We start from the raw sequence: 55,484 nt of genomic DNA on the forward strand, positions 1-55,484 counted from the left end.
GCGCGCGGCCGGAACCGCCGTGTCGGCCGCGATCATCGGCGCGGTCCTGGCCCAGATGACCCGGAACTTCCACGGCCACAGCATCCCCACCGCCGCGGGCTTCCACACCGGGCTGCTGATCGGCTGCGGCGTGGCGCTGCTGGCCGCCGCCATCACCGCCACCATCCCCCTGCGCGGCCGGCTCACCCCGGCCGAATCCACCACCGCCACACCGGAACCCACGACCACCGCACCGGAATCGGCGGCCCTGCCGGTAGACCGCTGACAGCCGGGTCGACCACCCAGCGGCCTCGGGTCACCGCCCCGCGGCCCGGGTCGCCACCTGACAGCCTGGGGACATCGTCCGGCGGCCTCGGGACACTGTCCGGTGCTCGCCGGGCCGCGCGGCGGCCTCAGGACAGCACCCGCGGCCAGGGGTAGAACGCCAGGTGTAGTAGCAGGATGACCAGTAGCGCCAACAGCACCGCCGCCAGCGGATGCGCGCGGCGCTCCAGGTAGCCGATGGTGCGGAACAGGGTGGGGAACGGCACTTCCCGGGCCCGGAAGGCGGCCAGCAGACTCGGCACGATCACCCACATCACCGCGATCAGGCCGTAGAGCACGTACGCGCCGACGAAGGTGCCCGGATGCATCTGCCGGGCGCCGGCGGCGAACCCGACACCGACCACCAGTGCGGCGATCGCGAGCACGAGGTACCCGCCCATGCCCTGGTAACGGACCTCGTCGGGATCGGTGGTCATCCGCCCGTTCGCGGTGACCTGCCGTCCGCCCACCACCCCGGCCCGGGTCGGACTCGTGATCAGTTGCGGCACGGCGTAATAGGCGACCACGACGATCACGAACACCACCGCGAGCCGCACCCAGGAGTGCCGGATCTCCAGATGGCCGATGGTCGCGGAGATCGTCGGCCAGTCCGCGATCCGGAACACCGCGATCAACTCCGGCACCGCGACCGCGAGGCCGGCCAGGCCCCACATCAGATATCCCCAGAACTCCGCCGACCGCCCGCCCGTCGCCGGTACCACAGCAACCGCATCTGTCATGGCACTGGTCTACCACCGCGGTACGACACCGGCATCGCTTCTGCCGGAAGACGATCGGTCACCGTGCGACCACACGGCCCACCGCCGATACCCCCACGCGGTGATCCACCGGGCCCGAGGAGGCCGGGTGGATCACCGGTGGGATCAGCGTGCGGGAGCGGTCAGGTCGTAGACCGCGACGCCGTCCACCGTGGTGGCGGTGTAGTGCTGTTGCACCCAGGCGGTGATCTTCGCGCTCTCGGTGTCGCGGTCGTCGCCGAATCCACCGCGGCCACCGCCGAGGAAGTAGTGGATCCTGTGCTCCGCCACGTACTGCTGGAACCGCGCCAGGGTGGGGGCCGGGTCGCCGCCGCTGAATCCGCCGATCGACATCACCGGCACCTCGCTCTCCAGCTGATAGGAGTTGGCCGAATGCGAGGACACGGCCGCTCCGGCCCAGGTGTAGGAACCGGCGTTCTCCCGCAACATCGCGATGACCCGCTCGCTCGGCGTGGCGCCGAAACCCGGTCCACCCCGACCCGGCGCACCCGCGCCTCCGGCCCCGACCGGCGCACCCGGATTCCCGGTGCCACCCGGCGCGCCCGGGTTACCCGGTCCACCCTGACCCGGCGCACCCGGTCCTGAGGCACCGTTGCCACCCGGACCGGCGTCGCCCGCGTCGTTGCGGCCGACAGCACCACCCGGGCCGGGCTGGTTCGGGGACCAGCCCTGACCGGGACGGACGGGACCGTGTCCCATCGGGCCACCCCAGCCCCGGCCCGCCACCCGCGGACCCGCCGAGGTGCCGCCGCCTCCGTGGGCGGCGGAGGCCAGCGAGTCGGCGGTGTAGGCCACCGGACCGGCCAGGCCGACGAGCACCGCCGCCAGCGCCGCCACCGCGGCGGCCCGGCCGCGCAGTGGAACCAGCAGCGCCACCGCCGCCGCCACCCCGGCCACCAGCACGGTCCAGCGCAGCCAGGGGAAGAAATCCGGGGTGCGCGACAGCACCGACCAGGCCGTCGCCACGGTGAGCGCCACGCTCAGCGCCAGGGCGATCCGCACCCACACCCGCTCGCGTTCCCGCCACAGCAGCACACTGCCGCCGCCGATCAGCGCCGCGACCGCCGGGGCCATCGTCATCGTGTAGTAGGAGTGGAAGATCCCCGTCATGAAGCTGAAGACCAGGCCGGACACCAGCAGCCACCCGCCCCACAGCAGCAGCGCCGCGCGCTGCGGATCGGTCCGCGAGAAACGTTGCACCGCAACCGAACCGGTCACGATCCGGCCGCGCAGCACCAGACCGGCCAGCAGCAGCGCCAGCGCCGCGGGCACCAGCCAGGTGATCTGCCCGGCGAGTTCGGGCTGGAACAGCCGGGTGATGCCCGGGGTGCCGGAGCGCGGCCCGCCGCCGTCGGAACTCAGCCGTTGCAGGCCGTTGTAGCCGAGGGTCAGATCGAGAACCGAATTGTCCTCCGAGCCACCGATATACGGCCGGGAGTCGACCGGCCACAGCTGCGCGATCAGCACCCACCAGCCGGCGCCGACCAGCAGACCCGCTGCGGCCGCGCACAACTGGCCGATTCGCACGACCAGCCGCCGGGGCCCGGCCACCAGGTAGGCCAGCGCCAGCCCGGGCACGACCAGCATCACCTGCAATTGCTTTGCGAGAAAACCGAATCCGATGAACAGTCCGGTGAGCACCAGCCACCGCCAGCGCCCGGAGGCCAGCGCGCGGGTCATCGCCCACGCCGCGGCCACGATCAGGAAGGTCAGCGCCGCATCGGGGTTGTTGAACCGGAACATCAACGCCGCCACCGGAGTCAGCGCCAGCACCAGCCCGGCGAGCAGGCCCGCGCCCGGCCCGAACGGCCGCCGCACGGTCGCCCACAGCACCGCCACCGAGGCCACGCCGAGCAGTACCTCGGGCATCAGCATGCTCCAGCTGCTGAACCCGAACAGCCTGGCGGACAACTCCATCGGCCACAGCGACAGCGGAGTCTTGTCGACCGTGACGATGTTGCCCGGATCCAGCGACCCGAAGAAGAACGCCTTCCACGACCGCGCACCCGACTGCACCGCCGCGGCATAGAACTCGTTCGCCCAGCCGTTGGCGGTCAGCCGCCAGAAGTAGGCGACGGCGGTGCCGATCAGCAGCAGGGCCAGGCCGGGCCGCTCCCAGCGAGGCCGGGACGAGGTGGCCTCGGGGGCGGTGTCGGGCGGCACGTCGGCGCGCGTGACAGTCTCGGTCATGATGCCGATCCTGGGCCTTGTCACTTCCACCTGCCTGGGGTGTCGCTGCGAATGCGCTGTGAGCCGCTTCGCCACCGCTGAGCAGCGGGTACCGTGCGTGCCGAGGACGGCCGGGTGTCGATATGCTTCGCGCGATCGCCGGATCACCGGGCAGGTCGACCGCGGGTCACGACACTCGTGACCGAGACGTTCGCGCGCCGACCGGGCCGTCGAGCACCGTGAACCGGAGAGGAATCGTGGAATGAGCCTGCAGATGGACGTCGTGGGCCTGTACATGCGGATGACGGCGCTGCGCAGCATGAACACGCCCGAGCGCGCCCGTGCCCGCATCGGCGCGCCCAAGGGCTCCGCGCTGCCGCCGTCTCGGCTCAGCGGCCGGCACCGCGTCGAACGCCGGACCGAGGGCGGCTTCACCTGCTACACCATCACGCCCCGGCAGCGCCGCCCCGAGCGCAGCGCGCTCTATCTGCACGGCGGCGGCTACATCTCCGAGATCGTCCGCCAGCACTGGGCCCTGATCTCGCAACTGGCCGACCAGGGCGTCCGGGTGGAGGTACCCCTCTACGGCCTGGCGCCACAGCACCACTACCGCGAGGCCTACGAGTTCCTGACCACCGTGTACCGCCGGGCGGTGACCGCGCCCGACGCCACCCCGATGACGATCGTCGGCGATTCCGCCGGTGGCGGCCTCGCGCTGGGCTTCACCCAGACCCTGCCGGGCCGGCACCTGCCGCCGCCGGCCCGGCTGATCCTGATCGCCCCCTGGCTGGATCTGACGATGTCCAATCCGGACTGCGCCTCGATCCAGGACCCGTGGCTCAGCCGCACCGGCCTCCTCGCCGCGGGCGCCGCCTGGGCGAACGGCGACGACCTCGCCGATCCCCGGCTGAGCCCGATCAACGGCCCGCTCGACCGGTTACCGCCGACGGATGTCTACATCGGCACCCGCGACCTGTTCCTCCCCGACGTCCTACTGCTGCGGCAGCGATCCGCCCGCGTCTCGGTCACGGTGTGCCAGGACGCGATCCACGTCTATCCGCTGGTCCCGGTCCCCGAGGGCCGGGCCGCGGCGCGCACCATCGTGGACACGGTCGCCACGGCCTGACCCGGTGCCCGGGCACGGCTGCACGGGGCCGGAAATCGTCCCGGCCCCGAATCACCCGGCTACGGGGTGGCGGAGTGGGCGGCGGCCAGCACCATGTCGACCACGGCGTCGGCATAGCTGCCGCGCACCGATTTCCGCTCGAAGTGGGCCCGGTAGATCACCGGCGCCATCAGCAGATCGGTCAGCAGGCCGAGGTCGGCCGACGGGGAGAGTTCGCCGCGCTCGACCCCGCGGCGCAGCACCCGCTCGTAGGTGCCGCGGAAGTCGGTCACGGAGTTGCGGCGGACCTCGTCGAGTTCCGGTTCCCGGGTGGCCGCGTCGATGAACGAGGCGAAGACTCGGCCGCTGTCCCGGCTCGAGACGTAGGCGACCAACTGCCGCACCAGCACCAGCAGGTCGGCGCGCAGCGCTCCGGTGTCCGGCTCGTCCACCGGTCGTTGCAGCGAGGTGATCGCGGCGTGCACCAGCTGGGCCCGCGAACCCCAGCGTCGATAGATCGTCGCCTTGCTGACCCCGGCGGCCGCGGCCACGGTGTCGACGGCCAGGCCGTCGACACCGTGCTCGGCGAGGATCTCGATGGTCGCGCGCAGGATCACTTCCTCCGAGGCGAGCGGGCGCGGCACGGGCGGTCCTTTCGACGGGCCGGCCGGCCGCACGGGGTGCGCGCCGCCGGAATCGGACGGTCAGAAGGTGCCGATACCGGCGGCCTCGTTGCGTTCACGCCACTGCGACTTCGACATCCGGGTGACGTCGACATCGGCGGCCGCGGCGCGCAGGGCGCCGACGGTGGCCTGCTCCTTCGGGGTGTGCCGGAAGGGATCCCAGTCGAAGAACCGGCAGGCGTTCTGCCAGGTGATCTTGTGGATCTCGTCCGGGGCGACACCGGCCTCCTGGAACTCCGCCCACGCGTACTCCGGGGATTCGGGCCAGGTGGTGTCGGTGTGCGGGTAGTCGCACTCCCACGCGATGATGTCGGTCCCGATCCGGTCACGCAGCAGCAGCCCGGACGGATCGGTGATGTAACAGGCCAGGATGTGCTCCTTGAACACCTCACTGGGCAGCTTGCCGCCGAAGTCGTTGCCGCCGTGCAGCCAGGCCTGATTGGTGAAGTGCCGGTCGATCCGGTCGTAGTAGAAGGGGATCCAGCCGATCCCGCCCTCGGACAACGCGACTCGCAACGTCGGGAACTTCCGCAGCGTCGGGCCGAACAGCAGATCCTGCGCGGTGATCGCGGAGATCTGGCAGGCCAGCACCATCAGATGATCCACCGGCGCCTCGTCGGGCCGCTTGATCACATCGAAGCCCGCGCCGATGTGCAGCGAGAGCACCATGTTCTCCTCGCACAACGCCTCCAGCATCGGATCCCAGTGTCCGGACAGGAAACTCGGGAAGCCCTGGACGTGCGGGGTCTCCAGGAAACTGATCGAGCGGCAGCCCTTCTTCGCGAGCCGGCGCACCTCGGCCACGGCGAGATCCACATCCCACATCGGCACGATGCCCAGCGGGATGAACCGGCCCGGATAGGTGCCGCACCATTCGTCGACGGCCCAGTCGTTGTACGCCTGCAACATCACCAGCGCGAGTTCCTTGTCGGCGGCCTCGTGGAAGGTGCGCGCGTTGAACCCGGCCATGGTCGGGAAGCACATCGAGGCCAGCACGCCGTTGGCGTTCATGTCCCGGACCCGCTCGTGCACATCGAAACAGCCCGGGCGCAATTCGCTGTAGGCGCCGGGGTTGAAACCCCACTCCTCCTTCGGCCAGCCCACGGTGGCGGCCATCCCGAACGGCGTGGAGGTGGCCTGGCCCTGGAAGACCCACTCGTCGACACCGTGGGCATTGCGCACCACCTTCGGTGCGTCGTCCCGCCATTTCTCGGGTACGTGGTGGGTGTACATGTCCGGCGGCTCGATCATGTGGTCGTCGATGCTGACCAGAATCATGTCCTCGAGCTTCATGGCAACTCCTTCGAGGGTCCTGCGATGCGGTGATGGGTCGGAAACGGAATGACGGTGGCCGACACGGCAGCACGGTGGAACTGCTCCACCCCGTCGACCCGGCGCACACCGGCCCCCACCGCGAACAGTGCCTGCGCCTTGAAAGCCTTTGCGGCGGAACTCAATCGGTGTTCGAAGGGATCGTGGTCGGCGCCGCCGGCGTTCCACAACCGGACCTCGGTGCGGCCGCGGTCGCGCGCCGCGCCGACCAGCGCGCGGACCTGCGCGTCCTCCTGATAGAGCGCGGCGTCCACGGCCACCGCCTGCGGGCCCGGGGCGTCGAGCGCGGCGTCCAGGCGGTGCAGGCCGGCGGCGAAGGTGCCGAGGATGCGCAGCGGCCGGCCGTTACCGCGCTCGGCGACCAGGGCGTACACCATCCAGCCCGCCATCACCTGATCGAACAGCCAGCCGCCCGCGTGCCGGACCACCTGTTCGGTGTCGGGCGCGACGACCACCAGGCGGTGCCGCAGCCCGCACCGGCGTTCGGGCGGCGTGGTCGTGGTGGCAGGGCGCATGGCGACTCCCTTCGGCTGCACGGTGGTCAGGCGACGACGCCGCGAACCTTCAGGTCCACGACGGTATCCCAGTCCAGACCCAGTTCGGCGAGGATCGCGTCACCGTGCTCGTTGAACTCCGGGGCCCGGCCCGGCACCGGCGCCTGCCCGCCGTAGTGCACGGGTGCGGCGGCCAGCTGGAACGGCGTGCCCGCGGCCGTCCGGCATTCCTGCACGTAGCCGTTCGCGACGACCTGGGGATCGTCGAGCAGCTCCAGCGTGGTCTGCACCGCGGTCCACTGACCACTGAAACCGGCCAGCGCCGTGCGCCATTCGTCGAGGGGACGCGACGCGAAGACCTCCTTCAGGATCTCGACCGCCTCGGCGCAGTGCTCCAGCAGCGCGCTGTGACCGGCGAAGCGCGGGTCGGTGGCCAGTTCCGGCCGGCCGATCAGCGTGCACGCCTCGGGCCAGTACTTGCTGCCCTGGAGGCAGCACAGCGCGACCCATCGTCCGTCCTGGGTGGCATAGTTGCCGACCAGCGGATTCAGCCGGGCCCGGCCCTCCGGCGGCGGCATCCACGGCACCTTCATCAGCAGCGACAGCGCCACCGCCTGGCCCATCGCCCAGATCCCGGTGCCCAGCAGCGAGACGTCGACGGTGGTGGCCTCGCCGGTGCGCTCCCGGTGGAACAGCGCGCCCATGATGCCGCCGGCGATGGTCATGCCGCCGATGGAATCGCCGAAGCCCGGCGCGGGCGGGTTGGACACACTCGTGGCGTCGGCCTGGGTCATCGCCATCGCCACACCCGGACGCGCCCAGAAGGCCAGCGAGTCGTAGGAGCCGGCGTCGGCCTCCGGACCCTTGTCGCCCTGGCCGGTGCCTCGCACATAGATGATGTTCGGGTTGTGCTCGCGGATGGTGTCCACATCGATCTGCAACTTCTGCCGCACCCGCGGCAGCTTGTTGGTCAGGAACACGTCCGCGGTGGCGGCCAGTTTGTACAGGATGTCCCGGCCCTCGGCCGAGTTCAGGTCCAGGCCGAGGCTGCGCTTGCCGCGATTGGAATGTTCCAACAGCACATGGACGTCGGAGGGGATGTCCACCACGCCGGTCGCGCCGAGGCCACGCATCGCGTCGCCGCGCTCCACGTGCTCGATCTTGATCACTTCGGCGCCCCAGTCGGCCAGCAGCGCCGACGCCGCGGGGACGAAGGTGTGCTCGGCGACTTCGAGGACGCGGACACCCTGCATGACTTCGGTCATCTACGACCACCCATCGAACTTACGAGACGAGACTGTCTCGTTTACTTTCGTCGCTCGCGGACATATAGTCAAGACCACGGCAGTACTCGGGCGCGCTCTCCCGGACTGTCCAATATCACTGTCCTCCAACACTTCTCGCATCCTCCGGCCTGTCCGGAGCGGGGGCGGCGGGGACCTCGGAGGCGCAACCGCGGGGCCGGTCGGCGCCGGTGCAGGAACAGGAGAGAGCAATGCAGCTGGAGGGATCGTCCGCCCTGGTGGTCGGCGGCGCCGGCGGGTTCGGCGCGGCCACCGTGCGGCGGCTGGCCGAGGCCGGGGTACACGTGGTGATCGCCGACCTCAACGACGAGCGCGGCAAGGCCCTGGCCGCCGAGCTCGGCGACCGGGCCGAATATCTGCGCACCGATGTCACCAGCGACGAGTCGGTGCGCGAGGCGATCACCGCCGCCACCTCGGCGGCGCCGCTGCGTACCGTGGTGATCGTGCACGGCGGCCCGGTGGCCGCCCGGCGCATCGTCAACCGCGCCGGTGAGCCCTACTCCGCGGACATCTTCGCCCGCACCCTCGACATCTACCTCACCGGCACCTACCGGGTGCTCAGCCTCGCCGCCGGCGCGATGACCCAGAACGAGCCGCTGGAGTCCGGGCAGCGCGGCGTGATCATCGCGACCGCCAGCATCGCGGGCTTCGAAGGTCAAGTGGGGCAGAGCGATTACTCGGCGGCCAAGGGCGGCGTCATCGGCCTGACCCTCACCGCCGCGCGCGACCTGGCGCCGACCGGCATCCGCGTGATGACGATCGCGCCGGGCACCTTCTACACGCCCGCCTACGGCCCGGACGAGGCCGCGGTGCAGGCGAAATGGGGCCCGTCGGTGCCGAATCCGAAGCGGATGGGCAGCGCCGACGAGTACGCCCGGCTGGCCGTGCACATCGCGGACAACGACTATCTGAACGGCACCGTGATCCGCATCGACGGCGCGCTGCGGTTCAACATCTGAGATCGTGGGGAGTTACGCCGATGTTGTGGGAATTGAGTGCCGACCAGGAGTTCTTCCGGGACACCACCGCGAAGTTCCTGGACGAGCAGGTGCCGGTGGAGACGATCCGGCGGCGGCGGCACGAGCCGAACGGGTTCGACGCCGAATACTGGCGGCGCGGAGCCGATCTGGGCTGGACGTCGCTGCTGGTCGGCGAGGAGGCCGGCGGCGGCAGCATCAGCGGTGATCCGGTGGTGGATCTGACGCTGATCGCGTACGAGTTCGGGCGGCACGCTGCCCCCGGACCGCTGCTGTCGTCGAATGTGGTGGCCGCCGCGCTGGCCGAGGCCGGAACCCGTCCCGAGGTGGTGGCCGAACTGCTCGCCGGGACCGCCGTCGCCGGCTGGGCCCACACCGAGCCGCGCCGCGGCCTCGGCGAGATCGGGCTCCAGATCCGGGTCGACGGTTCGGAACTCGTGCTCGACGGGGTCAAGCGCCCGGTCGAGGCCGCCGGACAGGCGAAATACCTGCTGGTCAGCGGCCGCACCGGCGACGGGTTCACCCAGGTGCTGGTGCCCGCCGACACCGCGGGCGTCGCGATCACCGGATTGCAGACCGTCGACCTCAGCGCCCGCTTCGGCACGGTGACGTTCACCGGCGCGCGCCTGCCGATCGAGGCCGCCGTCGGTGAGATCGGCGGCGCCGCAGCACAACTCGAACGGCAGCTGCAACTGGCGCTGGTCGTGCAGACCGCGGAGACCGTCGGCGCCATGCAGCGCGGCTTCGACATGACCGTGGACTGGGCCGCGGACCGCTACTCCTTCGGCCGGCCGCTGGCCTCCTACCAGGCGATCAAACACCGCTTCGCCGACCTGAAGTCGTGGCTGGAGGCGTCGCACGCCATCGCCGACGCCGCGGCCGCGGCCGTCTCGGCCCGCACCGCCGACGCCGGTGAGCTGGTCAGCGTCGCCACGGCCTACATCGGCGAATACGGCGCGGAGCTGATGCAGGACTGCGTCCAGTTGCACGGTGGCATCGGGCTCACCTTCGAGCACGATCTGCACCTGTTCCTGCGCCGCGTCACCGTCAACCGGGCGCTGTACGGCACTCCGGCACAGCATCGGGCGCGGGTCGCCGACATCGCCATCGAGCGGGAAGGTTTTGCGGCATGAGCGGTCAGCGGCCGGAGGCGGCAGCGGAGCGTAACCACGGAGGCCGCCCGCACCTGCCCGGAAAGGAATCAGCATGAGCGTCGATGTCTCTGATGTCGCTGTCGGCGAGGACGTCGAGAGTTTCCGGGCGCGGGCGCGGGACTGGATCCGCGGTAACCTCGGCCCGTTCTCGCACGAGACCGCGATGGGTCTGAGAAGTGTTCCGGCGGAAGAGGAATTGGCGGCCGTCGCCTACGACCGGCAGTTGCAGCGCAAGTTCTACGACGCCGGATTCGCGGGCATCGCCATTCCCCGCCGGTACGGCGGGCTGGGGCTGACCGGCGCCCATCAGCGGGCGTTCAACGAGGAGCTCGCCGGGTTCGAATGCGCCACCCGGTTCCAGATTCCGACGCTGTGCCCTTGTGCCGCAGTACTTCTCGACTTCGGTACCGAGGAGCAGAAGCAGCGGCACATCCCGGCGATGCTGCGCGGCGAGGAGATCTGGATGCAGTTCCTCTCCGAGCCGTCCGGTGGCTCGGACGTCGCGGGCGCGCTGACCACCGCCGTCCGTGACGGCGACGACTGGGTCATCAACGGCTCCAAGGTGTGGACCACCGGCGCCTGGTGGTCGGACTGGGCGCTGTGCCTGGCCCGGACCAACTGGGACGCACCGAAACACCGTGGCCTGACGGTGTTCATCATGCCGATCCAGCAGGCCGGCGTCGATGTGCACCAGATCGAGATGCTCAACGGCGCCAAGGACTTCTGCCAGGAGTTCCTCACCGATGTCCGGGTGCCCGACACCGATCGGGTCGGCGCGGTCGACGACGGCTGGACGGTGGTGACGCGCTGGATGTTCCACGAGCGCACCCTGTTCAACTCGCCGTACGTGACCTACCCGCAGGGGCAGGTGCACACCGTGGCCGACGCCTCCCCGGCCGAGATCGCCCGGGACGCGGGCGTTCTCGACGATGCACGGGTGCGGGATCTGATCGGTGAGGCCCGCATCCTGGAACTCGTCGGCGACGCGTTGCAGCAACGGATCGCCTCCGGGATGCGCTCGGGCCGGATGTCGGACCAGTCCGCCGCGATCGGCCGGCTGTTCCGCGGCGTCGCCGGAACCCGCGCGGCCACCATCAAATTCGACATCGCGGGGGCCGAAGCCGCCGCCTGGTCCGAGGACGACGGCGGAATCACCGAGGCCGGCAACAGTTTCCTGATGCGGCAGGTGGCCTGTATCGGCGGCGGTACCACGGAGATGGCCCGCAACGTGGTCAGCGAACGGGTGCTCGGTTTCCCTCGGGAACAGTTGCCCGATCGCAATGTGCCGTTCCGGGAGATCCCGCGCGGCGGGAACCGGTAGCCGCTCGCCAGGGGTAGGAAACCCGGACATACCCGCGTACCGTCAGGTGCGGAGATTCGCTGATTATTCGCTATCGACGGCGCGTCCGCCAGACGCGCCTGGATAGGGGTGTACAGCTATGGCACAGATATCGTCCGCACTGCGACGGTGCTGCCTCGCCGTCGCAGCGACGAGCTTCGTTCTCCTTCCGGTAGCCGGTTCCCTGGTCCACCCGGGCGTGGCCACGGTCGCCCAGTGCAACGGCGGCGGATGTACCGTGGTCGGCCCGTTCCGCCCCGGCGGGGGTGACCCGAGCGGTGGTAACGACCGGGCCCGGCCCGGCAACGACACCTTCCCCCGGGGAACGCACATCTTTCCCGACAACGCCCCCTCCTCCGGAGTGCTGAACTCGAATCTCCCGTCGTCGGTGATTCCGCACGGCCTGTCGCAACAGCCGGGCATGTCCAACGTGGCGCCGAACAACACACCTGCTCCGGAGACCTCGGTGTCGCCGGAGGAGACCTCGCCGGACAACCTCGTGTGACCGCGGGTTCAGGCGAACTCCCGGTGGTGGTCCAGCCACCACCGGGCGATGTCGGCGCGCCGGGCGAACCACACGTCCCCGCGCGAGAGCGCGTGGTCCAGGAAGTCGCGCACCGCCCGCGCCCGGCCCGGCATCCCGGCCCAGCGGCCGTGCAGCCCGATGGTCATCATCCGGGGGTGGGTGGCGCCCTCGTCCCACAGATCGTCGAAACCCATTGCCAGATACCGGAAGAACGAGGTGGGGTCGGCGTATCCGGGGAAGGCGAACCGCATGTCGTTGAAGGTCAGTGAATACGGCACCACCAGGTGGGTGCCCGCCCCGGTCTCGGTGAAATAGGGCAGATCGTCGTTGTAGGCGTCGGAATCGTACAGGAATCCGCCCTCGGCGGCCACCAGTTCCCGGGTGTGCACCGAGGGGGTGCAGCGCGAATGCCAGCCGACCGGCCTTGTCCCGCACGCGGATTCGATGTCGGCGACGGCCCGCGCGATGTGCTCGCGCTCCTCCGCCGGGGTCAGCCGCCAGGGCTCCTCCCAGCGCCAGCCGTGCGCCATCGGCTCGTGCCCGGCATCGGCGATGTACTTGCCCATCTCCGGATTCTCCAGCAGCGCACGGGCACAGCAGTTGAAGGTGGCGGGCAGCCCGTACTCGTCCAGCAGACGGGCCAGTCGCCAACTGCCGGAACGACTCTCGTATTCGAAGCTGGACTCGACGCACAGATCCCGGATGCCGGGCTTGGTGGGGTTGATGGCAACGCCGAACTCCCCCACCGCCTCCCGGCGGCCGTCCCCGGCGGCGAAGCTGTACTCGGCTCCGGCCTCGTAGTTGATCACCAGGCTGACCGCGATCCGCGCACCCTGCGGCCAGACGACCCGGGGTGGCACCCGCCCGTAGCCGACGAAATCCCGGCGCGGTCCCGATTGCTCACGCATGGACAACCTCTCGTTCGGTCGTGGTCCGCACCCGGCTCGCCACCAGATAGGCCGCGGCGGCCAGCGCCGCACCCAGCGCCCAGGAGAACGGGGCGGCCTGATGCCAGGCGGGAATCAGCGCGACCGGGATCGCGACGACCGCGCCGATCGCGGCCGCCGTCATGGCCCGCGGATTGACCCCGCGCCGATACCAGTAGCGGCCCCCGCCCTCGGTGTACAGGTCCGCGACCACCACCGCGCCGCGGCGCACCAGGTAATAGTCGGTGGCGATGACCCCGAACAGCGGGCCGAGCAGCGCGCCGAGCCCGCCGACGAAGTAGTCCACGACCACCGGACTGGAGTACAACGCCCACGGGCACACCAGGATCGAACCGATCGCGGCGATGAACCCACCGCGTTCGAAGGTGATGTACCGCGGCGCGATATTGGAGAAGTCGAAGGCCGGCGACACCACGTTCGCGGCCACGTTCACGCCGACGGTGGCGGCGGTGAACACGATGGTCGCGACGATCATCACCGGAGTGTTGTCCAGCCGTTGCACCAGCTGGATCGGATCGGTGATCGCGCTGCCGAACAGTTTCGCACTGCCGGTGGTGACGACCGCGACGGTGACCGCGAAGACCAGGAAGTTCACCGGCAGCCCCCAGAGATTGGCCCGCCGCATGGACCGCAGACTCGGGCTGGACCGGGTGAAATCACTGATGTTGAGCAGGAAGGTGCCGAAGAACGACACGATCAGCGCCACGATCGACGCGAACGCCAGCACCGACGAACCACCGTGCACCCGCTCGATCGGCACCTGGAATCCGGGCGCCCAGTCCGTCCGCACCAGCACCCAGCCCAGCAGTACGAACATCACCAGGTAGACCGCGGGCCCGGCCCAGTTCTGATATCTGCGGACCGCTTCCATCCCGTGCCGCACCACCAGCAATTGCAGTGCCCACAGCAGCATGAACGAACACCAGCCCAGCGCCGACAGGCCGAGCACGTGCGGCTTGTTCCACGACGCCAGCCCCGGCGCCAGCCGCAGCACCAGCGCCGAGACGGCCACCGAGCCCAGATAGGTCTGCACCCCGTACCAGAACACCGCCAGCACGCCGCGCACCAGCGCGGGCAGGTTGGCGCCGAAGACGCCGAAGCTGATCCGGGCCACCACCGGATACGGCACCCCGGTGCGCTGCCCGATCGCGCCGCTGAGGTTCATCAGCACATAGACGATCGCCAGGGCGACGACCATGGCGGCCAGCACCGTCGCGGTGCTCAGGCCGCGGAAGAAGAATCCGATCGCGAAGGTATAGGCGCCGACGTTGTGCAGCACCGACATCCACAACGCGAAGACGCTGTATCCGTTCCAGTCCCGGGTGGTGGCCGGCGCGAGGTCCGGATTGTGCAGTCGCGCACTGATCGGCGGCGGTTCGGACATGACGACTCCTCGAATATCAGCCGGCCAGACCGGCTTCGACGTACTGCTGGAAATCCCGCACCGCGGCGACGTCGGCGGCGGTGAAATGGCGCGGGTGGTCCTGGATGTGGACGGAGACGGTGCCGACGGTCCGGCCGTCGCGGCGGATCGGCGCCAATATCTGGGCGTAGACCCGCATCTCGTCGATCAGCGAGGCCGGCGGCCGGATCGGATGGGTCCGGGTGTCGGACTGCACCAGCAGATCACCGGTCTCGACCAGATGGCGGTAGGTGGGATAGTCGGCCGGATTGATCGGACTGCCGGACCGCATCGACGGCACGCCGGGAGCCGCCTCCTCGGCGACCAGGGCCGGAAAGCCGGACTCGTCGGCCAGCCGCAGGGTGACCCGGCTGGCCCCGGTGGCGCGCAGCAACCGGCGGCACCGATCGGAGTAGTCGGCGGCGGTCACGCGACCGCCGCCCGGAATACATCCGCGCGGCCCGCGCATTCCGGCGTACATGCGAGCGGCCGCGAACAATTCGATATCGGAGACGGCCGTGCGCCATTTCCGGCAAATCCGCCGGAAACAGCCGATCGACTTTCCCCGGCGATACCGGATCGGTGCACCGGCAACAGCTGCGCACCACACCCGGCAGTGTGGCCGAATTCGCACCCGGGCCGGTCCCGACCGGCATCGGTCCCTCTCATGAAATACGCACCTCCACCTCGATCGATCACTCCGATGTCGATAGTCTGGAAATGAAGGAGTCCGAAGTCAACGAATTCCGACGTATACTTCGCGAGGTATACGCAGCCGGAAACACGGTCGAAACATCGGTGGCGCGAATAGTTAGCACGCACGTGTTACCACTGATTCATGGCGTCACCGACATCCGCTCCCGGGCATGCGCAACTGCCCCCGGTCCCGCCCCCGGTGCAGAATATGCTGCGGCAGTGCGGGCCCGGCATGCCGCCGTTGCGGGAACGGGTGCGCGACGTGCTGCGCGACTGGATCGCCATCGGGCGCCTCACCCCCGGTATGCGGCTGTTCGAACAGGATCTGGCCGGTGTGCTGGGCATCTCCCGGGTGCCGGTGCGGGAGGCGATCCGGCTGCTCGAGGCCGAGGGGTACGTGACCGTGCAGGGTCGTCAGGTCCGGGTGCGGGCGCTGGAACCGGCCTCGGTGGCCCACTTGTTCGACGTCTGCGAGACGCTCGAGGCGCTGGCGGCCCGGCAGGCCGCCGAACAGATCACCGCCGCCGGGGCGCAACGCCTGCGCGAGGTGCTCGAACTGGGCCGGGCCCGGCTCGCCGCCGGCGGCCGGCCCATCTCCGACGGGTGCAATATGGCGCTGCACGAGGAGATCTCGCGGCTGGCCGGCAACGAGGTGCTCGACAACGTCCTGGCCCCGCTGCGCGGCCGGGTGCAGTTCCTGCTCCGGCACGGCAGCGAGAACGACCGGATCGTCACCGAGCACGCCGCCATCACCGAGGCGGTCACGGCGGGACAGCCGGACCTCGCCGCCGAATTGTCCGCAGCGCACATGCGCGCCACCCGCAGAGAGATTCTGGCCGGGCTGCCCGGATGAGCGGCCACCACCGGACATGGCCATCGCGTGCGGGCGAGACGCCCGACGACACACGGTCCGCGTCGGCCGATGCCGGGACCGGACCGCGGCATTCGGTGGACAGCCCGCTCACCCCGGCCGTAGCGTCGCGGATATGACCATCGCCGACGACTTCTGGGCCGATGCCCGCAGGCACCTGGTGCGGTACGCCGGGGCCGGTGACTTCACCCCGGAGATCATCACCCGGGCCGCAGGCAGCTTCGTGTACACCGAAAGTGGCCGGGAGATACTGGATTTCACCTCCGGGCAGATGAGTGCGATTCTCGGGCACGCACATCCGGAGATCGTCGAGACCGTGCGGCGGCAGGTCGGCGAGCTCGACCATCTGTTCAGCGGGATGCTCAGCCGGCCGGTGGTGGAGCTGGCCCGGCGGCTGGCCGGGACACTGCCCGAGCCGCTGGCGAAGGTGCTGCTGCTCACCACGGGCGCGGAATCCAACGAGGCCGCGATCCGGATGGCCAAGCTGGTCACCGGGAAACACGAGATCGTCTCGTTCGCCCGGTCCTGGCACGGGATGACCCAGGCCGCGGCGGGGGCCACCTACAGCGCGGGCCGCAAGGGATACGGCCCGGCCGCGCCGGGCAATTTCGCACTGCCCGCACCGAATTCGTTCCGGCCCGACTTCGCCACGGAGACAGGCGAACTCGACTGGCAGCGGCAGCTGGACTTCGGCTTCGAGCTGATCGACGCGCAGTCCACCGGCAGCCTGGCCGCCTGTCTGGTGGAGCCGATCCTGAGTTCCGGCGGCGTACTCGAGCCGCCCGTCGGATATTTCGCCGCGCTGCACGAGAAGTGCCGGGAACGCGGCATGCTGCTGATCCTCGACGAGGCCCAGACCGGCCTGTGCCGCACCGGATCCTGGTACGCCTTCGAACGCGACGGCATCGTGCCCGACATCCTCACGCTGTCGAAGACGCTGGGTGCGGGTCTGCCGCTGGCGGCGGTGATCACCAGCGCCGAGATCGAGCAGCGGGCACACGATCTCGGCTATCTGTTCTTCACCACCCACGTCTCCGATCCGCTGGTGGCGGCGGTCGGCAACACCGTGCTGGACGTGTTGCGGCGGGATCGGCTCGACGAACGCGCCACCGTGCTCGGCGCATTCCTGCGCACCGGCCTGGATCAGCTCGCCGCACGGCATCCGGTGGTCGGCGACGTGCGCGGCCGCGGCCTGCTGCTCGGGCTGGAACTGGTCGCCGAGCCCGGAGCCGGCCGGGGCGCCGACGAACTCGGCGCGCTGGTGACCCGGCGCTGCCTGGAGCTCGGCCTGCACATGAACATCGTGCAGTTGCCCGGCATGGGCGGGGTGTTCCGCATCGCGCCGCCGCTGACCGCGACCGAGGACGAACTCGCCCTCGGTCTCTCGATCCTGGACAAGGCGCTGGGCGAGGCCGCCGGCTGACACTGCGGCGACCGCGCCCGGTCACTCACGACTGTGCGGTGGCCTGCCGGTGCGGCAGCTTCCAGCCCGGCCGCGGGAAGTGGCAGGTGTAGCCGTCCGGGTAGCGCTGCAGGTAGTCCTGGTGCTCGGCCTCGGCCGGCCAGAACGGCACCGCCGGGCTCACCTCGGTGACCACCTTGCCCGGCCACAGGCCCGACGCCTCGACATCGGCGATGGTCTCCAGCGCCACTCGCTTCTGCTCCTCGTCGAGGTAGAAGATCTCCGAGCGGTAGCTGGTACCGATGTCGTTGCCCTGCCGGTTCTTCGTGGTCGGATCGTGGATCTGGAAGAAGAACTCGAGCAGCGCCCGATAATCGGTCCGCGCCGGGTCGTAGGTGATCTCCACGGCCTCCGCATGGCCCGGGTGGTTTCGGTAGGTGGGGTGATCGTTGCGGCCACCGGTGTAGCCGACCTGTGTCGACACCACTCCGGGCTGCTTCCGGAGCAACTCCTGCACACCCCAGAAGCACCCACCGGCCAGGATCGCCGTCCGCGTTTCGGTCACGCTTCCTCCTTCACGAGCACGTCTCAACGACTCTTTCTACAACCGCCGGGGGGCCGGGAAAGTTCCGGTCACGCCCGCCGTCACAGTTCGGTCATCGGTCCCACAGCGGGGAGTCGGTCACCGTGTGCAGATGCCGCGCGGATTCGATGTCGACGTACTCGGCCAGGGCCAGGGTTTCCGCCGACAGGATGTTGGCCTTCATCATCCGCAGCACGAACGCCGGACGTTCCGCCAGCGCGCCGGCCAGCGCGAGTACTTCCTCGTGCAGGGTCTCCGGATCGAACAGCCGGGTGACCAGCCCCTGCTCCCGCGCCTGCGCCGCGGTGAACTTCTCGGGGAACAACAACAGTTCACGGGCGCGGCCGCCGCCGACGGCCCGTGTCAGCGACCACGCCAGCCCCATGTCGCCGGACACCCCGACATCGAGGAAGGCGGTGCGGAACCGGGCCCGCGTGGAGGACCAGCGGAAATCGCAGGCGCAGGCCCAGCCCATCGCCGCCCCGGCGCAGCCGCCGTCGATCGCGGCGATGGTGATCTGCGGCATCGTGTGCAGCAGCGTCGCCGCGTGGTAGCTGGGGCCGAGCCGTTGCAGCGTCGCCTGTTCCGTGTCGTGCCCGCCGCCCAGATCCGCTCCGACGGAGAAATCGCCACCGGCGCCGCGCAGCACCACCACCCGTGCGTCACCGGCCGCGATGGCGCGCAGCGCGTCGTACAACTGCTCGCACATGCCGATCGTGACGCCGTTGCGGCGCGTCGGCCGATCGAGGGTCACCACCGCGACCGCACCTTGCCGCTGGACCGTTACCTCGGAAACCGCACCCATACCCATCCTGCCGACGAGAACCTTGATCTCGACATTAAGAATAACGTTCTTGCACACATTCCGGATACCGGCCCCCATATCTACTACGATTTGTCGTAGACATTGGCGCGACCGGAAGGGACGCACATGGCCGACGCGGTCACCCGGCAGCAGCACTCCGCCACCACCACCCTGCGAGCGGTCACGGTCGTCTTCGCGATCGCGCTGCTCGTGCACGGCGCCGATCATCTGCGACGCGGCATGAACACGGTGTCCGGCCTGGTGATGGCCCTCGGCACGATCCAGTTCGCACTGGCGGTGGCCGTCGTCGCGCTGGTGTTCGGCAGGCACCGGTACGCGCCGATCGCCGCGGTCGTCGTCGGATTCGCCAGTGCCGTCGGCTTTTTCGTGGTACATCTTCTTCCCGACTGGTTCGGCCCGTTGAGCGACAGCTTCATCCGTCCCCCGGCGGCTGCGAATGTCACCGGATTCTCCTGGTTCGCAGCGATTTTCGAGATAGTGGCGGATATCGCGATCGGCGTCGCCGGGGTCCGGGCGATACGCGTGGCGCCGCACACCGGCTGAGCACGGACAGGGCGGTGCCGAGCCGGATCGGCCGGGCGGCCACAGGTTCTCGTCCGTGTGTACGACAACGACGACCACTACTTCTTCTCTCCCGGGACCGGCCTCCACTCCCGCCTCCTACCGGACCGCCGGGCACCTGGACCCGGCGGTCGCCGCGGAGATCACCGGCTGGATCGGCGGACGCCCGGGTCAGGCGCCGATGTAGGCCGCGAGATGTTCGCCGGTGAGGGTCGAGCGGGCGGCGACCAGATCGGCGGGGGTGCCTTCGAAGACGATCCGGCCGCCGTCGTGGCCCGCGCCGGGGCCCAGGTCGATGATCCAGTCGGCGTGCGCCATGACCGCCTGGTGGTGCTCGACCACGATCACCGACTTGCCGGAGTCGACCAGCCGGTCCAGCAGGCCCAGCAGCTGCTCGACATCGGCCAGGTGCAGGCCGGTGGTCGGCTCGTCGAGAACGTAGACGCCACCCTTGTCCGACATGTGGGTGGCCAGCTTGAGCCGCTGCCGCTCGCCGCCGGACAGCGTGGTCAGCGGCTGGCCCAGCCGCAGGTAACCGAGCCCGACATCGGCCAGCCGCACCAGGATCGCGTGCGCGGCGGGGGTGCGCGCCTCACCCTCGGCGAAGAATTCGACGGCCTCGTCGACCGACATGGCGAGCACCTCGCTGATGTCGCACCCGCCGAAGTGGTAGTCCAGCACCGCGGCCTGGAACCGCTTGCCCTCGCACTCCTCGCAGGTGGTCGCCACCCCGGCCATCATCGCCAGATCGGTGTAGATGACCCCGGCGCCGTTGCAGGTGGGGCAGGCACCCTCCGAATTGGCGCTGAACAGCGCCGGTTTCACCCCGTTGGCCTTCGCGAACGCCTTGCGGATCGGCTCCAGCAGGCCGGTGTAGGTGGCCGGATTGCTACGCCGTGAGCCCCGGATCGGGCTCTGGTCCACCGAGACCACCCCGGCCCCGCCGGGCACCGAACCGTGTACCAGCGAACTCTTGCCCGAGCCCGCCACGCCGGTGACGACACACAGCACCCCGAGCGGGATGTCGACGTCCACGGCCCGCAGATTGTGTGTGGTGGCGCCGCGGATCTCCAACGCGCCCTTCGCCTTCCGCACCGATTTCCGCAGCGCGGCCCGGTCGTCGAAGTGCCGGCCGGTGATGGTGCCGCTGGACCGCAGCCCGTCCACGCTGCCCTCGAAGCAGACCGTGCCGCCCGCGCTGCCCGCCCCGGGGCCGAGATCGACGATGTGGTCGGCGATCACGATGGTCTCCGGCTTGTGCTCCACCACCAGCACCGTGTTGCCCTTGTCCCGCAACCGCAGCAGCAGTTCGTTCATCCGCTCGATGTCGTGCGGGTGCAGGCCGGTGGTGGGCTCGTCGAACACGTAGGTGACGTCGGTGAGCGAGGAGCCGAGGTGGCCGACCATCTTCACCCGCTGCGCCTCACCGCCGGACAGCGTGCCCGCGGGCCGGTCCAGCGACAGGTAGCCGAGGCCGATCTCGACGAACGAGTCGAGCGTGCCGCGTAGCGTCTCCAGCAGCGGCGCCACCGACGGCTCGCCGAGCCCGCGCACCCAGGCGGCCAGATCGCTGATCTGCATCGCGCACGCGTCGGCGATGCTGATGCCCTCGATCTTCGAGGACCGCGCCGCCTCGCTCAGCCGGGTGCCGTCGCACTCGGGGCAGGTGGTGAAGGTGACCGCGCGCTCCACGAAGGCCCGGATGTGCGGCTGCATGCCCTCCTTGTCCTTGGCGAGCATCGACCGTTCGATGCGCGGGATCAGCCCCTCGTAGGTCATGTTGATCCCGGCGATCTTCATCCGGGTCGGCTCCTGCCGCAGGAAGGCGTGCAGTTCCTTCTTGGTGTACTTGCGAATCGGCTTGTCCGGGTCGACCAGGCCCGACTCCCGGTACAGCCGCGCGTTCCAGCCGCCGGAGGTGTAGCCGGGGACGGTGATCGCGCCCTCGTTCAACGACTTCGAATCGTCGTAGAGCTGGGTCAGGTCGATGTCGGTGACCGCACCGCGGCCCTCGCAGCGCGGGCACATGCCGCCGGTGATGCTGAAACTGCGCCGCTCCCGGACCTTTTCGCCGTTCTTCTCCAGTGTGACCGCACCCGCCCCGCTGATCGAGGCGACGTTGAACGAGAACGCCTGCGACGAACCGATGTGCGGTGTCCCCAACCGGCTGAACAGGATTCGCAGCATCGCGTTGGCGTCGGTGGCGGTGCCGACGGTGGAGCGCGGGTCCGCACCCATCCGCTGCTGATCGACGATGATGGCCGTGGTCAGCCCCTCCAGCACGTCGACGTCGGGCCGGGCCAGCGTCGGCATGAAACCCTGCACGAAGGCGCTGTAGGTCTCGTTGATCAGCCGCTGCGACTCCGCGGCGATGGTGCCGAACACCAGTGAGCTCTTACCCGAGCCGGATACGCCGGTGAAGACCGTCAACCGGCGCTTCGGGATCTCGATGCTGACGTCGGCGAGGTTGTTCACCCGCGCACCGTGCACGCGGATGAGGTCGTGACTGTCGGCGACGTGGGAAGCGGACCGCGCGGTCTTCGCCGTGGTGGCCGGGCTCATCATCTCTCCATCTGTCTCTTCAGGCAGCACTCGGGCTCGATCCATTCGGCACCCACCATAGGCCGTGGCCCGGACACCCTCGGTTCGATGAGGATGTCCGCGCAGGTCACAGCCATGATCGGCCGACCGGGATCAGTTCAGCTCGTTGATCCGGATCAGGTTGCCCGCCGGATCGCGGAAGGCGGCGTCGCGCACCCCGTACGGCTGCTCGGTCGGCTCCTGCACCACGTCGGCGCCGCCGGCCTGCAACCGGTCGAAGGCGTCGTCGAGGTCCGGCACGGCCAGGGTGATGCGCGCGTAGGTGCCCTTGGCCATCATCTCGGTGATGGTGCCGCGCTCGGCCTCGGTGACGCCCGGATCGGCGGCCGGCGGGTACAGCACGATCGAGGTGCCGGGCTGCCCCGCCGGGCCGACGGTGATCCAGTGCATGCCGTTGTAACCGACGTCGTTGCGTACCTCGAAGCCGAGCAGATCCCGGTAGAAGGCCAGCGTGGCCTGCGGGTCGTCGTGCGGGAGGAAGGTCGATGCGATCGTGATGTCCATGCGGATCACGCTAGGCGCGACCGTCCGACCTGTGCTTCTCGATTCCTGATCGGTTCCGGACGCCCGGGTCGGCTCACGAGCGGGGCCGATGCGGCGCACCGGCCCCGCTCGCCGGCCCGGGAACCCGTCAGGCGTCCCGCACCGGCCGATAGGTGCGCAGCGCGAGGGTCGTCCCGATCGCGCGGGACGCGACGAGGTTCAGCGGCCGCATCGCGGGCCCGATCTCGTCGAACAGCCGCGCGCCGGACCCGAGCAGGTACGGGAAGGTGGTCAGCCGCAGTTCGTCGACGAGGTCGTGTGCCAGCAGCGCCTGCACCAGCAGGCGGCTGCCGTAGACCACGACCTCCCCGTCGACCCTCGCCTTCAGGGCCGAAACCTCCTCCACCACATCACCTTTCACCACCTCCACCTGGTTCCAGTCGGGCCCGTCGAGGGCCGCGGAGGCCACCACGTACTTGGGCAGCGCCCGCAACCGGTCGGCCCAGTCGCCCGGTCGCGGCGCCCATCGGGTCGCGAACCACTCGTAGGTGCGCCGGCCCAGCAGCAGCGCCGCCGCGTTGCGAGCCTCCTCGTGTTCGATCGCGGACCACTGTTCCCGGTCGGCTCCGGTGAAATGGTTGAACCAGCCACCGAGGGTGAAGCCCTCCTCACCGGTCGGGTCCTGCACCACCCCGTCGAGGGTGATGTTCTCGCTGACGACGATCGTGCCCATGCCGATCTCTCCTTCATCGTTGTGGTCGGCCTACGACGGGGTAGAAACCGGGGAGCCGGAGAACTGGTCGGCACGGGACCGACCGATTCGGGCCGCGCCCGGTGTCCATATCGCGGACGGGGACCGACGAGGTGGAAGAGGTGACGCACAGGTGATGACCGGCGAACTGATGGCACGGGCACGGGCCGGTGACGGCGACGCGTTCCGGCAGTTGACGCAGCCGTTCCGGCGGGAACTCCAGGTGCACTGCTATCGCATGCTCGGGTCCTTCCAGGACGCGGAGGACGCGTTGCAGGACACGCTGCTGGCGGCGTGGCAGGCGCTGGACGGATTCCAGGAGCGCGCCTCGGTGCGCACCTGGCTCTACCGGATCGCCACCAACCGGTGCCTGAACCTCCGGCGCACCGCGAGCCGCCGGCCCGCCAAGCAGTGGGACATCCCGCAGGTCGAACCGCCGGAGCCGACCGGGCTCGGCGAAATCGTCTGGCTGCAACCGTTTCCCGACACGATGCTGGCGGGACCGGAGGCCGGGTACGAGCAGCGCGAGGCCGTGTCGCTGGCCTTCGTGACCGCTCTCCAGTTGCTGCCGCCCCGCCAGGTCGCGGTGCTGATCCTGCGCGACGTGCTCGACTTCCAGGCCGCCGAGGTCGCCGACATGCTGGATGCCACCGTGGATTCCGTGCACAGCGCGCTGAAACGCGCCCGTGCCGGGCTGCGGCAACGGCTGCGGGAATCCGATCCGCCACCGCCGGACTCGCCCGCCGAGCGCGCGATCGTCGCGGCGTTCACCCGAGCCTGGACGGCCGCCGATCTGACCGCCCTGGTGGAGTTGCTCACCGACGACGTGTTCATCTCGATGCCGCCGATGCCGCTGGAATACGAGGGCCGCGAGGTCGCCGCTCGTTTCTGCGCCGCGATCCTGGCCGGGGGGCGCAGATTCGATCTGGTGCCGACCCGCGCCAACGGTCAGCCCGCCTTCGGCACCTACCTGCGCGGGGCCGACGGCCTCGGCCACGGCACCGGGCTGTACGTGCTGACGCTGTCCGGTGATCGGATCAGCGCGATGACCCGCTTCGAGAACTCCGCGCTGGCCTGGTTCGGGCTGCCGCGCTCGTTGCCGAACCGGTGACGGTCAGCCGCGGCCGTGCCGCAGCTCGTAGGCGGCGCGCTCGGCCGCGGCGCGCTGCCGCTCGCCGGCGTCGGCCAGGGCCGGGTCCAGGCCGTGCTTCACCAGGCGGGCGCGGCGGTACACGTACATCAGCGCGATGGTGAAGTAGATCAGCGGGATGTACAGCAGCGCCATCATCGCCAGACCCATCCAGAGCGGGCCGGGGACCAGCAGGAACAGGCACAGCACCGGCAGCACCGGCACCATGAACCGGAGCAGGTAGCGGCGGGCGGCGCCGGGGCCGGTCAGGTCGCGGACGACCCATTCCGACATCGACGGTGGCAGCGTGGCCCCGAGGACGTAACGCATCCGCTGCATCGGGGTCGGGATCGGACCAGTCATCTCCACTCCTGGGTGTGCGACACCGGAAGTTCCACGGCCCCGGCGGTTTCGCGGTCGGCGGCGGCGCGCAATGCCGCCTGGTTGACGCGGGTGAGCACCTCGCGCAGTTCCTCGAGATCGGCGACGCCCACCCCGAGCCGCGCCACCACGGCGGGCGGAATCCGTTCCGCCTGGTGCCGCAACGCGCGGCCCGCGGCGGTGAGATCGATCATCAGGGTGCGCTCGTCGCGCGGATCACGTTGCCGCGTGAGGTATCCCGCGGATTCCAGGCGCTTCAGCAGCGGGGACAGCGTCGGGGAATCCAGCTGGATCGCCTCGGCGATGGCCTTGACCGACATCGGCGCCTCACCCCACAGCGCCAGCATGACCAGATATTGCGGGTGCGTGAGCCCCATCGGCTCCAGCAGCGGCCGGTACGCCGCCAGCACCGACCGATTGGCCACCGCCAGCGCGAAACACACCTGCTGCTCCAGCCGCAGCGGATCGTCGCCGTCCATCCGCACCTCCCGTCGTCCACAACACGGTACCGCACTAATAGTTAACGCACAAACTATTAGCGCCCACCAGAGTCGTGGATCGGCCGATGCGGCGACGGCCCGCCCGGTCCGCCGGCACCCGCACCGGGCCCGACCGTGGCACCGAGCACCCTGTCGCCGTTGATATCTCGGCGGTGCGACCACGACGCGGCCGGCCGAACGAGCCCCTTCCCACTACCGGACTCGTTCGGCCGAGCCGATCAGTTCGCCGGATGCGCGCAGCAGTCGGTGGGCTGCTCGCGCGGGGTGATGCCGGTGTCGGCGGCGCCGGTGATCTGATCCATCCATCCCGAGGCGGGCGGCTCGGCGGTGGTGTACTCGTCGTGCCAGTTCCACCATTCGTACGGCGGGGTCTGCGGATAGCCCGCGGGCGAATCCTCCCAGCTCTCCTGCCGCCCGAGCGCGGTGATGTCGAGGTAGTCCCAGGTCCCGCCCATGGCCTCGTCGCCGCGGCTGTTGACGAAATAGGTGCGGTACACGGTGCCGCCGTCGTGGATGAACGCGTTGGTGCCGTGCCATTCGTCGACCCCGAAGTCGGCGTCGAACTCGTCGGTGAGGGTGTACCACGGCATGGTCCACCCCATCCGGCCCTTCACCCGCTCGATATCCGATTGCGGTGCGCGCGAAGCGAATACCAGAGTGGTGTCGCGCGCGTTGAGGTGCGCGACATGGGCCACCTGATCGGCGATCATCGAGCAGCCGCGGCACGGATGCTCCGGCCACCCGAACACGCCCGGTTCGAAGAAGGCCCGGTAGACGATCAGCTGCCGCCGGCCCTGGAACAGGTCCGGCAGGCTCACCGTACCTTCGGGCCCCTGGAACACGTACGGCTTCTCGATCGCCAGCCACGGCATACGCCGGCGCTCGGCGGCCAGCGCGTCCCGGGCCCGGGTCATCTCCTTCTCCTTGTCCAGCAACTGCATTCGCGCCGCCTCCCATGCGGGCCGGTCGACGATCCGAGAAGTGTTCACGGTCGTTCCTCCTGATGTTGAGCCGATGGCCGCGCTCGGTCGAGATGGTTCCGCAACGCCCCGAGCGGGCCGTCCCAGTCGCGCGCCAGCGCGGCCAGGAATTGTTGCGCCACTTGCATCGGCGCGGAGTGCACCCGGTACCGGACCCGGCGCCGCTCCCCCGGCTCCGCGATCACCAGACCCGCCTCGGACAACAGCGTGAGGTGCTTGGTGATCGCCTGTCGGGAGATCGGCAGCCGGGCCGCCAGATCCGTTGCCGTGGAAGGACCCTCGGCCGCGAGCGAGCCGAGGATCGCGCGGCGGCTGGGGTCGGCCAGGGCGACGAAGACCTGTTCGGCGATGGCCTCGGCGTCAGGCCGCATCGAGATGGGCGGCCAGCTTGCCGAGTTCCTGCCGCCAGCCCTGGGTGTTGGAATCGTGGGCCTTCTCGTACTCGCCCTCGGGCAACTGTGCGAACCCGGATTCCACGACCGTCAACCGGGTGCCCGCGGCGACCGGTTCGAGGGTGAACTCCACATAGGTCCGCCGCGGATCGTCGTCGGCCAGCCCGGCGATCTGCCAGGTGTAGCCGAACACCCGCGGCTCCTCCACCCGCTCCACCCGCATCCGCACGGCGAAGCCCTCCTTCCAGGCCACCCGGGCGGGCCCGCCGGGCCGCAGCTCGATCTCCGCCTCATCGCCGAACCAGGTACCCAGCCCCTCGGCCGTGGTCAGCGCCGTCCACACCGCGGCCGGCGGATGCGCCAGCTCCACGGTCCGCTCGATCCGATCGGGAAAACCCATGACAACCTCCAGCGAGTAGCAACCATGCGGTTGCGATACTATTGCAACCGATGGGTTGCGTCAACGAGCCCTGGACGGTCGAACGGCCGGTGCCGAGCCGGGATTCGCGAGCGATACGGTCAGCCGGCCGCGCCGACGAGGCCCGCCCGGTCCCGCGCGTAGCCGATCACCTGTTCGGCGTAGGCCGCGGCGTCCGGATCCGCGAAACAGCGGCGCAACCGGTCGAAAGCCTCGTCGAGGTGCGGGCTCGGGCCGTGATCGGCGAGCAGGATCGCGATCGCCTCCTCCCAGGCGCCGGGCCGGGGCTCGGGGGCGGCGAGCAGTTCGTCCAGATAGCGGCCGGGTTCCAGCAGGCGTAGGGCGCGACGGGCATAGGCGTGCACCCGCCGGGGTAGCTCGGCGCGGATCGCGTCGATATCGGCCTGGAGCACGTGCTGCCCGCCCTGCTCCTGATCCAGCCGCACCGACCACAGGCCGGTGAGCTCGGCGGCCAGGCCGTCGTCGGTGAGCAGGCCGGGACCGGTGGCCTGCTCGAACGGCGTGGGCGGCAGATCCCGCTGCGCGTTGCGCCAGTTGCAGAACTCCCACCACGCGGTCGGGGTGGCGCCCAGGGTCAGTCCGAATTCCAGTACCTGCTGCCCGGCCCGCCAGGTCCGGAACGTGCGGGTGCGCCCGACGCAGGCCAGGCCGCCGGGCTCCGGCCGCACCCAGGCGGGTTCGCCGCCGTGGAACCCGTACGGCTGCAACAGCTTCTCCAGTTCGCGCGTGACGCGGCGCAGTGCCGACTCCGGTCTGACCATCCCCGCAGATTAGCGGCGGCGACCGACAGGATGCCGCAACGGCTCGGCGACCACCCGGCATATTATTCACCTATCGGGAAAAATTTACCGAAACGCCCGCGCCCGGTTCCGCGGCAGGTGTAAGCAGGAAGCCGAACCGGCAGGCACCGGAGCACAGCCGGACCGGAAGTGAACGAGGTTTTCGATGCCATCGACCCCCTATCGCGTCGTGCAGTGGACGACCGGCAACGTCGGCAAGAGTTCCGTGCAGGCGCTGGCCGCGCATCCGGACATCGAGCTGATCGGCTGCTTCGCCTGGTCGCCGGACAAGGTCGGCCGCGACGTGGGCGAACTGGCCGGGGGCGAGCCGGTCGGGGTCGCCGCCACCGACGACGTCGACGCGCTGCTGGCGCTGAAACCGGACTGTGTCGTCTACAACCCGATGTGGTCGAACGTCGACGAACTGGTCCGGATCCTGTCCTCCGGGGCCAATGTCGTCACCACCGCGGCCTTCATCACCGGCCACAACCTGGGGCCGGACCGGGAGCGGATCCAGCAGGCGTGCCGGTTCGGCGGGGCGACCATCTTCGGCTCCGGCAGCAGCCCCGGCTTCGCCGAACTGCTGGCGATCGTCTCGGCCAACGCCTGCAACCGGATCGACAAGGTCACCATCGCCGAATCCGCCGACACCACCTTCTACGACTCCCCCGAGACCGAGAAGCCGGTGGGCTTCGGCCGGCCGATCGACGATCCGGGCCTGCAGGAGGCGGCCGCGACGGGCACCGCGGTCTTCGCCGAGGCGGTGCACCTGGTGGCCGACGCGCTCGGCGTCGAACTGGACGAGGTCCGCTGCGTGGCCGAATTCGCCCAGACCACGGCCGATCTCGATCTCGGCTCGTGGACCATCGGAAAGGGCTGTGTCGCCGGCACATTCATCAGCTGGCAGGGCGTCGCCGGCGGCGAGACGGTGATCGACCTCAACTTCCGCTGGCGCAAGGGCCAGACGCTGGAACCGGATTGGAAGCTCGACGGCGACGGCTGGAAGATCACCATCGCCGGCCTGCCGACGGTGACCACGACCGTCGGCTTCCTCCCGCCGCCGGACTTCCAGGCCCAGAGCATCGCCGATTTCATGGTGCTCGGCCACGTCCTGACGGCGCTGCCGCCGATCCACGCCATTCCGGCGGTGGTGACCGCCGCGCCGGGCATCGCGACCTACGCCGACCTGCCGCTGCCGCTGCCACGCGGAATCCTGCGGCAGCGCTGAACCGTACGGTCCGTAGGCTGAGCGGGTGAGCGGCGGACATCGACTCGGCACCGGCCCGGAGGCGGTCGACGGCCCCCGGGGCCGGGGCCGGCCCAGCAAGATCAATCGGGACCTGATCGTCGCGGCCGCCCGGACGCTGGCCCCGGAGAAGCTCACCATGCAGGCCGTCGCCGACGCGCTCGGAGTCGACCGCAAGGCGCTGAACTACTACGTCAGCGATCGGGACGGCCTGCTCGAACTGGTCGCGCTGGACGCCTTCGAATCCGAGTTCCGCCGCGTCGACCTGCCCGCGCACGCCGACTGGCGGCAGGTGCTGCGCTCCTGCGCGACGGCGATGAAGGAGGCGTTCACCCGCGTCGGTGTGCTCATCTCCTATGTGCGGTTCGACGGCGTCACCGATACCACGGTGCTCGCGGTGATCGAGCGGATCCTCGAATCCCTGGTCACCGCGGGCCTCGGCGTGGACGACGCCGGCCGGGCCATCACCCTGGTGTCCGGCGTCGCCCACTCCGCGGCCCGCGAGACGACCGCCGTCGCCGCCGGCCGCACCGACCCGCAGGCCGAGAACGTCGCGCACGCGCTGGAAACCGGCCCGCCGCAACGGTTCCCCCTGCTGCGGCGGCTGGCCGCCGATCGCCGTTCGGCACACCGCCCGGACGAGCAGTTCCGCTTCGACGTCGAACTGATCATCGCGGGCCTGGAACGGCGACTGGCCGCGGGCGACTGAGACCCGCCGCGGCGCCCGAGATCCGGTCCGGGCCGCTTCGACGCGACGGGCACGGCCCGAGCGCGCTCGGCGGCCGGGTCGTGACCGCGCAGCGGCGACCGCCCGGCTCATGGACGGTCGTCGGGCCGGGCGAACCCGCTGGGCCGTGCGAACCTGGATCCGCGGCGGGCGCGTGCGAGGATTTCGCGGCGCCGGACCGATAGCTGTGACGATGCTAGGGTGGGCGTTCTCATTGCTGACGTCGTGATCCGTTCGGGGAGCGCACATGGCCACATTGCAGGTGGATCTGGAGGTTCTGGGCAGGCTCGGCGCGGCGGTCCGCGAGTTGGCCGCGGTGACGGCGGAGCTGCGGCCGATTCCGGGCGCGGAGCCGGGGCGGGCGCTGTTGTCGGCGGCCACCGCCGCCGCGATCGAGCGGGATGTGCTGGTGGGCACGCTGATCCCGGCGGTGCGGGCGCACCTGGAGCAGGTCGCCGACGTGATGGGCCATGTGTCGCGGGAATTCGTGGCCGCGGACGAGAGCAATGCGGCAGCGATCCTCGACGAGTACCGGCGGTCCCTCGATCAGCGGGCCTGAGGCGGCATGGGAGCCGATCTGCGGGCCTGGATCCACGATTGCGATCCGGCGACGCTCACCGCGACCGCTGCCGCCTGGCGGACGTTCGGGCGCCGACTGGAGGAGCTGTCCGACGCCTACGTCGCGGCCGTCACCCGCGTCGACGGCGAATTCTGGCAGGGGCGGTGCGCCGAGACCGCGCACGAGCGCGCGAGCGCCGACCGGAAGTCGATATACGCACTGGCCGAACAGGTTTCGGCACTGGCCGACCGGACCGAGCGCGGATCCGACGAGATCGGCGCACCGCTGCGCCGGGCCCGCGGGGCCCTGCTGGAGGCCGGTATCCGCGGCTACGCCGTCGCACCCGATCTCACCCTGACCGGCCCCGCCGACGCCCGGCACCTACCGGACCTGCAAGCCGAATTGCACGATGCGGCAAGGGCTGTCGCGGCTGCGGATCGGCGGGTGCGCGACGATCTGGACCGCCGCCGCGACGAATTGCGCACCGCCCTCGATTCGCCGCTGATCCGATTCACCGACGGGGGCGCTCGCGATCCCGGCGAGGTGGCGGCCACCGATCTGGCCGCCGTCGCGAACGGCGTTGCCACCGAACAGCAATCGGCCCGGATATGCGCCGCCGCCGCCCTGCGCCCGGACCAGCTGGCCGCGCTGCGGCGCGGGGACGGCGTCGAGCTCCCGGCACCGCAGTTCGGCTATCTGCGGGGCCTGCTGCGCGCGCAGGACGACCGCACGGTGCCCGAAATCGCCGGTCTCGGTGCGGCTCTGCCCGCCGGCGCGGCCGTGCGGGTGCGTACCGCGCTGGCCGACGCCCTCCAGCTCGCGTCGAATCCGCGGATCCGCGGCGACGGCGATCGAGGGGGGATGGCACAGCTTCCCGAACGGGTCCGTGATCTGCTGGTCGACGATCCCCGGCACAGCTCGCTCGGTGGCGACTGGGTCGACGAGCAGAGTTTCGCGACGCTGTGCGATCTCGTCGGCCGCGGCGATCCGGCCCTGCGATCCGGCTCCGACCTGGATCGCGGCATCCTGAAACAGACCGCCGACATCCTGCGGATCGCCGACGCGCACCACGACGACCCGTGGTTCCGGCATGTGGACACCACCGCCGATCGCCTGCTCGGCGTGGTCGCCGGCGATCACCGCGCGATCTCCGACTTCCTCACCGGACACGGTATGGCAGCGGCCTTTCCGCCAGGGGCCCGGCACGGCACCGGTGACCAGGTGTTCGCACTGCTCGGCCATCGGTGGCCGGCCACCTCCCATCGCGTGGAGGCGCTGTTCCGGTGGATCGGCGCCGACGCGGGCGATCCGGACCCCGCCGTCGGCGGCCTCGCCGGGCGCACCGCCGACGGTCTCGCACACCTGCTGACCCGCAACGCCGATCAGCTCGCGGCGAATCTGCCCGGCCACGGCACCGCCGGACTGGGCCGGATCAATCCCGGCCTCACCCGGACGCTCGCCGAGGCGATGCGCCCCTATCTGGGAAACTTCGCCGGCGCGCCGGACAGCGTGCTCCTCAACCACAGCGCGCACGCCGTCGACACCGTCGGCACGCTGTCGAAACTGTTCGCCGTCCTGGACTCGGATCCGCAGGCGGCGCGAGTCGTCAACACCGCCGGCTCGCAGTGGGCCGACCACCTGGCCTACCAGGCCGGGCGGCACCCCGAGCTGGCCCCGTCCCTCGGCCTGCGCTGCGGGCAGCTCGGCCGCGCGATGAACGACGGCTTCCAGCAACAACTCCAGGCCGCGAGCGCCGCCCAGTTGTGGGAGTACACCGCGAGCTACAACGAGAAATCCGGGCTCGCCGATGCCGCCGCGGGCTGGTTCAGTGCGCTGCCCGGCGTGGGAGCCATCGCGGGACCACTCGCCACCAGCGCGGACGCCTGGTTCAAGATCGGCGGCCTGAACGTCCCGGGCGACCCGGCGCACCCACTGCCCGACGATGCCTTCACCGCCGAACTGAAGAAGCAGACGCAGATCCTCACCGGCAAGAGCACCCTGGAGCGGGAATACAGCCTCGCCACCGGTTTCGCGCACTCGCACCCGGACGTGTTCGCGCACTTCGACGATCATGCCTCCGGCCGGAACCTGCTGCGGGACTGGAATGCGGCCCGAGACGACCCGGACGCCTTCATCGACCGGTTCCACACCCGCCTCGACCCCGGCGACACCCTCTTCGGCAGCTTCGCCACGAATTACAACACCGGCCGGACCGGTGACGATCTCCTGACCGAGAACCCCGGCAGACCGGATCTCACGACCCGGCCGCCCCGGTGAGGACTCACAGCCGGGCGCGGCCGTGATGGTCGCGCCCGGCGTTGCGGCACTGCGTACCTCGCGTGGCAGGTGGCCGAAATGCGCTTCGGATGCCCGAACCGCTCGGCGGGTCGCATGACATGGAGCACACTCGTAGCATTTCACCGGCTGTGGATGCCGGGTGCGCACACCCCCGAGACGCTGCGATCGCTGTGGCGGGGCCCGCAATCCGAACCCGGTTTCTCCCGGCAGCGGGAGATCGCGATCGGCCGGGCCCGGGACAGTATCGCGGTGGTGACACTGGATGTCTTGCGGCGCAGATGAATACGCCGGAGTTCCCACGGTTGACGAGTCATCGGAATATCACCACCCGGTAATATGATCTCCGTCCTCCGGATTGACGTGGCTCGACAGGCGGTCGTTCAGTGTCCGAGAATGACGAGGATCCGGCACTGCCACAGCAGGATCCGAATGCTCCCGCGAATCCGATCGCGGGCGTGCTGCCCATGGTGGGCGCGATGTTGCGCGGCATCACCGGTAACGATCCGTCCGGCCCGCTGGCCCAGGTGCCGGACACCTTGCAGCAGTTGGCCTCGACCTACGGCACCGGCGCCGCCGAGCCACCGCCGGTGGCGCAAACCCCACCGGCGCCGGATATTCGCGTGGTCAGCACCGATGCCGCGGCCGGCACCACGCCGGACTCGGTCGCCGCCGCGCAGGCCGGGCACAGCGACACCGCCGGTTCGTTCGGCGCCATCGACGATCGGCTCTCGAACCAGCTCGACGGCCTGGCCGACCACAGCAACACCGGCAAGACCGCCATGGACGACCTGGTGCGCAACCTCACCGACCAGCTGACCCGGCTCGGCGTGACCGCCGACACTCCCGCCGGTCGGCAGCAGATGCAGGACGTCCTCGGCACCGCCTTGCAGAACGCCCAGAATCTGGTGTCCGGCTCCAGCGACGCGATGGCGCAGGCCGCGGCCGCCATCGACAAGCTGGCCGACGAATTCCTGCACGGCCACGGCGATCACGACAATGCCCCGGCGCCGGATCCCGCGACCACCGCGCCCCCGCCGGACAGCGCGCCGAGCCCGCAGGACACCCCAGCCGGCAAGGCGGTGCAGGCGGCGCTGACCGAGGTCGGCAAGCCGTACGTGTACGGGGCCACGGGCCCCAATTCCTTCGATTGTTCCGGGCTCACGCACTATGCCGCCGACGCCGCCGGAATCGACATCCCGCGCACCGCCGCCGACCAGTACCAGCAGCTGGACAAGATCGCGACCGACTCGATCCGGCCCGGCGATCTGATCTTCCCGGCCGCGGAATTCAACGGCGGCTATCCCACCCACGTCATGCTCTACATCGGCGACGACCAGTGCGTCGAGGCGCCGACCGCGGGCCAGAGCGTGCACGTGGTCGGGCTACCGGCGAACTTTCACGCCTCGCGCTGGGCGACCTGATCGGTGGCCCGCGCCGCCGCGAGCACCATGTCGACCACGGAGTCGGCGTAGCTGCCGCGCACCGGCTTGCGCTCGAAATGGGCGCGGTAGATCACCGGGGCCATCAGCAGGTCGATCATCAGGCCGAGATCGGCGGCAGCGGGCAGTTCGCCGCGTTCGATACCCCGGTGCAGCACCTGCTCATATTTGTCCCGCGCGTCGGCCATCGACTTCTTCCGCAGCGCCTCGAGTTCGGGATCGCGGGTGGCGGCGTCGACGAACGACGCGAACACCCGGCCGCTGTCGCGGCTGGACACATAGGCCGCCAGTTGCCGCAGCAATGTCAGCAGATCAGTGCGCAGCGAGCCGGAATCCGGATCCACCAGCGGCCGCTGCAACGAGGTGATCGCCGCGTGCACCAGCTGCGCCCGGGAACCCCAGCGGCGGTATATGGTCGCCTTGCTCACCCCGGCCGTCGCGGCTACGGTGTCCACGGCCAGACCGTCGACACCGTGTTCGGCCAGAATGTCGATCGTCGCACGCAGAATCAATTCCTCCGACGCGAGCGGACGCGGCACGGGCGCTCCTTCCGATGGAATCGGCCGACTACGGCAAATGAAACGAAACTGTCTCGTTTATTGTAGGGGATCATCCGGTGCCAACCGGGTGAGCTTCGCCATTCCGTTCCGGCCCAGCCGAATCCGCCCGAACCCGGCGGGCCGCGCTGATACGGTGCCGGGATGGATCTCGGGCTCACGGGCGCGACGGCGGTCGTGCAGGGCGGCACACAGGGTATGGGACTCGCCGCGGCGGAATGCTTCGCCGCCGACGGCGCGAAGGTGGCGGTGCTGGCCCGTACCCCGGCGACCCTGGACAAGACCGTCGGCCGGCTGCTCGAACTCGGCGCGGCCGACGCGGTCGCCCTGCGCGCCGACATCACCCGCCCGGCGGAGGTGACCGCCGCCTTCGACACCGTGCGCGACCGCTGGGGTGAGCTCAACATCCTGGTCAACGCCGCCGGACCGCAGACCGGCGGCGGCTTCGAGGATCTCACCGACGAGGATTGGCTGGCCGCCATCGACCTCGGGGTGCTGGGCATGGTCCGCTGTGTCCGGGCCGCGCTGCCGTTGCTGCGGAACGCGCAATGGGCACGGATCGTGAACATCTCGGCGCATTCCACCAAGCGGCAGACCGAATCGCTGATCGCCTACACCGCCGCGAAGGCGATGGTCACCAGCATCACCAAGAACCTCTCGCTGACGCTGGCGAAGGACGAGATCCTGGTCAACACCGTGTCACCCGGCAGTTTCGCCTCCGAGGGCCTGCAACGCTGGGCGCGCGGCGTCGGCATCGACCCGACCGATCTGCGCGCGGTGATGCGCGGGATCGCCGAGAACTTCGGCCACCCCGCACATCTGCCGCGGGCGGGTGCACCCGCCGAGATCGGCGCGGTCATCGCATTCACCGCGTCGCGCCGCAACACCTACATGACCGGAGCCGACATCAACGTCGACGGCGGCTCCGACTTCTGCTGACCGGCAGTGACTTCTGCTGATCGGCTGCGACTCTCGCCCGGCGGCAACGCCGTTCAGCGGCGCGCGGCCGGCTCCAGTTGCGGCGCACCGCGCAACGCCGAAGCCAGCGCGGCGATCAGCGTCATGATCGCCGCCGCCCCGAACACCACCAGCAGGCCGTGATGGAACGGGCCGGACACCAGCGCCGGGAAGAACCGCTTGCCGGTGAGGATGTCGACATCGGCGGCGGGCAGCGTCCGCAGCACGCCGGAGGAACCGAGCAGGTGAGCGATCGGATTGTTGCCGAGGAAGGTGGAGAACAACGTGCTCACCGGCGGCAGCGCGGCGACCTGGGCGGCGGTGTCGGCGGGCACGCCGTGGTCGCGCAGCCCCGCCGACAACGTCCCCGGCAGGGTGCCCGCCAGGCCCGTGATCATCAGCGAGAACGCCAGCCCGATCGACATGGCGGTACCGGAGTTCTGGAAGGTGGCCCGCATCCCCGAGGCGACACCGCGGTATTCGGGCGCGACGCTGCCCATGATCGCGGAGGTGTTGGGCGCGGCGAACATGCCCTGCCCGAGCCCGGACAGCAACAGCACCGCAGCGAAGACCGGGTAGGGGAAGTCCACCGGCAGCGACAGCAGGCCGACGAAGGCCGCCGCCATCAGCAGCAGGCCGCTGGTCGCGAACAGCCTGGCGCCGTACCGATCGGACAGCCAGCCGGAGATCGGCCCGCCGAGCAGGAATCCGAAAGTCAAGGGCAGCATGAAGATTCCAGCCCAGAGCGGGGTGTCCTCGTAGTCGTAACCGTGCAGCGGCAGCCAGATGCCCTGCAACCACATGATCAGCATGAATTGCAGGCTGCCGCGCGAGATCGAGGTGAGCAGCGCCGCAAGGTTTCCCGCGGCGAACGCGCGCACCCGGAACAGCGCCAGCCGGAACATCGGCTCGGCGACCCGGGTTTCGACGACGCGGAACACGATCAGCATCGCCGCACCGCCGATCAGGGCGGCGAGCACGTAAGGATTGGTCCAGCCGGTGGAATGCCCGCCGTAGGGCTGGATGCCGTAGGTGATTCCGACCAGCAGCGCACCGGTTCCGGCGGTGAAGGTGACGTTGCCGGCCCAGTCGATGCGGCCGGGACGGCGCTCACCGATCTCCCGCAGGCTGCGGTACGACCACACGGTGCCGATCACGCCGATGGGCACGCTGACCCAGAACACCGCCCGCCAGTCGATCGCCGCCAGCACGCCACCGAGCAGCAGCCCGAGGAACTGCCCGGCCAGCGCGGTGATCTGGTTGATGCCCAACGCCATTCCGCGCTGCCGAGCCGGAAAGGCATCGGTCAGGATGGCCGCCGAGTTCGCGGTCAGCATCGCCCCGCCGAAGGCCTGCACGATGCGGAAACCGATGAGCCACAAGGCCCCGTGCGCTCCGCTGAACGGATCCAGCGACAGCACCAGCGAAGCCAGCGCGAAGATGCTGAATCCCATGTTGTACATGCGAACCCGGCCGAACATGTCGCCGAGCCGGCCGAGCACCACCACCAGCACCGCGGACACCAGCAGGTAGCCGAGCATCATCCACATCAGATAGCCGATATTGCCCGGCGCCAAGGGATCCAGGCCGATACCCCGGAAGATCGAGGGCAGTGCGATGATCACGATCGACGCGTCGACCGTCGCGATCAGCACGCCCAGCGTGGTATTGGACAGCGCCACCCATTTGTATCGATCGCCGCCGCGGCAGGTCGATACCTTCTCATCCACGATCTGCATCTGCTCACCGTCACAATCGTTCCGCGAGCCGATCCAGCAGCGGCAGGGCCGCCTCGAGGACGTGCCGTTCGGCCGCGGTGAATTCCCTCTCGATGGCGTCGGCCAGATAGCGCGCCGACTGCGAGCGCCGATCGGCGACCAGCCCGCGCCCAGGCGGACCGATCGACACCACGGCGCGGCGACCGTCCGATTCATCCGGCCGCCGGGTGATCAGGCCGCGCTCCTCGAGCGTGGCCAGCGTCACCGCCATGGCCTGCGGCCGGACCCCTTCGGCCGCCGCCAGGGCGGTGGGAGAACTCGAGCCCTCCCGGTCCAGCCGTGCCAGCACCGACAGCTCGGACAGCGCCAAACCACTGGCGCCGGCCTTGGCCTGCCGCAACTTGCGAGTGATCCGCCCGACGGCCAGCCGCAACCGCGCCGCGGTCGCACCGGCATCCCACTCGGATCCACTCGTTACCACGGGTACTAACAATAGATTAATAAACTCGATGTAACTACCCTCGGTAATGATCTGCCCGATCGGCCGGCGCTCGCGCTATCGGTCGACGACGGTGAGGGTCTCGGCGAGCGGCGCGCGATCCACGCGCGCACCGGCGACGGCACGGTCCTCGTATCCGATGGCCATGCCGCAGAACAGGATCGAATCCGGCGGCGGCGACACGACCGCGGCGACCGTGCCGTGATAGACCGACCACGCCATCTGCGGGCAACTGTGCAGCCCTTCGGCCCGCAACAACAGCATCACCGTTTGCAGATACATCCCGAGATCGGCCCACTGCGGCGGCCCCATGATCCGGTCGACGTAGCAGAACAGGGCCGCGGGGGCGCCGAAGCAGTCCCAGTTCCCGGCGATGTGCGCCGTACGAGCGGCCGTGTCGTCGCGGCCGATGCCCAGTGCCCGGTAGCGCTGCGCGGCGGCCGCGGCGCGCCGCCGCGCGTAGACCGGCGGCAACTCGGCGGGATACATCCGATAGTCGGGCTCGTCGCCGGGGTCACCGGCGGCCACCCGGGCGCCGGTGCGCGCCTTCACCCGGTCCAGCGCGGTCCCGGTCACCAGATAGCCGTGCCAGGGTTGCAGATTCGCGCCCGAGGGCGCCCGCGCCGCCGCCGACAACACCCGTTCCAGCACCGCCGGCGCCACCGGCGTATCGGTGAAGGCCCGCACCGCGCGGCGTCCCGCCACCGCTGTGTACACATCCATTCGAGTAGGCTGTCCTCTCGTTCCCGTTGTCGTCCGTACCGGTTCTCCTACCGAGTCGACGTTCGGCAACAGGGAAAGGTGACCGTCATGGACCCCGAACTCGGGCAGCGGTTCGATCGGCATCGCGACCAGCTCCGCGGGGTCGCCTACCGGATGCTCGGCTCGCTCGCCGAAGCCGACGACGCCGTCCAGGAGACCTGGCTGCGGCTGGCGGCCGCCGACACCGGCCGCATCGACAACCTGCCCGCCTGGCTGACGACCGTGGTGTCACGCGTCTGCCTGGACCAGCTGCGCACCCGCCGCACCCGCCGCGAGGATCTCACCGGGCCGCCGCCCGCCGATGCCCCCGCCCCGGACCCGACCCCGGAAGACGAAGCGGTACTGGTCGATTCGGTCGGCCGCGCGCTACTGGTGGTCATGAGCCGGCTGACCCCGGACGAGCGCATCGCCTTCGTCCTGCACGACCTGTTCGCCGTCGCCTTCGACGACATCGCCCCCGTCGTCGACCGCACCCCGGCGACGACGAAGAAGCTCGCCAGCCGCGCCCGCGGCAAGGTGCGCGGCCACCCGGACATTCCCGCCACCGAACTGGCCCGGCACCGCCGGACCATCGAGCGGTTCCGCACCGCGGCCCGCACCGGCGACCTGGACGCCGTCCTGGAAGTCCTGTCCCCCACCGTGATCCGCCGTGCCGACCGATCCGCGATCGGCCCCGCCCGCCCCGCCGAGGCCCACGGCGCCACCACCGTCGCCGGCGAGATCGCGACCTTCGGCCGCACCACCCGCTTCGCGACCCCCCTGCTCGTGGACGGCACCCCCGGCCTCGCGATCGCCCCGCACGGCCGGCTGCGCCTGATCGTCCGATTCGCCTTCGACGCCGACCGGATCGCCGGATACGACCTGATCGCCGACCCCACTCACCTCCGCCGGCTGCGCCTCGCGATGCTCCCCGAGACCGGCCCGGCCTGAACCGCGAGCCACCCGCGGCCACTCGCGCGACATCATCGCGCTGCCGACGGCCGGATCGAGTCCGATCGACCACGCCGCAGGACACCTCGCCCCGGGAACCACGCCGGAGCCGGGCCGCCGGACAGTTCCCCGGCGTCGTCCGGCCCCGCGGGGATGATGCGGCCGCCCTCTTGGCGGACGGGTCCGGCGCTGCTAGCGTGAAACTAGAATTGGTTTCAGTCTCCTCGTGAGGTGGGTGACATGACCTCGATGCTGAGCAGCGATGCCGGGTCGTCGATGGCGCCGCGGACGCTGCCGCCGTCGATGATCGAGCGCATCACGCTGATCATGGACCTGTTCGAGCGGCCGCACACCCGGCGCACGCTGGAGCAGGTGTGCCGATGCACCGGCCTGCCGCGGTCGACCGCCTACCGGATCCTCGAGCAGTTGGTGCGGATGCGGTGGCTGGACCGGACCGATATCGGATATCGGCTGGGCAGTAGGTCGTTGGGGCTCGGCGGGCGGGATGTCGGGCACAGTCCGTTGCGGGTGGCCGCGGCTCCGGTGTTGCAGGAGCTGGCGTTGCGGACCGAGCTGGTGGTGCATCTGGCCGTCTTGGACGGGCCCGACATCTATTACCTGGACAAGGTCGGCGGGCGGTCCGCGGTCGAGGTGCCCTCGCGGGTGGGCGGGCGGGTGCCGGCGCACTGCACGGCGCTGGGCAAGGCCATGCTGGCATGGGTGCCGCCGGAGCACGTGGAGGCGCAACTGGGCGGGATGTTGTTGCGCTGCACCGCGCGCAGCATCGGCGACTTCGCCGTCCTGCATCGGGAGCTGAGCCGGATCCGGGCCGGGCACGGGCTGACTTTCGAACGGGGCGAATGCTTTTCCGGGATCGGCTGTGTGAGCATGGCCGTCCGCAACACCGACGGCCCGGTGGGCGCGTTGTCGGTGGTCGGGGCCGCCGACGCGGCGCTGGAACGGGTGGCGCCGCTGGTGGTGGAGGCCACGCGCACGGTGGCCGACGCCCTCTACGGCGAGCCGCCGCGGCGCACCGAGCGCCGGTACGCCGCCTCCTGATCCGTACCGATACCCACCCGGCGAAGAGCAAAGGCGCACAACAGTGTCCGAGAACACGACGGCCGAACCCGGCTACGAGAGCACGCTGCGGGAACTGCACACCGACGCGGGTGTGCTGCGGTACCACGAATTCGGTGACGGCCCAGCGTTGTTGCTGCTGCACGGCTCCGGGCCGGGGGTGACCGGATGGCGCAACTACCGTGACAATCTGGCCGTGCTCGGCGCGCATTTCCGTTGCCTGGTCCTGGAATTCCCCGGATACGGGGTCAGCGATCCGACCACCGAACATCCGATGGCGGCCGCGCCGAAGGCCGTGCTGCGCTTCCTCACCGCGCTCGGCCTGCGGCAGGTGGACGTGATCGGCAATTCGATGGGCGGCGTGGTCGCGTTGAATCTCGCTGTCGCGCAACCGAAGCTGTTCCGCCGCATCGTCACCATCGGAGGTATCGGCCGCAACCTGCTGAGCCCGGGACCGGGCGAGGGCATCAACCTGCTGATGGATTTCACCGACAATCCGTCGCGGGAGGCGCTGGTGCAGTGGCTGCACTCGATGGTGTACGACCGCGCGATCGTCACCGACGAACTCGTCGCCGAACGCTGGGCGCAGGCGACCGAGCCGAAGACCTTGGAATCCGCGCGCCGGATGTACGGGCGGGCGGCGATGACGGCGAACCTGGCCGCGGCCGCCGACCGGCCACCGTACTGGGCCATGCTGCACAAGATCACCGCACCGACCCTGATCACCTGGGGCCGCGACGACCGGGTCAGCCCGCTGGACATGGCGCTGCTGCCGATGCGGACGATTCCGAACGCGGAACTGCACGTCTTCCCCGCGTGCGGGCACTGGGTGATGATCGAGCAGAAGACAGCGTGGGAGGCGGCGGTACTGTCGTTCCTCACCCGGCCGGAACCGCACGACCGCGGCTGAACCCGGCCGCCTCCGAGCAGAAGGACTCGCGCAGTGGCCCGAATCGCCGAAACCCGCCCGCCCGCGGCGCCCGTCTCGCGACAGCAGGTACAGCGGCGCGAGCGCATTCTCGACGCGGCCGCCACCCTCGGCGCCGAGGCGGACTACGAACGCGTCCAGATGCTGGACGTCGCCAAGCGGGCGGGAGTGGCGATCGGCACCCTCTACCGCTACTTCCCTTCCAAAACCCATTTGTTCTCAGCGGTTTTCGAGCGGCACATCACCGGCTTCGTGGCCACCGGGTGGTCGGCGCCGACCGGCGACCCGATCGCGGACGTCGGCGAGAATCTGGTGGCCCTGGGTCGCGAACTGCTGCGCACCCCGCGGCTGTGCGGGGCGATGATGCAGGCGACCGCCGCGGAATATCTCGGCGGCGACGAGGGCGTGACGCCGCGGCTGGCCCTGGTACGGGCCATCCTCGCCACCCTCGGCCGCAGCGCCGCCGAGACCGACCTCGGCGCCGTCCGGCTGCTCACCTACAGCTGGTGGGGGGTGCTGGTGTCATGGCTCAGCCAGAAGATCGCTCCCGCCGCGGCCGAGGCCGACATGCGGCTGGCGGCACAGCTGATCCTGCTCGAATACACCCGCTGAGCAACGGGTTCCGGCCCAGCTATCGAAACTTTGTTCGACTCGAGGTACTCTTCCGGATCGTGGCAGAACCGGTGCGGATACCCGACGCATATCAGCAGATCGACCAGGTCAGACGGCAACTCATCGATGCCGCGGCCTTCTCGAAGCACCTCACGCCCGAGGTGCTCGAACACCTCGCCGGCACTCTGGCGCTGGGTCTGCGACTGCTCGCCGATCACCCCGCCACCACCCCCGGCCGGCCCACCGGCGGCGGCGGCCACAAGCACGCCGGCTTCCTGCGTTATCGGATGCGTTGATTCGCACACCTGTTGAGCAGGCCGTCGGCATACCAGTATGTTGTGCGCGGACACGGCGGTGTCCGCTACGACGACGAATGGGAACCTGATGAAATCTGTGTGCCTGGTGGGCCTGCTCTCCGCGTCCGCGCTGTGGGCCGCCGTGCCGATGGCCTCGGCCCAGAGCCCCGCCTACCAGCCCTGTGACGATGCCGACAGCGTCTCGGCGGCCGGTTACGACCCGACCACTCGCCAGGACGTCGCCACCGCCAGCTCGGCCGGCTGCTCCTTCATCAGCGAGCAGGGCAACCGGATGACGCTGATCTACGACAACAAGTCCTGGGAGGACGAGACCAACACGGGCGGTTCGACCGAGTTGCACGCCACCCCGATCGATGCCCTGTCGGGCCACCAGGCCGTGCAGTTCGACGGCCCCGCGCTGCCCAACAGCTGCATCGTGGTCGTCAAGACCGCCGACAAGCCCTTCGAGGTGCGCCTGGACTCCTACGGCGACATCTGCGGCCAGACCGTCTCGGCCGCAAGCAAGTTCGCGCCGTCGCTGGCCTAGGCGGCACAATCCGGCACGACCCGATGGGGTGGGAGATCTTCTCCCACCCCATCGGCATGTCCGCCCCGACGCGCGCACATCCTTCCGGCGCGGATGCTTCGACCCGCGAAAGTCGGGTATCGCGATGTCGACGGACTCTCCGACCGCCACGGGTCGATCGTGAACAGGATCCCGACGATGACATCAGCGAATACGAACGGGTACAAGGCATCTCCGCGCCCGTGGTGGACCCTGCGCGCGTGGCGCAATCCGCTCATGCCGACCGGCTACCGCGCCCGCTACCTGCTCCGCCTGTTCCTGGTGATCCTCGCGACGGCCGCGATCCCGGCCGCGGTCACCGTCGGCGTCGGCCAGTTCCACCGGCTCGAGACCGATGCCGGCCACCAGCGCGCGGCCCTGCACCGGGTCGACGCCGTGGCCGACGGCGACGCCACCACGGTGGGCTCCGGAATCGCTGTCGCCCAGTCACATTGGACCTATGCCGGCGTCGCCCACACCGGATCCGTCCCGGTGAGGTCCTCGACCCACGGCAACGACCGGATCCCGATCCTGGTGAACGCCAACGGCGATCGCGCCACCGAGCCACCCACCCGTGACCAGAACATGGGTGACGCCATCCTGCTCGGCATCCTCGCCTTCGCCGGCGCGTTGCTGGCCATGGCGATGGCGGCCTGGGTCGCCGACTACCAGATCGACCGCTACCGCTCCCATCGCTGGAGCCGGGAATGGCAACTGCTGTCCACCGACCGGCGCTGGAATCTGCGCTGACTGTTTTTGGGACGCTTCGCAATTGGGACACTTCGTAATTCGCCGACAGCGCCCTGCCGGAGCGGTACGCTGCCCCCGTAACCAGCAGTGAGGCTACGCGGACCGCCGCAAGTCCGGTGGTCCGCTGCGGGGAGCACAGTGAGTCGGCAGAACAGAGAAGACCAGCAGCAGTACCGGCGAGCCGAGGCGGATCCATCGGACCGGACCGCCGCACCGATCGAATGCCCCAGTTGCGGAAGGAAGAACGCGCCACGCTCGCTCCGATGCGAACGCTGCGCGGCCCGACTGGAACCGAACCGCCCGAACGACCCCCCACCCCGGACCCCGCCACCGCGCCGGTCCCCCTGGCGGTTCGCCCGGAACATACCGGCTCCCGTCCAGGCCGGCGCCGCCGTCCTGATCGCCGCGGCCGCCGCGATCCTCGCGATCGTCCTCGCCACCACACCGAAATCCCAGACCGGCTCGGCGGCCCACGACCGCGCGATCCAGGCCTGCACCGAGATCGACGCCGCCGTCCGCGCCACCACCGCGGACCCGCGCAGCGCCGTCCGGGACAGCGGCGCCGCCACCGACGCGTCGATCGCCCAGAACGACGACCCGGCCTATGCCAAGCTCTACACCGACATCGCCACCTACACCAGCTCCACCGGTGGCTCCCCGGACGGCTTGACCGCCGTCCAGGACGACTGCCGGTCGATCACGGGCGCCACCCCGCCGACCTCGTAGCCGCCGGCCGCGGCCGCACGAGCGCATTCGACGGCGGCGCGGGCGGACGGTTGTAGAGTGCGAGCCGAACGGTATGTTCCGGACACACGGAGGAAGGTTTCGTCATGCCCTCGGCAGTGGATTTCGTCACCGTATCGACCGACGGCCTGGAATCGTCGCCGGTCGCGGCGGCGCTGGCCGGACTGCGCGCCAACGAGGCGCGGTACTTCAAGAACAAATACGACCACGTCTTCACGGTGCAGCCCGCGGCGGAGGCCGAGTCGACCATCGCCTGGGTGAGCCGGATCCTGAAGGACGAGCGGGACATCGTCATCGCCTCCCCGCCGCTCGAGGCCGCCGACTTCCAAGTGGAGAACATCCACTTCGCGTACGTCTTCTACCGCAGCGGCCTGTCGATCAACGTCATGTACACCGTCGACGACGACGGCAAGCGAGCGGTCGGGTTCAAGCTCTCCGACGGCATGGAGATCCCCGACGAACTCTCCGCGTTCAAGTTCGCGAGGCAGAAGTCCAAGCTGGCGGGCACCATCCGCGGTTCCTACTTCGTCATCAAGAACCCCTACTGACCGTCCGCCGCGGAATCCCGTTCACCGCGGGCAGAATTCCCGGCGCGCCCCGATGATTACAGTGTTACAGATGATCGTCGAATACATCCGTTACCGGATCGCCGAGCACGAGGCCGCCGATTTCGAGGCCGCCTACGCGCGGGCCGCGCAGGTGCTGGCGGCGGCGCCGCAGTGTGTCGACTACGAGTTGTCACGATGCGTCGACGAACCCGCCGCCTACATCCTGCGCATCACCTGGACCTCGGCCGACGATCACCTGCGGGGTTTCCGCGGCGGCGAGCGGTTCGCCGAGTTCTTCGCCGCGATCGAGCCCTATGTGCGGCAGATCGAGGAGATGCGGCACTACGAACGCACCGCGGTGCGCGGCGCCGGCGCATCGGTGCCCAGCATGTACGAATGGCTCGGCGGCACCGCGGCGCTGGAACGGCTCACCACCGCGTTCTACGTCCACGTCCTGGCCGACGATCTGGTCGGGCCACTGTTCGCCGGGATGGACCACGACCATCCTCGCCATGTGGCCATGTGGCTGGCGGAGGTGTTCGGCGGCCCGTCGCGCTATACCGACGACCGCGGCGGCTACCACACCATGCTGGTCCATCATCTCGGCAAGGCCATCACCGAGCCGCAACGCCGGCGCTGGGTGTCACTGCTGCTGGATTCCGCCGACGAGGTCGGGCTGCCCGCCGATCCGGAGTTCCGGGCCGCGTTCGTCGGCTACATCGAATGGGGCACCCGCATCGCCCTGGCCAACTCCCGGCCCGGCGCGCATCCCCCGCAGCAGGCGCCGGTCCCGCACTGGGGCTGGGGCGTCGCCCCGCCCTACACACCCGCCTGAGCCCGAATCCACCTCCGCCGCAAGCGCTCCCGGCGCCGGACGGTCGAGTTCGCCTCCGGTGCCGCCCATGCCGTCCCCCGCGTATCGATCGGCCCGACATCGGCTTCCCGTGAGCACCGTTCGCGGCGGGCCGCGGTCGGGACCCGGTCAGCCGACGCGCTGGATGTGGGCGCTGACGATGATGCCGTTCACGACCGTATAGGTGCCCGAGAAGGTCTTGGAGGTGCCGTCGGTCTGGGTCGCCACCAGATTGATCATCGCCGTGGTGGGGTCCTCGTCCTGCGCGGAGGCCGCTTCGTTGGCGGTGGTCCGGAGGCCTTGGACGTAGTCGGCGTAGCTGGGGTCGAGATTCCGGCCGCCCAGTGCCCAGGCGGTCGCGTAGTCGTGTGTGTTGATGGCGTTGAAGTAGGCCGCCACGACCTGGGCCGGATCGGTGGGCGGCACCGCGGGGGCCGAGGTCACCGGCAGGGTGGTCGTCGCGCGGGTGGGTCTCACCGAGGTCGACGGGCGGACATACTGTGGCGCAACGGATGCCGGTGGGCTGTCGAGTGTGGTGGGCACGGCGACCGGCGCGGCGGCCTCCGGCGCGTGGCTGCGGTTCACCGTTGCGAGGACGGCGACGGTGATGCCGACGGCCGCCACCGCCACTGCTGCCGCGACCAGCACGAGTGCGCGACGTTGGTCGGAACCTCGTTGTGGCGCCGGCCATGCCGGTGCGGGGTCCGGCCACCGCGCCGGTGCGCTCGCGGGGCCGGAAATAGGCGCGGATCCGAACACCGACGTGGATGCGGAAGCGGTCGCGGGTCCCGAAAACGGCGCGGGTCCGAAAACCGACGTGGGTTCGGAAGCGTTCGCGGGTCCCGAAATCGGCGTGGAGGAGAGGCCCGGCGGGGTCGGTGGCGGCACTCGCTCTATCGACACCTGCTCCGGCAGCGCGATTTCCAGTGAGGTGGGCAGTAATTCCGTTGGCGAGGAGGGTGATCCGGTAGCGGTCAGGGCAGGCGGAGTGGCGGCCGGCGGCAACTCGACGACCGGTGCGGCGGGCAGCGCGGTCGGCGGTTCCGGCGCGCGGCGCGCCGCGAGGGTGCGGCGGGCGACGGCGGCGAGTTCTCTGGTGAGCGCGTCGGCATCCCATTCGCCGGTACCGACGCGCATGACGACGGGAGCCGACCGGGGGTGCGACAGCGCACCGCAAACGACTGCGGCCCTGGGATTCTCCGCGGCCACCACCAGCACACCGAAGGCCTTGCCGAGCAGCGGCGCCAGCCCGGGAGTGCGAGCGGCCGCACCGACCAGATAGATCGCGGCGAGTTCTCCCCGGCCCAGGCCGGCGCGCGCGATCGCGGTGCGCACATCGTCGACGCCCGCCGCCAGGACCCCGGCGGCCGCCGCTTCGAAGTCGGTACGCGCGATATCGAATTCGTACGGGGAGCCGTCGAGGACGAGGTGGCTCACGGAGTGCGTGTCGAGTCGTTCCCGGCCCGCCGTGACCATCCCGTGCCGCCGCGCACCCGGATCCGGCGTGGACTCCTGCGCCGGAAACAGTTGCGGCCATGTGGTTTTCCCGGCCGATCGGACGACCAGCCCGGCGAACACCCGGTCCAGCGCCGCACCGCAGAGACGGGGACTGCTCATGGGTGACCCGACGATGGTGAGCTTGCCGGCGGCGTTGCGCACGATCGCGCTGTCCGCGCTCCGGGTGCCGACGTCGAGCACCAGCACGCCGGTGCCGCTGGGCAGCGGGTAATTCGCCCGGAAGCGCTGAGCGGCAGCGACCGGGCTGGGCATCAGCAGCGGCGCGGGGAGGTTGATCGTGGTCGTCACCGTCCGTAGCGAATCCAGCACGGCGGGCGGCGTCGTCGCAGGCAGGGCCAGCACCAGGCTGTGCGGTGGGACGCCGCCGTGGCTGTCCAGCAACGGCGCGGCCACCTGCCGGACCACCGCGTGCAACGGACCCTCCGGGGACTCGGACCCGGACCGCGCGACGGACGGGCCGTCGAAGGCCGACACCCGCAGACGCCCCGCCTCGGCCACCGCGACCGCGGTCTCCGCGGACGCGAACGCTATGGCGAGATCCCAACTGTCCATGTCACATTGCTCCCCTGCTGACAGCGATACGACCACCCCTCGCGGCCTCCGGCTATGACGCTAACGCCGCCGTCGCGTCGTGAAACCGTCCTGCGATTGGTTCCGCCCCCTGATCACTCGCTGAATGCGATGTTGCTCAATAGTTCCAGATCCTCCACCCGGATGGTGCGGTAACCGGTGGATATGACACCCGATTCACGCAACCGCCGCAGCGCCTTGTGCACCGACGGCTCCGCGGCGCCGGACAGTGTGGCGAGTTCGGGTTGCGTGATGGGCCAGCGTATTACGGCTCCCTCGCCGGCCGGTTCGCCGTAGGTCATCGCGATCTGGTGCAGCACCCGGGCCAGCCGGGTGGGAACGTCGCAGCCGGTGAAATCTATGCGGCGTTCGTTGGCAACGCGTAGTTTCGCCACGATCGATTCGTTGACCGCCAGCGCGATCTGCGAATTGCGTTGCAAACATGCCAGGAATTCGGCCCGGGTGATCAGCCGCGCGACGACCGGGCCGCAGGTGACCACCGTGGCCGATCGGGGTTGTTCATCGATCGCGGCGAATTCGCCCACCAGATCACCGCCCATCCGCACGGCCAGCAGGACATCACGGCCGTCGCGGGCACGGCCGGTCGCCTTGACCACCCCGTCCAGCAGCACGAAGACGAAGGTGGTGTCCTCCTGTTCGCGGATGAGGGTGCGCTCACCGGGATATCGCGCCCGGACCCCCAGGGTGAGCAGTTGCTCCCGCGCGGACTTCGTCAGGCCGCCGAGCAAGCTCGAAGCGGGCCATTCCCAGGTTTCTCTCGGCTGTCGCTCAGCCGAGTCCGGCTCGTTTCGCCCAGCCGAGTCCGGCTCATATTGCTCGGCCGTGTCCGGCTCGCCGCTGTCCATGGCCCGAGTCTGCGCTTTCGCTCCGGCGAACGCCACGGCGAGCGACAATATCGTCCTGAATCCACTACTGCGACGGTATTTTCCGGAACCGGTGGATCCATAGTTGAGGACGGCGGCATCGAGGGGTTGCCGCCGTCAACGGCGAGAGCCGCCGAAAATCGGGAGAATTCGGATGAATCGACAGCAGGAATATCGCGCGATGCTGGCAGTCGATATCGAGAGTTCCGGGGGGCGAGGTAACACAGCGCTGCTACGGATCCGCGAGGTGCTGTTCGGCATGGTTCGAGAGGCAATGGCGCACAGTGGAATCGACTGGGAATCGGGTCTGTGTGCCGATCTGGGCGACGGCATGCGGGTCATCGCGCCCGCGGGCGCCTCGAAATTCCGGATGATCCACCCGTCGGTGCGGCATCTCGCCGCCGCGCTCGAAGCGCACAACGAGTCGGCGGCGCCGGCGGAACGGATCCGGGTGCGGATGGCACTGCACGCCGGGGACCTCTTCCTCGGCCCGGCGGACGAGGTGGCGGGGCAGCCGCTGGTGGTGCTCGCGCGGCTGCTCGACGCGACCCCGGTGCGAAAAGCGTTGGCGCAGGCCCCCGCAACGGTGACGGTGGCGGCGCTGCTGTCGCAGCACTTCTACGACGAGACCGTCGGGCACGGTTATCCCGGTATCGACCCCCGTACCTTCCACCGGGTCGCGGTGGCCGAGAAGGAGACCTCGGTGCACGCGTGGCTGCACCTGTCCGGCGCGGTGATCGTCCCGCTGCCGGACGCCACCGCCACACCGGACACCTCGAACAGCCCACGGCCGCAACGCCCGTCGATGGTCAACAAGGCGTCCGGACAGGGCATCGTCTACGCCACCCAGAACGGCACGCAGCACATCCACCACCGCAACGAGTCATGAAAGACCAACCGTGGAAGCAGAATTGACCGCTCTGGCGGAAGCAGGGGCCGTCGCCCTGGTGACGGCGATGGGGACGGAGCTGTGGCCGCAGGTGCGCCCGAGCGTGGCCGAGCTGTTCCGGCACGGCAACCGGGATCGCGCGACGGCGATCGAGGCCCACCTCGACGACACTGCCGCCCGGGTCCGCGGCGCCGCCGACCCCGACGACGCGCGGCGGGAACTGGTCGGTTTCTGGATCCTGGAGCTGGCCGAACGCCTGCGCCGGGACCCGGCCGCCCCGGACGTGCTCGTGCACCTGGTGCGCTGTGTCGGCAGCGCGCTACCCGACGAGCCCGGCGGCGATCCGCGCCGGCCCGCGCGACAGCGGAACGAGACGACCGCATGAATCCGAATCAGGGGGTGAACGACATGTCATGGAATTCGCAGCACACCAACGGAACTCATCCCGTCGCGGTGGTATCGCGGGGACCCGATCTGCGCGGCTCGATCGAGGAACTCGCCGGACCGCAGGCGGGCGACGCGACCCGGCATCTGTGCGCGGCGGCGATCCGGGACCGGCAGTTCCGGGCCGAGGTCATTCGCGAGCTGGTGGAGAACCAGCATCGGGTGCCCGCGCCCAACCTGGGTGTCGACGGCGCCCGCGTCCTGCAGGAGTGCCTGACGGTGCGCCGCGGGGCACTGCTGGCCGGTGGGGCCAACATCGGAATCGCCGTGCTGGGGTTGGCGATCGCCGGTCCGGCGATGATCCTCGTGGCGCTGCTGCTCTATCAGGTGCGAGTGTTCGTCGGACTGATCGGCTCCCTGGTGGGTGCCGTCGGACAGCGGTTCGGCTGGTTCACCCGGACCACGGCCCGGCGTCGCTCGCGCTGGATTCTGTGGCTGGTGCTGTATTTCTTCAGCACCCTCGTGACCGCATTGACCACCGCCACACTGACTCTCGACAGTTCTCCCGACAGTTCGCCGTTGAACTCCAAGGTGTTCATCGTGATTCCGCTGTGGATCATCGTCGGTGCGGCACACCGCTACTGGTACCGCGGGCGGGAGGCCGCCCTGTTCACCCCGGCGGGCGCGGCCGCGCACCCCGAGGCGTTCCCGGGCCTGCGGAACGTGTTCGAGCGGCTGCGCGACCGGTCGTCCGAGGTGGACACCGTCTACGGCACGTTCAGCCCGTTCGCCGGTTCGGGGGTCGAGGTCTACGGTCACGACTGGTCCTACACGATCGAGTTGCGCCCCAACGCCGAACGACGCCGTCAGGGGCAGCGCGCCGAGGCGATGGAATCCCCCGATCTGCATCACGCGATCGCCGGCGGACTGATCCGGCTGAGCGAGGGCTCGCTGTACCCCGGCGACGCGCTGCGCCGGATCGTCGTCGGTGACCGGCTGTTCCGGTCGGGCTGGCGCGCCGATCCCTGGCCCCAGTGGTTCGGCCGGCTCGCCGAGTGGGATCCGCACACCGGGCGACCGGTGCTGCGCCCGGACTGGGCCGATCTGCTGGACCTGGCGGCACACGAGCGGCTGCGGCACTATCTCGAAGCGCGCGTGGAACTGTGGGGATATCAGGTGGTGTCCTCGGTATTCCTGCGGGTGCACGTCCAGGGCGACCTGCTGCAACTGGACGGCCTGGCCGCGGTGCTCCCGCCGATCGCGGAGGAATATCGCCGGATCGACGAACTGCCGACTCCCGAGCCGGTACTGGATGCCCTGGCCGCCCTCGGCTGGGGCATCGTCCGGCTGCCCCTGGACCTGGTCGACGGCGTCGCGGAGTGCGTCCTCGGGCTGAGCTCCTGGGTGCGCACGAAATATCGGGAAGTGTGGTATCGCAGCATGATCGCCGCGGGCCGCGTCGTCGACCATTCGCCCCGGGTCTGCCTGCGGGAACTCGGTGCCGATCTGGAGTTCCAGCAGCGATTCCAGGAGGCGGATGTCGAACGCTTCTTCCAGAGTGTGCACCGGCGCGCCGTCACGGTCGTCCAGAAGGAACTCCGGGACCGCGGCTACGACACCGAGCAGTTCGACCGGATCGCGCAGTCGATCAACAACGGGATCCAGAACTTCAACTCCACCGTCAGCGGCCCGCAGGCGGCGGGCCAGAACGCCACCGCCGCACACCAGGTGCAGACGCCCCCGGCGCAGATCGGCCCCAGATAACCGAGCAGCCCATATCCGAAGGAGACGACCGGCCATGTCGAACCCCACCCACCCGGAACCGAATTACGGGATCCAGAACTTCAATTCGCAGATCAGCGGCCCGCAAGCGGCCGGCCCGAACGCCACCGCGGCCTACTCGGTCGGCGACAACACCCAGCTGGGCGTCAACCAGATCGACAATCAGGACACTCCCGCCGGAAAGCGGCCGGAGGCAACCCCGGACGATACGGACCCCGCCGGAAACTCCCAACTGAACCACGCCCGCGGACACGGCACGATCTACGCGGTCACCGACGGCGACATGCACATCCGCTTCAAGGACTAGGCGGGCGAGCGACCGTCCCCGCGCCCCGGCCGCGGCGATCCGGCGGCCGGGGTCCGCGCCGGCTTATCCGTTGACGCGGCGGAACGTCATGGCACTGTCGAATCGCGAGATGCGCCAGTGCCCGTCGTCGCCGCGGCGGACCGCCATGAACACGTCGGACAGCAGGGCCGGATCGGCGTGGTCCTGTTTGGCGGGCACGCCCGCGGTGGTGAAGTAGGCCAGGCCGAATTCGATCGTGGCCGTGTCCTCTCCGGTGAAGTCGACACGGAGGTTGTGCAGGGTGTGCCGGTGGAACGGCAGGCCCTCCTCGGTCGCCTCCAGCCGGGCGTGCCGGTCCTTGTAGAACTGCAACACCTCCGCCCGGCTGTTGCGGAGGCTGCCGCCGACGTTGTAGCCGACATCCTCGGTCACCAGCTCACCCATGCCGACGATGCCGTTGTTCACGTCGAGTTCGTGGGCCCACTCGTTGACGAGCTGCTGGATGGCGATGACCGAAACTGCCTGCTCCGGATCGAAGGTGACCATGTGAATCCTTCTGTGCGAATGTGCGATTTTCGTGGGTCCGGCCGGGCGGCCCGGATACGGCAGCGCCTGTCGTAGCACCTCCGCGCCAAGAATGTGATTCTTGGTGATGAGAATACAGCTCTCCGAACCGAATCACCATCCTATAGAGGATGGCGAATCCCGGGCCCGGATCCGCGCGATCCCGCACTGGTACGGCCGAATGGTGCGGTTCTTGTAGGCTACGGCGCGTGTCTCGTGTGACAGCAGCTGCCAAGCGCCTGCTGGTTGGTCGCCCGTTCCGTAGTGACCGGTTGTCCCATACCCTGTTGCCCAAGCGTCTCGCGCTGCCGATGTTCGCGTCCGACGCCCTGTCGAGTGTCGCGTACGCCCCGGCCGAGATCTTCACCGTGCTGTCGGTCGCCGGTCTGTCGGCGTTCGCCTACGCACCGTGGATCGCGATCCTGGTCTGCCTGGTGATGGTCGTGGTGGTGGCGTCCTATCGGCAGAACGTGCACGCCTACCCCAGCGGCGGTGGCGACTACGAGGTCGCCACGACGAACCTGGGCACCGACTTCGGGCTGGTGGTGGGCAGCGCCCTGCTGGTGGACTACATCCTGACCGTGGCGGTGTCCGCGGCGTCGGGGGTGGCGAACATCGGCTCGGCGATCACGGTCGTGGGTGAGCACCCGGTGTGGGCCGCGGTCGTCGTCGTACTCCTGGTGACCGGCGCGAACCTGCGTGGTATCCGGGAATCGGGTGCGGCCTTCGCGGTTCCGGTGTACGCGTTCATCATCGCGATGATGGCGATGGTGGCGACCGGCCTGGTGCGCTGGCTGCTGGGCTCGCCGATGCGCGCCGAGAGCGCCGGGTTCGATCTGCACCCCGCCCATGCCGTGTCCGGTTTCGCGCTGATATTCCTGCTGGCCCGCGCCTTCTCGTCGGGGTCGGCGGCGCTGACCGGGGTCGAGGCCGTCTCCAACGGCGTGCCCGCGTTCCGCAAACCCAAGTCACGCAACGCCGCCACCACACTCGCCCTGATGGGGGCGCTGGCGGTGACGATGATGGTCGGACTGGTCAGCCTGGCACTGATCACCCGGGCCAGGATCGCCGAGGATCCCGGCGAGCTGATCGGCGCACCGGCGGACTACCACCAGAAGACGCTGATAGCCCAGATCGCCCAGGCCGTGTTCTCCGGATTCCCGATCGCGTTCTACATCCTGTCGATCACGACCGGCATCATCCTGTTCCTCGCGTGCAACACCGCGTTCAGCGGATTCCCCGTCCTCGGATCCGTCCTGGCCCAGGACCGGTTCCTGCCCCGCCAGCTGCACACCCGCGGTGACCGGCTCGCGTTCTCCAACGGGATCGTGCTGCTGTCGATCATGGCGCTGGTGCTGCTGGTGACGTTCCGGGCCGACGTGACCGCGTTGATCCATCTGTACGTGGTCGGGGTGTTCGTCTCGTTCACCTGCTCGCAGGCCGGGATGATCCGGCACTGGAATCGGCTGCTGCGCAGCGAGACCGAGCCGGCCGTGCGGCGGCGGATGCGCCGCAGCCAGACCATCAACGCCGTCGGCTTCACCTTCACCGGGGTCGTACTCCTGATCGTGCTGGTCACCAAGTTCCTGGCCGGAGCCTGGATCGCGGTCGCCGGGATGGCGGTTTTCTTCGTGCTGATGAGGGCCATCCGCCGCCACTACGACCAGGTCGCTCGCGAAACCGAAGGTGGCGAGCAGGACATGCTGCTACCGGGCCGAGTCCACGCGATCGTGCTGGTGTCCCGGCTGCACCTGCCGACCATGCGGGCACTGGCCTACGCCCGAGCCACCCGCGCCGACACCCTGGAAGCGGTCACGGTCAACGTCGACGGATCCGACACCCGCACGCTGGTTGAGCAGTGGGAGATCCGCGACCTCCCGGTACCGCTGAAGGTCCTCGAATCCCCCTACCGCGAAGTGACGCGCCCGATCCTGGACTACGTGCGCCGCCTGCGCGACAAACGGCCCAACGACCTGATCGTCGTCTACATCCCCGAATACGTCCTGGGCCGTTGGTGGGAACAGTTGCTGCACAACCAGTCCGCACTGCGCATCAAGGCCCGGCTGCTGTTCACCCCCGGCGTCATGGTCACCTCGGTGCCCTGGCAGCTGGCCTCCTCCGGCCGGCAGGACCGCCGGGTCCGCGCCCGCGCGGACCGGGAATTGCAGGCCCGGCCCCGGCATGTACCCCTGACCATCGCCACCATCGACATGAACGATGTGCGCGATACCCGCGACCCGATGTGAGGCGGCAGATCCCGTTCCGGGGATGCGACGAGCCGGAGGCGGCCCCGGAAAGTAGGGGCTGTCCGGGCCACTCGCGAATGGATCCGCCGCGACGGCGAGATCTTCTACGCGCGCTACCCCTCCCCGGAATTCCTGCCCCGACGCACGGTCGTGGTCCGTCCACCCGTGATCGCGGAGGAATACCGCACCACCCCCCGGCGACCACGTCACCCTGGTGAACCTGAACCCCGACAAGGGCGGCGAACTCTTCTGGCAGATCGCCGCCTGGACCCCGTCATGGAATTTCCTCGGCGTCCGCGGCGCCCACGGCCAGCAGATCATGCCCGCACCCCGCCTCCCCAACTGCGAAGTGGCAGAGGGGGTCACCGGAAAACAAATGCGCACCCACGTCTACAGCCGCTCCCGCGT

Annotated in this window: 60 protein-coding genes (2 of these 60 only partly in view); 33 read left to right on the top strand and 27 right to left on the bottom strand. The window is 69.8% G+C overall.

Translation table 11 applies throughout. The features are described from left to right. On the top strand, positions 1-265 hold the 3' portion of the coding sequence (locus LBW94_RS24210; RefSeq protein WP_416276941.1) for an MFS transporter. 1,211 nt of this gene lie to the left of the window's left edge; the window shows 265 of its 1,476 coding nt (coding positions 1,212-1,476); its start codon lies beyond the left edge, outside the window; its stop codon occupies positions 263-265. A gap of 127 nt (positions 266-392) precedes the next feature. On the opposite strand, the gene LBW94_RS24215 is transcribed toward LBW94_RS24210, so the two are convergent. Then, positions 393-1,043: a hypothetical protein gene (locus LBW94_RS24215; RefSeq protein ID WP_225059064.1), complete on the bottom strand. Its 651-nt coding sequence runs from the start codon at positions 1,041-1,043 to the stop codon at positions 393-395. 144 nt (positions 1,044-1,187) lie between these two features. Beyond that, positions 1,188-3,272 carry a glycosyltransferase family 39 protein gene (locus LBW94_RS24220; RefSeq protein ID WP_225059063.1) on the bottom strand — a complete coding sequence of 695 codons (2,085 nt, stop codon included), beginning with the start codon at positions 3,270-3,272 and terminating at the stop codon, positions 1,188-1,190. Between the two features lie 241 nt (positions 3,273-3,513). On the opposite strand from LBW94_RS24220, the gene LBW94_RS24225 reads away from it, so the two are divergent. Then, a complete protein-coding gene (locus LBW94_RS24225; protein WP_225059062.1) occupies positions 3,514-4,377 on the top strand; it encodes an alpha/beta hydrolase fold domain-containing protein in 864 nt (287 codons plus the stop codon). A gap of 59 nt (positions 4,378-4,436) precedes the next feature. Here the strand turns inward: LBW94_RS24225 and LBW94_RS24230 are convergent, their stop codons facing one another. From LBW94_RS24230 to LBW94_RS24245, 4 genes are read right to left on the bottom strand one after another with little or no spacing between them, the layout of a single operon-like run. After that, on the bottom strand, positions 4,437-5,000 hold the full coding sequence (locus tag LBW94_RS24230) for a TetR/AcrR family transcriptional regulator (protein WP_225059061.1): 564 nt from the start codon (positions 4,998-5,000) through the stop codon (positions 4,437-4,439). A 60-nt stretch (positions 5,001-5,060) separates the two neighbouring features. Next, positions 5,061-6,332, bottom strand: coding sequence for an amidohydrolase family protein (locus LBW94_RS24235; RefSeq protein WP_225059060.1), 1,272 nt, complete (start codon positions 6,330-6,332; stop codon positions 5,061-5,063). After that, positions 6,329-6,886 (bottom strand): hypothetical protein, encoded by a 558-nt coding sequence (locus LBW94_RS24240; protein ID WP_225059059.1) that lies wholly within the window; start codon positions 6,884-6,886, stop codon positions 6,329-6,331. Before LBW94_RS24240 ends, LBW94_RS24235 begins: the two co-directional genes overlap by 4 nt. Before the next feature lie 26 nt (positions 6,887-6,912). Then, entirely contained in the window at positions 6,913-8,130 is a 1,218-nt protein-coding gene (locus LBW94_RS24245; protein WP_225059058.1) for a CaiB/BaiF CoA transferase family protein, read from the bottom strand. Positions 8,131-8,360: 230 nt separating this feature from the next. On the opposite strand from LBW94_RS24245, the gene LBW94_RS24250 reads away from it, so the two are divergent. The 4 genes from LBW94_RS24250 to LBW94_RS24265 all read left to right on the top strand — a co-directional run bounded on the left by LBW94_RS24250 (position 8,361) and on the right by LBW94_RS24265 (position 12,144). Next, positions 8,361-9,128: an SDR family NAD(P)-dependent oxidoreductase gene (locus tag LBW94_RS24250; RefSeq protein WP_225059057.1), complete on the top strand. Its 768-nt coding sequence runs from the start codon at positions 8,361-8,363 to the stop codon at positions 9,126-9,128. A gap of 20 nt (positions 9,129-9,148) precedes the next feature. Then, a complete protein-coding gene (locus LBW94_RS24255; RefSeq protein ID WP_225059056.1) occupies positions 9,149-10,279 on the top strand; it encodes an acyl-CoA dehydrogenase family protein in 1,131 nt (376 codons plus the stop codon). Between the two features lie 73 nt (positions 10,280-10,352). Then, positions 10,353-11,621: an acyl-CoA dehydrogenase family protein gene (locus tag LBW94_RS24260; RefSeq protein ID WP_225059055.1), complete on the top strand. Its 1,269-nt coding sequence runs from the start codon at positions 10,353-10,355 to the stop codon at positions 11,619-11,621. A gap of 256 nt (positions 11,622-11,877) precedes the next feature. Next, on the top strand, positions 11,878-12,144 hold the full coding sequence (locus tag LBW94_RS24265; protein ID WP_225059054.1) for a hypothetical protein: 267 nt from the start codon (positions 11,878-11,880) through the stop codon (positions 12,142-12,144). An 8-nt stretch (positions 12,145-12,152) separates the two neighbouring features. On the opposite strand, the gene LBW94_RS24270 is transcribed toward LBW94_RS24265, so the two are convergent. From LBW94_RS24270 to LBW94_RS24280, 3 genes are read right to left on the bottom strand one after another with little or no spacing between them, the layout of a single operon-like run. After that, positions 12,153-13,073, bottom strand: a complete 921-nt coding sequence (locus tag LBW94_RS24270; protein ID WP_225059053.1) for a polysaccharide deacetylase family protein — start codon at positions 13,071-13,073, stop codon at positions 12,153-12,155. Beyond that, on the bottom strand, positions 13,066-14,496 hold the full coding sequence (locus LBW94_RS24275; RefSeq protein ID WP_225059052.1) for an NCS1 family nucleobase:cation symporter-1: 1,431 nt from the start codon (positions 14,494-14,496) through the stop codon (positions 13,066-13,068). The genes LBW94_RS24270 and LBW94_RS24275 overlap by 8 nt, the downstream gene beginning before the upstream one ends. A 16-nt stretch (positions 14,497-14,512) precedes the next feature. Then, on the bottom strand, positions 14,513-14,944 hold the full coding sequence (locus tag LBW94_RS24280; RefSeq protein WP_225059051.1) for a GAF domain-containing protein: 432 nt from the start codon (positions 14,942-14,944) through the stop codon (positions 14,513-14,515). 408 nt (positions 14,945-15,352) lie between these two features. Between LBW94_RS24280 and LBW94_RS24285 the strand changes: the two genes are divergently transcribed. Together LBW94_RS24285 and LBW94_RS24290 are read left to right on the top strand one after the other, a co-directional pair. Further along, the gene (locus tag LBW94_RS24285) at positions 15,353-16,063 is read left to right on the top strand and encodes a GntR family transcriptional regulator (protein ID WP_225059050.1); all 711 of its coding nucleotides are present in this window, start codon (positions 15,353-15,355) and stop codon (positions 16,061-16,063) included. Between the two features lie 133 nt (positions 16,064-16,196). Next, entirely contained in the window at positions 16,197-17,504 is a 1,308-nt protein-coding gene (locus LBW94_RS24290; protein ID WP_225059049.1) for an aspartate aminotransferase family protein, read from the top strand. Positions 17,505-17,529: 25 nt separating this feature from the next. Here LBW94_RS24290 and msrA read toward each other — a convergent pair whose 3' ends face one another. Together msrA and LBW94_RS24300 are read right to left on the bottom strand one after the other, a co-directional pair. After that, positions 17,530-18,048 carry a peptide-methionine (S)-S-oxide reductase MsrA gene (gene msrA, locus LBW94_RS24295; RefSeq protein WP_225059048.1) on the bottom strand — a complete coding sequence of 173 codons (519 nt, stop codon included), beginning with the start codon at positions 18,046-18,048 and terminating at the stop codon, positions 17,530-17,532. Positions 18,049-18,139: 91 nt separating this feature from the next. Next, positions 18,140-18,877, bottom strand: coding sequence for an enoyl-CoA hydratase/isomerase family protein (locus LBW94_RS24300; protein ID WP_323137916.1), 738 nt, complete (start codon positions 18,875-18,877; stop codon positions 18,140-18,142). Positions 18,878-18,997: 120 nt separating this feature from the next. On the opposite strand from LBW94_RS24300, the gene LBW94_RS24305 reads away from it, so the two are divergent. Continuing rightward, complete coding sequence (locus LBW94_RS24305; protein ID WP_225059046.1) at positions 18,998-19,435, top strand: hypothetical protein; 438 nt, start codon at positions 18,998-19,000, stop codon at positions 19,433-19,435. A 189-nt stretch (positions 19,436-19,624) separates the two neighbouring features. Here LBW94_RS24305 and LBW94_RS24310 read toward each other — a convergent pair whose 3' ends face one another. The 3 genes from LBW94_RS24310 to LBW94_RS24320 form a co-directional block, all read right to left on the bottom strand. Further along, complete coding sequence (locus LBW94_RS24310; RefSeq protein WP_225059045.1) at positions 19,625-22,015, bottom strand: ATP-binding cassette domain-containing protein; 2,391 nt, start codon at positions 22,013-22,015, stop codon at positions 19,625-19,627. A 132-nt stretch (positions 22,016-22,147) separates the two neighbouring features. Continuing rightward, positions 22,148-22,558, bottom strand: coding sequence for a VOC family protein (locus LBW94_RS24315; protein ID WP_225059044.1), 411 nt, complete (start codon positions 22,556-22,558; stop codon positions 22,148-22,150). A gap of 127 nt (positions 22,559-22,685) precedes the next feature. Beyond that, complete coding sequence (locus tag LBW94_RS24320) at positions 22,686-23,270, bottom strand: dihydrofolate reductase family protein (protein WP_225059043.1); 585 nt, start codon at positions 23,268-23,270, stop codon at positions 22,686-22,688. Between the two features lie 154 nt (positions 23,271-23,424). Here LBW94_RS24320 and LBW94_RS24325 point away from each other — a divergent pair, with 154 nt between their 5' ends. Further along, positions 23,425-24,399, top strand: a complete 975-nt coding sequence (locus LBW94_RS24325; protein ID WP_225059042.1) for a sigma-70 family RNA polymerase sigma factor — start codon at positions 23,425-23,427, stop codon at positions 24,397-24,399. A gap of 3 nt (positions 24,400-24,402) precedes the next feature. On the opposite strand, the gene LBW94_RS24330 is transcribed toward LBW94_RS24325, so the two are convergent. The 6 genes from LBW94_RS24330 to LBW94_RS24355 form a co-directional block, all read right to left on the bottom strand. Next, on the bottom strand, positions 24,403-24,780 hold the full coding sequence (locus tag LBW94_RS24330; RefSeq protein ID WP_225059041.1) for a DUF5313 family protein: 378 nt from the start codon (positions 24,778-24,780) through the stop codon (positions 24,403-24,405). After that, positions 24,777-25,277 carry a MarR family winged helix-turn-helix transcriptional regulator gene (locus LBW94_RS24335; RefSeq protein ID WP_225059040.1) on the bottom strand — a complete coding sequence of 167 codons (501 nt, stop codon included), beginning with the start codon at positions 25,275-25,277 and terminating at the stop codon, positions 24,777-24,779. The genes LBW94_RS24330 and LBW94_RS24335 overlap by 4 nt, the downstream gene beginning before the upstream one ends. A 239-nt stretch (positions 25,278-25,516) precedes the next feature. After that, positions 25,517-26,287, bottom strand: a complete 771-nt coding sequence (locus LBW94_RS24340; RefSeq protein ID WP_225059039.1) for a DUF899 domain-containing protein — start codon at positions 26,285-26,287, stop codon at positions 25,517-25,519. Further along, positions 26,284-26,649 carry an ArsR/SmtB family transcription factor gene (locus LBW94_RS24345; protein WP_225059038.1) on the bottom strand — a complete coding sequence of 122 codons (366 nt, stop codon included), beginning with the start codon at positions 26,647-26,649 and terminating at the stop codon, positions 26,284-26,286. The genes LBW94_RS24340 and LBW94_RS24345 overlap by 4 nt, the downstream gene beginning before the upstream one ends. Beyond that, entirely contained in the window at positions 26,639-27,070 is a 432-nt protein-coding gene (locus LBW94_RS24350) for an SRPBCC domain-containing protein (RefSeq protein ID WP_225059037.1), read from the bottom strand. Before LBW94_RS24350 ends, LBW94_RS24345 begins: the two co-directional genes overlap by 11 nt. A 119-nt stretch (positions 27,071-27,189) precedes the next feature. Continuing rightward, positions 27,190-27,870, bottom strand: coding sequence for a hypothetical protein (locus tag LBW94_RS24355; protein ID WP_225059036.1), 681 nt, complete (start codon positions 27,868-27,870; stop codon positions 27,190-27,192). Positions 27,871-28,054: 184 nt separating this feature from the next. Between LBW94_RS24355 and LBW94_RS24360 the strand changes: the two genes are divergently transcribed. From LBW94_RS24360 to LBW94_RS24385, 6 genes are all read left to right on the top strand, one after another. Then, positions 28,055-29,116 carry a dihydrodipicolinate reductase gene (locus tag LBW94_RS24360; protein ID WP_225059035.1) on the top strand — a complete coding sequence of 354 codons (1,062 nt, stop codon included), beginning with the start codon at positions 28,055-28,057 and terminating at the stop codon, positions 29,114-29,116. A 25-nt stretch (positions 29,117-29,141) separates the two neighbouring features. After that, positions 29,142-29,843, top strand: a complete 702-nt coding sequence (locus LBW94_RS24365) for a TetR/AcrR family transcriptional regulator C-terminal domain-containing protein (RefSeq protein ID WP_225059034.1) — start codon at positions 29,142-29,144, stop codon at positions 29,841-29,843. Between the two features lie 265 nt (positions 29,844-30,108). Beyond that, on the top strand, positions 30,109-30,420 hold the full coding sequence (locus LBW94_RS24370; protein WP_225059033.1) for a hypothetical protein: 312 nt from the start codon (positions 30,109-30,111) through the stop codon (positions 30,418-30,420). Between the two features lie 6 nt (positions 30,421-30,426). Beyond that, on the top strand, positions 30,427-32,697 hold the full coding sequence (locus tag LBW94_RS24375) for a hypothetical protein (protein WP_225059032.1): 2,271 nt from the start codon (positions 30,427-30,429) through the stop codon (positions 32,695-32,697). A gap of 153 nt (positions 32,698-32,850) precedes the next feature. After that, entirely contained in the window at positions 32,851-33,000 is a 150-nt protein-coding gene (locus LBW94_RS24380) for a hypothetical protein (protein ID WP_225059031.1), read from the top strand. 101 nt (positions 33,001-33,101) lie between these two features. Continuing rightward, positions 33,102-34,139, top strand: coding sequence for an NlpC/P60 family protein (locus LBW94_RS24385; protein WP_225059030.1), 1,038 nt, complete (start codon positions 33,102-33,104; stop codon positions 34,137-34,139). Here LBW94_RS24385 and LBW94_RS24390 read toward each other — a convergent pair. Beyond that, entirely contained in the window at positions 34,115-34,696 is a 582-nt protein-coding gene (locus LBW94_RS24390; RefSeq protein WP_225059029.1) for a TetR/AcrR family transcriptional regulator, read from the bottom strand. The genes LBW94_RS24385 and LBW94_RS24390 overlap by 25 nt on opposite strands. A 162-nt stretch (positions 34,697-34,858) precedes the next feature. Here LBW94_RS24390 and LBW94_RS24395 point away from each other — a divergent pair, with 162 nt between their 5' ends. Next, positions 34,859-35,653, top strand: a complete 795-nt coding sequence (locus tag LBW94_RS24395) for an SDR family NAD(P)-dependent oxidoreductase (RefSeq protein WP_225059028.1) — start codon at positions 34,859-34,861, stop codon at positions 35,651-35,653. A 53-nt stretch (positions 35,654-35,706) separates the two neighbouring features. Here the strand turns inward: LBW94_RS24395 and LBW94_RS24400 are convergent, their stop codons facing one another. The 3 genes from LBW94_RS24400 to LBW94_RS24410 form a co-directional block, all read right to left on the bottom strand. After that, the gene (locus tag LBW94_RS24400) at positions 35,707-37,410 is read right to left on the bottom strand and encodes an MFS transporter (RefSeq protein ID WP_225059027.1); all 1,704 of its coding nucleotides are present in this window, start codon (positions 37,408-37,410) and stop codon (positions 35,707-35,709) included. A 10-nt stretch (positions 37,411-37,420) separates the two neighbouring features. Next, the gene (locus LBW94_RS24405) at positions 37,421-37,870 is read right to left on the bottom strand and encodes a MarR family winged helix-turn-helix transcriptional regulator (protein ID WP_225059026.1); all 450 of its coding nucleotides are present in this window, start codon (positions 37,868-37,870) and stop codon (positions 37,421-37,423) included. A 75-nt stretch (positions 37,871-37,945) separates the two neighbouring features. Continuing rightward, a complete protein-coding gene (locus tag LBW94_RS24410; protein ID WP_225059025.1) occupies positions 37,946-38,611 on the bottom strand; it encodes a nitroreductase in 666 nt (221 codons plus the stop codon). Between the two features lie 87 nt (positions 38,612-38,698). Here LBW94_RS24410 and LBW94_RS24415 point away from each other — a divergent pair, with 87 nt between their 5' ends. From LBW94_RS24415 to LBW94_RS24460, 10 genes are all read left to right on the top strand, one after another. After that, positions 38,699-39,580, top strand: a complete 882-nt coding sequence (locus tag LBW94_RS24415; RefSeq protein WP_225059024.1) for a sigma-70 family RNA polymerase sigma factor — start codon at positions 38,699-38,701, stop codon at positions 39,578-39,580. Between the two features lie 240 nt (positions 39,581-39,820). Continuing rightward, positions 39,821-40,639 carry an IclR family transcriptional regulator gene (locus LBW94_RS24420; RefSeq protein WP_225059023.1) on the top strand — a complete coding sequence of 273 codons (819 nt, stop codon included), beginning with the start codon at positions 39,821-39,823 and terminating at the stop codon, positions 40,637-40,639. A gap of 43 nt (positions 40,640-40,682) precedes the next feature. Next, positions 40,683-41,567: an alpha/beta fold hydrolase gene (locus LBW94_RS24425; protein ID WP_225059022.1), complete on the top strand. Its 885-nt coding sequence runs from the start codon at positions 40,683-40,685 to the stop codon at positions 41,565-41,567. 33 nt (positions 41,568-41,600) lie between these two features. Next, positions 41,601-42,197, top strand: a complete 597-nt coding sequence (locus LBW94_RS24430; RefSeq protein WP_225059021.1) for a TetR/AcrR family transcriptional regulator — start codon at positions 41,601-41,603, stop codon at positions 42,195-42,197. Between the two features lie 59 nt (positions 42,198-42,256). After that, a complete protein-coding gene (locus LBW94_RS24435; RefSeq protein ID WP_225059020.1) occupies positions 42,257-42,493 on the top strand; it encodes a DUF6374 family protein in 237 nt (78 codons plus the stop codon). An 88-nt stretch (positions 42,494-42,581) separates the two neighbouring features. Next, positions 42,582-43,040, top strand: coding sequence for a DUF3558 family protein (locus LBW94_RS24440; protein WP_225059019.1), 459 nt, complete (start codon positions 42,582-42,584; stop codon positions 43,038-43,040). 177 nt (positions 43,041-43,217) lie between these two features. After that, complete coding sequence (locus LBW94_RS24445) at positions 43,218-43,808, top strand: hypothetical protein (protein WP_225059018.1); 591 nt, start codon at positions 43,218-43,220, stop codon at positions 43,806-43,808. A 138-nt stretch (positions 43,809-43,946) separates the two neighbouring features. Further along, the gene (locus tag LBW94_RS24450; RefSeq protein WP_225059017.1) at positions 43,947-44,534 is read left to right on the top strand and encodes a hypothetical protein; all 588 of its coding nucleotides are present in this window, start codon (positions 43,947-43,949) and stop codon (positions 44,532-44,534) included. Positions 44,535-44,638: 104 nt separating this feature from the next. Beyond that, positions 44,639-45,100, top strand: coding sequence for a phage tail protein (locus LBW94_RS24455; RefSeq protein ID WP_225059016.1), 462 nt, complete (start codon positions 44,639-44,641; stop codon positions 45,098-45,100). Between the two features lie 70 nt (positions 45,101-45,170). Then, positions 45,171-45,935: a group II truncated hemoglobin gene (locus LBW94_RS24460; protein ID WP_225059015.1), complete on the top strand. Its 765-nt coding sequence runs from the start codon at positions 45,171-45,173 to the stop codon at positions 45,933-45,935. A 147-nt stretch (positions 45,936-46,082) separates the two neighbouring features. Here LBW94_RS24460 and LBW94_RS24465 read toward each other — a convergent pair whose 3' ends face one another. Continuing rightward, the gene (locus tag LBW94_RS24465; RefSeq protein ID WP_225059014.1) at positions 46,083-48,023 is read right to left on the bottom strand and encodes a hypothetical protein; all 1,941 of its coding nucleotides are present in this window, start codon (positions 48,021-48,023) and stop codon (positions 46,083-46,085) included. Between the two features lie 113 nt (positions 48,024-48,136). After that, on the bottom strand, positions 48,137-48,790 hold the full coding sequence (locus LBW94_RS24470; RefSeq protein WP_225059013.1) for a Crp/Fnr family transcriptional regulator: 654 nt from the start codon (positions 48,788-48,790) through the stop codon (positions 48,137-48,139). Between the two features lie 289 nt (positions 48,791-49,079). Between LBW94_RS24470 and LBW94_RS24475 the strand changes: the two genes are divergently transcribed. The 4 genes from LBW94_RS24475 to LBW94_RS24490 are packed head-to-tail and all read left to right on the top strand — an operon-like array spanning position 49,080 to position 52,287. Further along, on the top strand, positions 49,080-49,814 hold the full coding sequence (locus tag LBW94_RS24475; protein WP_225059012.1) for a hypothetical protein: 735 nt from the start codon (positions 49,080-49,082) through the stop codon (positions 49,812-49,814). Positions 49,815-49,824: 10 nt separating this feature from the next. Further along, a complete protein-coding gene (locus LBW94_RS24480; protein ID WP_225059011.1) occupies positions 49,825-50,199 on the top strand; it encodes a hypothetical protein in 375 nt (124 codons plus the stop codon). Then, positions 50,196-51,962, top strand: coding sequence for a hypothetical protein (locus LBW94_RS24485; protein ID WP_225059010.1), 1,767 nt, complete (start codon positions 50,196-50,198; stop codon positions 51,960-51,962). Before LBW94_RS24480 ends, LBW94_RS24485 begins: the two co-directional genes overlap by 4 nt. Before the next feature lie 34 nt (positions 51,963-51,996). Then, positions 51,997-52,287 (top strand): hypothetical protein, encoded by a 291-nt coding sequence (locus LBW94_RS24490; protein ID WP_225059009.1) that lies wholly within the window; start codon positions 51,997-51,999, stop codon positions 52,285-52,287. A 63-nt stretch (positions 52,288-52,350) separates the two neighbouring features. On the opposite strand, the gene LBW94_RS24495 is transcribed toward LBW94_RS24490, so the two are convergent. Next, the gene (locus LBW94_RS24495; RefSeq protein ID WP_225059008.1) at positions 52,351-52,812 is read right to left on the bottom strand and encodes a nuclear transport factor 2 family protein; all 462 of its coding nucleotides are present in this window, start codon (positions 52,810-52,812) and stop codon (positions 52,351-52,353) included. A gap of 227 nt (positions 52,813-53,039) precedes the next feature. Here LBW94_RS24495 and LBW94_RS24500 point away from each other — a divergent pair, with 227 nt between their 5' ends. Both LBW94_RS24500 and LBW94_RS24505 read left to right on the top strand, forming a co-directional pair. Then, complete coding sequence (locus tag LBW94_RS24500; RefSeq protein WP_225059007.1) at positions 53,040-55,076, top strand: APC family permease; 2,037 nt, start codon at positions 53,040-53,042, stop codon at positions 55,074-55,076. Positions 55,077-55,290: 214 nt separating this feature from the next. Then, positions 55,291-55,484: the 5' portion of a glycosyltransferase gene (locus LBW94_RS24505; RefSeq protein ID WP_225059006.1), read on the top strand. The gene runs 322 nt beyond the window's last position; only the first 194 of its 516 coding nucleotides appear in the window; its start codon is at positions 55,291-55,293; its stop codon lies off the right edge, out of view.

The organism is Nocardia sp. alder85J (assembly GCF_020176955.2).
In the GTDB taxonomy this organism is placed as follows: Bacteria; Actinomycetota; Actinomycetes; order Mycobacteriales; family Mycobacteriaceae; genus Nocardia.

What these genes read in the sequence shown, in the direction of transcription:
- LBW94_RS24215 (WP_225059064.1), bottom strand. Translation starts at nt 1,043, where the DNA reads ATGACAGATGCGGTTGCTGTGGTACCGGCGACGGGCGGGCGGTCGGCG.
- LBW94_RS24220 (WP_225059063.1), bottom strand. Translation starts at nt 3,272, where the DNA reads ATGACCGAGACTGTCACGCGCGCCGACGTGCCGCCCGACACCGCCCCC.
- LBW94_RS24225 (WP_225059062.1), top strand. Translation starts at nt 3,514, where the DNA reads ATGAGCCTGCAGATGGACGTCGTGGGCCTGTACATGCGGATGACGGCG.
- LBW94_RS24235 (WP_225059060.1), bottom strand. Translation starts at nt 6,332, where the DNA reads ATGAAGCTCGAGGACATGATTCTGGTCAGCATCGACGACCACATGATC.
- LBW94_RS24240 (WP_225059059.1), bottom strand. Translation starts at nt 6,886, where the DNA reads ATGCGCCCTGCCACCACGACCACGCCGCCCGAACGCCGGTGCGGGCTG.
- LBW94_RS24245 (WP_225059058.1), bottom strand. Translation starts at nt 8,130, where the DNA reads ATGACCGAAGTCATGCAGGGTGTCCGCGTCCTCGAAGTCGCCGAGCAC.
- LBW94_RS24250 (WP_225059057.1), top strand. Translation starts at nt 8,361, where the DNA reads ATGCAGCTGGAGGGATCGTCCGCCCTGGTGGTCGGCGGCGCCGGCGGG.
- LBW94_RS24255 (WP_225059056.1), top strand. Translation starts at nt 9,149, where the DNA reads ATGTTGTGGGAATTGAGTGCCGACCAGGAGTTCTTCCGGGACACCACC.
- LBW94_RS24260 (WP_225059055.1), top strand. Translation starts at nt 10,353, where the DNA reads ATGAGCGTCGATGTCTCTGATGTCGCTGTCGGCGAGGACGTCGAGAGT.
- LBW94_RS24270 (WP_225059053.1), bottom strand. Translation starts at nt 13,073, where the DNA reads ATGCGTGAGCAATCGGGACCGCGCCGGGATTTCGTCGGCTACGGGCGG.
- LBW94_RS24275 (WP_225059052.1), bottom strand. Translation starts at nt 14,496, where the DNA reads ATGTCCGAACCGCCGCCGATCAGTGCGCGACTGCACAATCCGGACCTC.
- LBW94_RS24285 (WP_225059050.1), top strand. Translation starts at nt 15,353, where the DNA reads ATGGCGTCACCGACATCCGCTCCCGGGCATGCGCAACTGCCCCCGGTC.
- LBW94_RS24290 (WP_225059049.1), top strand. Translation starts at nt 16,197, where the DNA reads ATGACCATCGCCGACGACTTCTGGGCCGATGCCCGCAGGCACCTGGTG.
- LBW94_RS24300 (WP_323137916.1), bottom strand. Translation starts at nt 18,877, where the DNA reads ATGGGTATGGGTGCGGTTTCCGAGGTAACGGTCCAGCGGCAAGGTGCG.
- LBW94_RS24305 (WP_225059046.1), top strand. Translation starts at nt 18,998, where the DNA reads ATGGCCGACGCGGTCACCCGGCAGCAGCACTCCGCCACCACCACCCTG.
- LBW94_RS24310 (WP_225059045.1), bottom strand. Translation starts at nt 22,015, where the DNA reads ATGAGCCCGGCCACCACGGCGAAGACCGCGCGGTCCGCTTCCCACGTC.
- LBW94_RS24315 (WP_225059044.1), bottom strand. Translation starts at nt 22,558, where the DNA reads ATGGACATCACGATCGCATCGACCTTCCTCCCGCACGACGACCCGCAG.
- LBW94_RS24320 (WP_225059043.1), bottom strand. Translation starts at nt 23,270, where the DNA reads ATGGGCACGATCGTCGTCAGCGAGAACATCACCCTCGACGGGGTGGTG.
- LBW94_RS24325 (WP_225059042.1), top strand. Translation starts at nt 23,425, where the DNA reads ATGACCGGCGAACTGATGGCACGGGCACGGGCCGGTGACGGCGACGCG.
- LBW94_RS24330 (WP_225059041.1), bottom strand. Translation starts at nt 24,780, where the DNA reads ATGACTGGTCCGATCCCGACCCCGATGCAGCGGATGCGTTACGTCCTC.
- LBW94_RS24335 (WP_225059040.1), bottom strand. Translation starts at nt 25,277, where the DNA reads ATGGACGGCGACGATCCGCTGCGGCTGGAGCAGCAGGTGTGTTTCGCG.
- LBW94_RS24345 (WP_225059038.1), bottom strand. Translation starts at nt 26,649, where the DNA reads ATGCGGCCTGACGCCGAGGCCATCGCCGAACAGGTCTTCGTCGCCCTG.
- LBW94_RS24350 (WP_225059037.1), bottom strand. Translation starts at nt 27,070, where the DNA reads ATGGGTTTTCCCGATCGGATCGAGCGGACCGTGGAGCTGGCGCATCCG.
- LBW94_RS24355 (WP_225059036.1), bottom strand. Translation starts at nt 27,870, where the DNA reads ATGGTCAGACCGGAGTCGGCACTGCGCCGCGTCACGCGCGAACTGGAG.
- LBW94_RS24360 (WP_225059035.1), top strand. Translation starts at nt 28,055, where the DNA reads ATGCCATCGACCCCCTATCGCGTCGTGCAGTGGACGACCGGCAACGTC.
- LBW94_RS24370 (WP_225059033.1), top strand. Translation starts at nt 30,109, where the DNA reads ATGGCCACATTGCAGGTGGATCTGGAGGTTCTGGGCAGGCTCGGCGCG.
- LBW94_RS24375 (WP_225059032.1), top strand. Translation starts at nt 30,427, where the DNA reads ATGGGAGCCGATCTGCGGGCCTGGATCCACGATTGCGATCCGGCGACG.
- LBW94_RS24380 (WP_225059031.1), top strand. Translation starts at nt 32,851, where the DNA reads ATGCCGGGTGCGCACACCCCCGAGACGCTGCGATCGCTGTGGCGGGGC.
- LBW94_RS24395 (WP_225059028.1), top strand. Translation starts at nt 34,859, where the DNA reads ATGGATCTCGGGCTCACGGGCGCGACGGCGGTCGTGCAGGGCGGCACA.
- LBW94_RS24400 (WP_225059027.1), bottom strand. Translation starts at nt 37,410, where the DNA reads ATGCAGATCGTGGATGAGAAGGTATCGACCTGCCGCGGCGGCGATCGA.
- LBW94_RS24410 (WP_225059025.1), bottom strand. Translation starts at nt 38,611, where the DNA reads ATGGATGTGTACACAGCGGTGGCGGGACGCCGCGCGGTGCGGGCCTTC.
- LBW94_RS24415 (WP_225059024.1), top strand. Translation starts at nt 38,699, where the DNA reads ATGGACCCCGAACTCGGGCAGCGGTTCGATCGGCATCGCGACCAGCTC.
- LBW94_RS24420 (WP_225059023.1), top strand. Translation starts at nt 39,821, where the DNA reads ATGACCTCGATGCTGAGCAGCGATGCCGGGTCGTCGATGGCGCCGCGG.
- LBW94_RS24440 (WP_225059019.1), top strand. Translation starts at nt 42,582, where the DNA reads ATGAAATCTGTGTGCCTGGTGGGCCTGCTCTCCGCGTCCGCGCTGTGG.
- LBW94_RS24445 (WP_225059018.1), top strand. Translation starts at nt 43,218, where the DNA reads ATGACATCAGCGAATACGAACGGGTACAAGGCATCTCCGCGCCCGTGG.
- LBW94_RS24455 (WP_225059016.1), top strand. Translation starts at nt 44,639, where the DNA reads ATGCCCTCGGCAGTGGATTTCGTCACCGTATCGACCGACGGCCTGGAA.
- LBW94_RS24460 (WP_225059015.1), top strand. Translation starts at nt 45,171, where the DNA reads ATGATCGTCGAATACATCCGTTACCGGATCGCCGAGCACGAGGCCGCC.
- LBW94_RS24465 (WP_225059014.1), bottom strand. Translation starts at nt 48,023, where the DNA reads ATGGACAGTTGGGATCTCGCCATAGCGTTCGCGTCCGCGGAGACCGCG.
- LBW94_RS24475 (WP_225059012.1), top strand. Translation starts at nt 49,080, where the DNA reads ATGAATCGACAGCAGGAATATCGCGCGATGCTGGCAGTCGATATCGAG.
- LBW94_RS24485 (WP_225059010.1), top strand. Translation starts at nt 50,196, where the DNA reads ATGAATCCGAATCAGGGGGTGAACGACATGTCATGGAATTCGCAGCAC.
- LBW94_RS24490 (WP_225059009.1), top strand. Translation starts at nt 51,997, where the DNA reads ATGTCGAACCCCACCCACCCGGAACCGAATTACGGGATCCAGAACTTC.
- LBW94_RS24495 (WP_225059008.1), bottom strand. Translation starts at nt 52,812, where the DNA reads ATGGTCACCTTCGATCCGGAGCAGGCAGTTTCGGTCATCGCCATCCAG.